This window comes from Schauerella aestuarii (genome assembly GCF_009866805.1).
In the GTDB taxonomy this organism is placed as follows: domain Bacteria; phylum Pseudomonadota; class Gammaproteobacteria; order Burkholderiales; family Burkholderiaceae_B; genus Schauerella; species Schauerella aestuarii.
Window position 1 is genome coordinate 1 of the sequence record NZ_SIZW01000040.1, and the last position, 57149, is coordinate 57149.

49 protein-coding genes and 1 other RNA gene (1 of these 50 running past the window's edge) are annotated in these 57149 nt (G+C 63.5%); 38 read left to right on the forward strand and 12 right to left on the reverse strand.

The window, feature by feature from the left end:
- Positions 1–387 precede the first annotated feature (387 nt).
- Positions 388–705: a DUF4870 family protein gene (locus EYW45_RS06795; RefSeq protein WP_161135358.1), complete on the forward strand. Its 318-nt coding sequence runs from the start codon at positions 388–390 to the stop codon at positions 703–705.
- A gap of 550 nt (positions 706–1255) precedes the next feature.
- On the opposite strand, the gene EYW45_RS06800 is transcribed toward EYW45_RS06795, so the two are convergent.
- A complete protein-coding gene (locus tag EYW45_RS06800) occupies positions 1256–1528 on the reverse strand; it encodes an SWIB/MDM2 domain-containing protein (RefSeq protein ID WP_161134649.1) in 273 nt (90 codons plus the stop codon).
- Between the two features lie 141 nt (positions 1529–1669).
- Here EYW45_RS06800 and EYW45_RS06805 point away from each other — a divergent pair, with 141 nt between their 5' ends.
- Together EYW45_RS06805 and pyrC are read left to right on the forward strand one after the other, a co-directional pair.
- Positions 1670–2869 (forward strand): M20 aminoacylase family protein, encoded by a 1200-nt coding sequence (locus EYW45_RS06805; RefSeq protein ID WP_161134650.1) that lies wholly within the window; start codon positions 1670–1672, stop codon positions 2867–2869.
- A gap of 143 nt (positions 2870–3012) precedes the next feature.
- On the forward strand, positions 3013–4077 hold the full coding sequence (gene pyrC / locus EYW45_RS06810; protein WP_161134651.1) for a dihydroorotase: 1065 nt from the start codon (positions 3013–3015) through the stop codon (positions 4075–4077).
- Positions 4078–4333: 256 nt separating this feature from the next.
- Here the strand turns inward: pyrC and EYW45_RS06815 are convergent, their stop codons facing one another.
- Positions 4334–6163, reverse strand: coding sequence for an ATP-binding cassette domain-containing protein (locus EYW45_RS06815; protein ID WP_161134652.1), 1830 nt, complete (start codon positions 6161–6163; stop codon positions 4334–4336).
- Positions 6164–6398: 235 nt separating this feature from the next.
- Here EYW45_RS06815 and rnpB point away from each other — a divergent pair.
- The 16 genes from rnpB to lpxC all read left to right on the forward strand — a co-directional run bounded on the left by rnpB (position 6399) and on the right by lpxC (position 25660).
- An RNA gene (gene rnpB / locus EYW45_RS06820) (RNase P RNA component class A) lies at positions 6399–6816 on the forward strand.
- A 289-nt stretch (positions 6817–7105) separates the two neighbouring features.
- Positions 7106–7534: a division/cell wall cluster transcriptional repressor MraZ gene (gene mraZ, locus EYW45_RS06825; protein WP_161134653.1), complete on the forward strand. Its 429-nt coding sequence runs from the start codon at positions 7106–7108 to the stop codon at positions 7532–7534.
- An 8-nt stretch (positions 7535–7542) separates the two neighbouring features.
- The gene (rsmH, locus tag EYW45_RS06830; protein WP_161134654.1) at positions 7543–8637 is read left to right on the forward strand and encodes a 16S rRNA (cytosine(1402)-N(4))-methyltransferase RsmH; all 1095 of its coding nucleotides are present in this window, start codon (positions 7543–7545) and stop codon (positions 8635–8637) included.
- Complete coding sequence (ftsL, locus tag EYW45_RS06835; RefSeq protein WP_161134655.1) at positions 8637–8939, forward strand: cell division protein FtsL; 303 nt, start codon at positions 8637–8639, stop codon at positions 8937–8939. Before rsmH ends, ftsL begins: the two co-directional genes overlap by 1 nt.
- On the forward strand, positions 8936–10666 hold the full coding sequence (locus EYW45_RS06840; protein WP_161134656.1) for a peptidoglycan D,D-transpeptidase FtsI family protein: 1731 nt from the start codon (positions 8936–8938) through the stop codon (positions 10664–10666). The genes ftsL and EYW45_RS06840 overlap by 4 nt, the downstream gene beginning before the upstream one ends.
- Before the next feature lie 8 nt (positions 10667–10674).
- Positions 10675–13512 (forward strand): bifunctional UDP-N-acetylmuramoyl-L-alanyl-D-glutamate--2,6-diaminopimelate ligase MurE/UDP-N-acetylmuramoyl-tripeptide--D-alanyl-D-alanine ligase MurF, encoded by a 2838-nt coding sequence (murF, locus tag EYW45_RS06845; RefSeq protein WP_161135359.1) that lies wholly within the window; start codon positions 10675–10677, stop codon positions 13510–13512.
- Positions 13502–14671: a phospho-N-acetylmuramoyl-pentapeptide-transferase gene (mraY, locus tag EYW45_RS06850; protein ID WP_161134657.1), complete on the forward strand. Its 1170-nt coding sequence runs from the start codon at positions 13502–13504 to the stop codon at positions 14669–14671. Before murF ends, mraY begins: the two co-directional genes overlap by 11 nt.
- Positions 14668–16197, forward strand: coding sequence for a UDP-N-acetylmuramoyl-L-alanine--D-glutamate ligase (gene murD / locus EYW45_RS06855; protein WP_161134658.1), 1530 nt, complete (start codon positions 14668–14670; stop codon positions 16195–16197). Before mraY ends, murD begins: the two co-directional genes overlap by 4 nt.
- Positions 16194–17387, forward strand: a complete 1194-nt coding sequence (gene ftsW, locus EYW45_RS06860; protein ID WP_161134659.1) for a putative lipid II flippase FtsW — start codon at positions 16194–16196, stop codon at positions 17385–17387. The genes murD and ftsW overlap by 4 nt, the downstream gene beginning before the upstream one ends.
- Positions 17384–18457: an undecaprenyldiphospho-muramoylpentapeptide beta-N-acetylglucosaminyltransferase gene (gene murG / locus EYW45_RS06865; protein WP_161134660.1), complete on the forward strand. Its 1074-nt coding sequence runs from the start codon at positions 17384–17386 to the stop codon at positions 18455–18457. The genes ftsW and murG overlap by 4 nt, the downstream gene beginning before the upstream one ends.
- On the forward strand, positions 18454–19860 hold the full coding sequence (gene murC, locus EYW45_RS06870) for a UDP-N-acetylmuramate--L-alanine ligase (protein ID WP_161134661.1): 1407 nt from the start codon (positions 18454–18456) through the stop codon (positions 19858–19860). Before murG ends, murC begins: the two co-directional genes overlap by 4 nt.
- Positions 19857–20807: a D-alanine--D-alanine ligase gene (locus tag EYW45_RS06875; protein ID WP_161134662.1), complete on the forward strand. Its 951-nt coding sequence runs from the start codon at positions 19857–19859 to the stop codon at positions 20805–20807. The genes murC and EYW45_RS06875 overlap by 4 nt, the downstream gene beginning before the upstream one ends.
- A gap of 14 nt (positions 20808–20821) precedes the next feature.
- A complete protein-coding gene (locus tag EYW45_RS06880; RefSeq protein WP_161134663.1) occupies positions 20822–21646 on the forward strand; it encodes a cell division protein FtsQ/DivIB in 825 nt (274 codons plus the stop codon).
- A gap of 4 nt (positions 21647–21650) precedes the next feature.
- Positions 21651–22877: a cell division protein FtsA gene (ftsA, locus tag EYW45_RS06885; RefSeq protein ID WP_161134664.1), complete on the forward strand. Its 1227-nt coding sequence runs from the start codon at positions 21651–21653 to the stop codon at positions 22875–22877.
- A 448-nt stretch (positions 22878–23325) separates the two neighbouring features.
- Positions 23326–24516, forward strand: coding sequence for a cell division protein FtsZ (gene ftsZ / locus EYW45_RS06890; protein WP_161134665.1), 1191 nt, complete (start codon positions 23326–23328; stop codon positions 24514–24516).
- A gap of 217 nt (positions 24517–24733) precedes the next feature.
- Complete coding sequence (lpxC, locus tag EYW45_RS06895; RefSeq protein WP_161134666.1) at positions 24734–25660, forward strand: UDP-3-O-acyl-N-acetylglucosamine deacetylase; 927 nt, start codon at positions 24734–24736, stop codon at positions 25658–25660.
- Between the two features lie 306 nt (positions 25661–25966).
- Here lpxC and EYW45_RS06900 read toward each other — a convergent pair whose 3' ends face one another.
- The gene (locus EYW45_RS06900) at positions 25967–26359 is read right to left on the reverse strand and encodes a DciA family protein (protein WP_407924903.1); all 393 of its coding nucleotides are present in this window, start codon (positions 26357–26359) and stop codon (positions 25967–25969) included.
- 123 nt (positions 26360–26482) lie between these two features.
- Here EYW45_RS06900 and EYW45_RS06905 point away from each other — a divergent pair, with 123 nt between their 5' ends.
- The 3 genes from EYW45_RS06905 (at position 26483) to EYW45_RS06915 (ending at position 31047) form a co-directional block, all read left to right on the forward strand.
- The gene (locus EYW45_RS06905) at positions 26483–27448 is read left to right on the forward strand and encodes a M23 family metallopeptidase (protein ID WP_328703599.1); all 966 of its coding nucleotides are present in this window, start codon (positions 26483–26485) and stop codon (positions 27446–27448) included.
- 118 nt (positions 27449–27566) lie between these two features.
- Positions 27567–30311: a preprotein translocase subunit SecA gene (gene secA / locus EYW45_RS06910; protein ID WP_161134668.1), complete on the forward strand. Its 2745-nt coding sequence runs from the start codon at positions 27567–27569 to the stop codon at positions 30309–30311.
- Positions 30312–30324: 13 nt separating this feature from the next.
- A complete protein-coding gene (locus EYW45_RS06915) occupies positions 30325–31047 on the forward strand; it encodes a VOC family protein (RefSeq protein ID WP_161134669.1) in 723 nt (240 codons plus the stop codon).
- A 2-nt stretch (positions 31048–31049) separates the two neighbouring features.
- Here the strand turns inward: EYW45_RS06915 and EYW45_RS06920 are convergent, their stop codons facing one another.
- Complete coding sequence (locus EYW45_RS06920; RefSeq protein ID WP_161134670.1) at positions 31050–32624, reverse strand: MFS transporter; 1575 nt, start codon at positions 32622–32624, stop codon at positions 31050–31052.
- Positions 32625–32660: 36 nt separating this feature from the next.
- Between EYW45_RS06920 and EYW45_RS06925 the strand changes: the two genes are divergently transcribed.
- Complete coding sequence (locus EYW45_RS06925) at positions 32661–33242, forward strand: TetR/AcrR family transcriptional regulator (protein WP_161134671.1); 582 nt, start codon at positions 32661–32663, stop codon at positions 33240–33242.
- On the opposite strand, the gene EYW45_RS06930 is transcribed toward EYW45_RS06925, so the two are convergent.
- The 5 genes from EYW45_RS06930 to EYW45_RS06950 form a co-directional block, all read right to left on the reverse strand.
- Positions 33239–34309, reverse strand: a complete 1071-nt coding sequence (locus EYW45_RS06930; protein WP_161134672.1) for a Nudix family hydrolase — start codon at positions 34307–34309, stop codon at positions 33239–33241. The two genes, EYW45_RS06925 and EYW45_RS06930, sit on opposite strands and share 4 nt — an antisense overlap.
- Positions 34302–35129, reverse strand: coding sequence for an ATP-binding protein (locus EYW45_RS06935; protein WP_202444655.1), 828 nt, complete (start codon positions 35127–35129; stop codon positions 34302–34304). The genes EYW45_RS06930 and EYW45_RS06935 overlap by 8 nt, the downstream gene beginning before the upstream one ends.
- Positions 35130–35186: 57 nt before the next feature.
- Positions 35187–36413 (reverse strand): bifunctional glutamate N-acetyltransferase/amino-acid acetyltransferase ArgJ, encoded by a 1227-nt coding sequence (argJ, locus tag EYW45_RS06940; protein WP_161134674.1) that lies wholly within the window; start codon positions 36411–36413, stop codon positions 35187–35189.
- A 66-nt stretch (positions 36414–36479) separates the two neighbouring features.
- On the reverse strand, positions 36480–36968 hold the full coding sequence (locus tag EYW45_RS06945; RefSeq protein WP_161134675.1) for a MarR family winged helix-turn-helix transcriptional regulator: 489 nt from the start codon (positions 36966–36968) through the stop codon (positions 36480–36482).
- Positions 36969–36978: 10 nt separating this feature from the next.
- On the reverse strand, positions 36979–37872 hold the full coding sequence (locus EYW45_RS06950) for an alpha/beta hydrolase (protein WP_161134676.1): 894 nt from the start codon (positions 37870–37872) through the stop codon (positions 36979–36981).
- Positions 37873–38126: 254 nt separating this feature from the next.
- Here EYW45_RS06950 and EYW45_RS06955 point away from each other — a divergent pair, with 254 nt between their 5' ends.
- The 13 genes from EYW45_RS06955 (at position 38127) to EYW45_RS07015 (ending at position 53678) form a co-directional block, all read left to right on the forward strand.
- Positions 38127–39290: an ABC transporter substrate-binding protein gene (locus tag EYW45_RS06955; protein WP_161134677.1), complete on the forward strand. Its 1164-nt coding sequence runs from the start codon at positions 38127–38129 to the stop codon at positions 39288–39290.
- Between the two features lie 101 nt (positions 39291–39391).
- The gene (locus EYW45_RS06960; protein WP_161134678.1) at positions 39392–40312 is read left to right on the forward strand and encodes a branched-chain amino acid ABC transporter permease; all 921 of its coding nucleotides are present in this window, start codon (positions 39392–39394) and stop codon (positions 40310–40312) included.
- Between the two features lie 7 nt (positions 40313–40319).
- The gene (locus EYW45_RS06965; protein WP_161134679.1) at positions 40320–41252 is read left to right on the forward strand and encodes a branched-chain amino acid ABC transporter permease; all 933 of its coding nucleotides are present in this window, start codon (positions 40320–40322) and stop codon (positions 41250–41252) included.
- Positions 41249–42064 carry an ABC transporter ATP-binding protein gene (locus EYW45_RS06970; protein WP_161134680.1) on the forward strand — a complete coding sequence of 272 codons (816 nt, stop codon included), beginning with the start codon at positions 41249–41251 and terminating at the stop codon, positions 42062–42064. The genes EYW45_RS06965 and EYW45_RS06970 overlap by 4 nt, the downstream gene beginning before the upstream one ends.
- Positions 42064–42768, forward strand: a complete 705-nt coding sequence (locus EYW45_RS06975; protein ID WP_161135361.1) for an ABC transporter ATP-binding protein — start codon at positions 42064–42066, stop codon at positions 42766–42768. The genes EYW45_RS06970 and EYW45_RS06975 overlap by 1 nt, the downstream gene beginning before the upstream one ends.
- 318 nt (positions 42769–43086) lie before the next feature.
- Entirely contained in the window at positions 43087–45663 is a 2577-nt protein-coding gene (locus EYW45_RS06980; protein ID WP_161134681.1) for a sensor domain-containing protein, read from the forward strand.
- Between the two features lie 149 nt (positions 45664–45812).
- Positions 45813–48161: a bifunctional salicylyl-CoA 5-hydroxylase/oxidoreductase gene (locus EYW45_RS06985; protein WP_161134682.1), complete on the forward strand. Its 2349-nt coding sequence runs from the start codon at positions 45813–45815 to the stop codon at positions 48159–48161.
- On the forward strand, positions 48158–49015 hold the full coding sequence (locus tag EYW45_RS06990) for an SDR family NAD(P)-dependent oxidoreductase (protein WP_161134683.1): 858 nt from the start codon (positions 48158–48160) through the stop codon (positions 49013–49015). The genes EYW45_RS06985 and EYW45_RS06990 overlap by 4 nt, the downstream gene beginning before the upstream one ends.
- A 47-nt stretch (positions 49016–49062) precedes the next feature.
- A complete protein-coding gene (locus EYW45_RS06995) occupies positions 49063–49920 on the forward strand; it encodes an enoyl-CoA hydratase family protein (RefSeq protein WP_161134684.1) in 858 nt (285 codons plus the stop codon).
- Between the two features lie 2 nt (positions 49921–49922).
- Entirely contained in the window at positions 49923–51092 is a 1170-nt protein-coding gene (locus EYW45_RS07000; protein ID WP_161134685.1) for an acyl-CoA dehydrogenase family protein, read from the forward strand.
- 36 nt (positions 51093–51128) lie between these two features.
- A complete protein-coding gene (locus EYW45_RS07005; RefSeq protein ID WP_161134686.1) occupies positions 51129–52781 on the forward strand; it encodes an AMP-binding protein in 1653 nt (550 codons plus the stop codon).
- On the forward strand, positions 52778–53239 hold the full coding sequence (locus tag EYW45_RS07010; protein ID WP_161134687.1) for an acyl-CoA thioesterase: 462 nt from the start codon (positions 52778–52780) through the stop codon (positions 53237–53239). Before EYW45_RS07005 ends, EYW45_RS07010 begins: the two co-directional genes overlap by 4 nt.
- A gap of 10 nt (positions 53240–53249) precedes the next feature.
- The gene (locus EYW45_RS07015; protein ID WP_161134688.1) at positions 53250–53678 is read left to right on the forward strand and encodes a RidA family protein; all 429 of its coding nucleotides are present in this window, start codon (positions 53250–53252) and stop codon (positions 53676–53678) included.
- A gap of 45 nt (positions 53679–53723) precedes the next feature.
- Here EYW45_RS07015 and hemL read toward each other — a convergent pair whose 3' ends face one another.
- From hemL to thiD, 3 genes are read right to left on the reverse strand one after another with little or no spacing between them, the layout of a single operon-like run.
- Positions 53724–55010, reverse strand: coding sequence for a glutamate-1-semialdehyde 2,1-aminomutase (gene hemL / locus EYW45_RS07020; RefSeq protein ID WP_161134689.1), 1287 nt, complete (start codon positions 55008–55010; stop codon positions 53724–53726).
- Positions 55011–55031: 21 nt separating this feature from the next.
- Positions 55032–55706 carry a thiamine phosphate synthase gene (gene thiE, locus EYW45_RS07025; RefSeq protein WP_161134690.1) on the reverse strand — a complete coding sequence of 225 codons (675 nt, stop codon included), beginning with the start codon at positions 55704–55706 and terminating at the stop codon, positions 55032–55034.
- Positions 55703–56530 (reverse strand): bifunctional hydroxymethylpyrimidine kinase/phosphomethylpyrimidine kinase, encoded by an 828-nt coding sequence (thiD, locus tag EYW45_RS07030; RefSeq protein ID WP_407924904.1) that lies wholly within the window; start codon positions 56528–56530, stop codon positions 55703–55705. The genes thiE and thiD overlap by 4 nt, the downstream gene beginning before the upstream one ends.
- Before the next feature lie 161 nt (positions 56531–56691).
- On the opposite strand from thiD, the gene EYW45_RS07035 reads away from it, so the two are divergent.
- Both EYW45_RS07035 and EYW45_RS07040 read left to right on the forward strand, forming a co-directional pair.
- On the forward strand, positions 56692–56856 hold the full coding sequence (locus tag EYW45_RS07035) for a rubredoxin (RefSeq protein WP_161134691.1): 165 nt from the start codon (positions 56692–56694) through the stop codon (positions 56854–56856).
- A gap of 58 nt (positions 56857–56914) precedes the next feature.
- Positions 56915–57149, forward strand: the beginning of a protein-coding gene (locus EYW45_RS07040; protein WP_161134692.1) for a YqgE/AlgH family protein. Its footprint extends 356 nt past the window's final position; 235 of the gene's 591 nt are visible here — the first part of the coding sequence; it begins with the start codon at positions 56915–56917; its stop codon lies off the right edge, out of view.

Here is a 57149-nt window from a genome sequence, read left to right on the forward strand (position 1 = left end):
AAACGCCTTTGCGCCGATGATAGTGGACGGACGTCTGTGAAAGTAGGTCATCGTCAGGCTTTTATTCCCAAAACCCCGCTGGAGCAATCCAGCGGGGTTTTGCCATTGCGCCACGCAAATGCAGTGGCATAAAGCGAGGCTTGCCAATCCGCAGCAAACGCATCGGTAACCTCTAAGCCGAAGTACACGTATCGGTCACTGGCTTGCGCGAGCGTCGTTTCGCCCGCACAACACGACGACGTCGCGCTTTGCCAGTACGTTTGCTCGACGGTTCCAGATTTGCGAACGGAGCCTAAATGTGGGGTAAGATTCGTGAAAACGACTGTAGGAGCCGTTAACGTGAATGAAACCCCGATCCCCGTCAAACCCAAAACACCTGATTTGAAGATGCTGACGCACATCGCGTACGGTCTCTTCGCTTTGGGCTTTTTGACGAGCGGTGCCCTGTTTGCAGCCACGCTGGCAGCGGTGGTGCTGATGTATGTGAAGCGGCCCGATACGGCCGGAACCCTTTACGCCGCCCATTTCGACTGGTTATTGCGTACGTTTTGGTGGTCGCTGCTTTGGCTGGCGATCAGCTTTATCGCCATGTTCATCTTCATTGGCTGGCTAGGCGTCATCGCTACCGTTGTCTGGGTGTTCTACCGCCTGGTTCGCGGATGGCTCGCGCTGTTTGAAGGTAATCCTCCCAGCCAATACGCCTGAGCGACGAGTTGCATAGGCGCCGGCGCGCCGTCACATGCTTCCTATGCCTTGGTTTCGCGGATAGTGGCGAGGTTAGCCAACTGATCGACGCTTTGCAGATGAACGCACGCTTGGCTGTGATGCCCCATAGAACACGCTACCGGGACTGGTAGCGTGTTTTTTTGAATGATCATCGTAGGCTTCCGCCTGGCGGCCGGCATCGGTGAACGTAACATTATTTCGATCGAGCTCGCGCTGCCTCGATGGGCCCATTGGGGCACAACGCCGCTTCGGGCTTCGTTGCGATATCTGAGCTCGGAGTGAAGTCAGAGCACGACAGTGGAGCGCAAAGTAACGTCGAAGCGCAACGCCACCGCGGGATTGGAAAATCGGCAAGCGGCGCGCGAGTGCGCGGATCGACGACGCAACGCGGCGACGGAGGATACAGGCTACAGCTCAGGGGGGATGTTACGGCGCAGCGCTCGGGCTACTGGGAAGAATCGACCGCGACAATGTGCATGTCGCGGTGATCGGGCAGGAGGTGGCAATGCACCTCGCCGCCATGGCAGCTTTATTTCAGGTGCGCGTTGACCAGCTTGGTCAATTCGAACATCGAGACTTGATCTTTCTGGAAGATCGGGCGCAGCTTGTCGTCTGCATTGATGTTGCGACGGTTCGCGGCATCTTGCAGGTCGTGCTTCTTGATGTACTCCCAGATCTTCTTCGTAACCTCGGTGCGCGGCACGGCTTCCGACCCGATCACGGCGGCCAGTTCGGCGCTGGGAGTCAAGGGCTTCATGAAAGCCGCGTTAGGCTTGCGCGCGGTTGTGGAGGTAGTGGCCATAAGACGGCGCTCCTTCTGGTGATTGGAAAAATGTCCTGCGCCGAAGCATAGCGGTTCCGGATCGTAAAGACAAAGGCATTTATTGTCTGTAGCAACTAAAATAGGGGATCGTTTCATCCTACTGCCATCCGCCTCGTGACCATGACTGAAGTTACCGCTGCACTCAAGGCTATTCAATCCTTTCATTCCGATCTGACCGCCATCCGGCGCGATCTGCACGCGCATCCCGAGCTAGGGTTCGAGGAGGTACGTACCTCGGGCATCGTGGCCGGCGCCCTGGAGGCGATGGGGGTGGAGGTTCATCGGGGTTACGCCAAGACGGGGGTGGTCGGCGTTATTAGGGGACGGACCAACGATAGCGGTCGCATGATCGGGCTGCGCGCCGACATGGATGCGTTGCCCATGACGGAAGACAACAGTTTTGGTCATAAGTCGACCAAGTCAGGCTTGATGCATGGCTGTGGGCATGACGGGCACACGACGATTTTGCTGGGTGCAGCCCGCTATCTGGCTCAGACGCGCAACTTCGACGGCACGGCCGTGTTGATCTTCCAGCCGGCGGAAGAGGGTCTGGGTGGGGCCAAGGCGATGTTGGAGGATGGGCTCTTTGACACCTTCCCATGTGATGCGATCTACGCCATGCACAATTGGCCCGGACTGCCGCCCAATACGGTCGGCATCAATCCGGGGCCGATGATGGCTGCGGCCGACCGGTTCGAGGTGGTGATCACCGGCCGGGGCGGCCACGGTGCGCACCCTTATCAGACGATTGATCCGGTGCTGGTTGCGGGTCATGTGATTACGGCGCTTCAAAGCGTGGTCTCCCGCAATGTGAACCCGCTGGATTCGGCCGTGGTGTCGATCGGCTCGTTACAAGCGGGGCATCCTGGTGCCATGAGCGTGATTCCAAGTGAGGCACGACTGGTCGGTACTGTGCGTACGTTTCGCCGCTCGGTACAGGAAATGGTCGAGACGCGAATGCGTGGCGTGGTCGAAGGCATCGCAGCGGCTTTCGGCGCTCAGGCCAAGCTCAACTACGAGCGGATGTACCCGGCCACCCTGAATACGCCTCAGCATGCGCAACTGGTGGGGGACATCGCGACGGATATGCTCGGCAAACAGCAAGTGGTGCGCGATCTGGTGCCCTCGATGGGATCAGAGGACTTTTCTTTTATGCTGCAGGCGCGCCCGGGGGCCTATTTCCGGGTTGGACAAGGTGGCGCCGAAGCCGGCTGCACCTTACACAATACGCGTTACGATTTCAACGACGACATCATTCCCGTCGGGAGCGCCATGTTTGCGGCCCTGGCTGAAAAAGGCATGCCGTTGGCCGATCGCTGAGTGCCGCATCAATGCATCGGTGGCCTAGCGCCGACAGCGCTATTGCCAATGGCTGAGTCCGCTATCGCCAGACGCTGATGCATTGGCCGCCCGCTCGCCGCGCCCATAACGATTCATCGCTAACCAATGAGTGACCTGATTTTATGACTAGCATCACCATGACCCGCCCGGACGATTGGCACCTGCATTTGCGCGATGGCGAGGCCTTGGCGGCCGTCGTGGGCGACACAGCGCGGCAATTTTCCCGCGCGATCATCATGCCTAATTTGCGTCCGCCCGTGACGACGACCGAGCAGGCCCTGGCGTATCGAGAGCACATTTTGACCGCAGTGGCCGGTGCGGGTGTGGCAGCCGAGCGCTTTACGCCGTTGATGACCCTCTATCTGACGAACAACACCAGCGCCGAAGAGATTCGGCTTGCCAAGGCATCGGGTCATGTTTACGCGGTCAAGCTGTACCCCGCGGGCGCGACGACGAACTCGGATGCCGGCGTGACGGATCTGCTGGGGCACTGCACGGCGGCGCTCGAAGCACTGCAAGCCTGCGGCATGCCGTTGCTGGTGCATGGCGAGGTGACCGATCCGGGAATCGATGTGTTCGATCGTGAAGCGATCTTTATCGATCGTGTGATGGTGCCGTTGCGCCGGGCTTTTCCCGAGCTCAAAGTGGTTTTCGAGCACATCACGACCCGCGAAGGGGCACATTACGTACGCGATGCAGAGGGTCCCGTCGCAGCCACCATTACACCGCAGCACATGCTCTATAACCGCAATGCGCTGTTTACCGGTGGCGTGCGTCCGCATTGGTATTGCCTGCCCATCCTCAAGCGCGAGGTGCATCGCGAGGCGTTGGTCGAGGCGGCAACCGGCGGCAGTCCGCGCTTCTTCCTGGGTACCGATAGCGCGCCGCATGCGCGTGGCTTGAAGGAACATGCCTGTGGCTGCGCCGGTTGCTACACCGCGTTGCACGCGATGGCGCTGTATGCGCAGGCATTCGAAGCGGTGGATCGTCTCGATAAGCTCGAAGCGTTTGCAAGTTTCCACGGCCCTGACTTCTATGGCCTGCCCCGCAACACCGATACGCTGACGTTGGTGCGAGAGGAAACGCGAGTGCCCGACGAACTGCCTTTCGGCAATACGACGCTCGTGCCGCTGGCCGCCGGCGAATCGCTGGCCTGGCGGGCGTTGGTCGATACCGCAACTGCGTAAGCACGGCGCCAGGCAAAGCGGAGTATCGTAGAGCAGCGCCAAGCGAGGCATAAGCCAACCAAAGCAAAGCCAGGCAAAGCGAAGCCAGGCAAAGCAGAAAGCAAAGCCGACGACAGCACATCCCCTGGCAACGCACATCCAGACAACGCAGGCGCCAAGCGGATAAACCGGCGAAAAAAAACCGGCCATGGCCGGTTTTTCTTCTCAAGACAAAACTGGGGCGGCGCGTGCCGCCTCATTCATTCAACGGCGAGCATCAGCCGCCGTTTTGCTTGGCTTCGAGCTTCTCCCAGCGTTCAAACTTCGTCTCGAGCGTGGACTGCAGCACAGCCAGGCGCTCATTGACGCGTTCCACTTCCGCAGGATCTTCGCGATACAGCATGCCGTCCGCCAGCGTGGCAGAAAGGGTGGTTTGCTCGGCTTCGATGGCCGCAATCTCCTCGGGCAGCGTGTCGATCTCTTTCTGTTCCCAACTGCTCAGGCGCACGCGCTTGGCGGTCTTGGCGGGTTCGGGCACGGGTTCAGGCGTGGGTTGGGCTACGTCGGCCACGTCCATCTTGTCGGCGAGGGTGGTGGGAGCTGCGGGCGCGGCTGGCCGTTGGGCGACCCAGTCGTCATAGCCACCGACATAATCGCGCCAGTGGCCATTGCCTTCGTAGGCAATGGTCTGCGTGATGACGTTATTGAGAAACACGCGGTCGTGGCTCACCAGGAGCACGGTGCCGCGGTATTCCTGCAGCAACTCTTCGAGCAGCTCGAGCGTTTCGATATCCAGGTCGTTGGTGGGTTCGTCCAGCACCAGCACGTTGGTGGGACGTGCAAACAGCCGCGCCAGCAGCAAGCGCGCGCGCTCACCGCCCGACAGGCTGCTGACCGGCGAGTTGGCACGCGCCGGCGAGAAGAGGAAGTCGCCCAGATAGCTCTTGACGTGCTTGCGCTCGTTGCCGATCTCGACCCATTCGCTACCCGGATTGATCACGTCGACGAGCGAAGCGTTCTCATCGAGCTGCGAGCGCATCTGGTCGAAGTAGGCCACGGACACGTTGGTGCCCATGCGCGTGGTGCCCGTATCCGGTTGCAGCTCGCCCAGGATGAGTTTGAGCAGGGTGGTCTTGCCGGCACCATTGGGGCCGACGATGCCGATGCGGTCGCCGCGCATGACGGTGGTGCTGTAGCCCTCGACCACCACACGTTCGCCGAAGCGCTTGCCGACGTTTTCGAGTTCGCCCACGAGCTTGCCCGAGCGTTGACCTTCGGCCAGCGCCAGCGACACATTGCCCACGCGATCGCGTCGCTCGGCGCGGTCGACCCGAAGCTGCTCGAGGCGGCGCACGCGGCCTTCGTTACGCGTACGGCGAGCTTCAACGCCCTTGCGGATCCAGACTTCCTCTTGCGCAAGCAATTTATCGAAGCGGGCATTCTCCAGACGCTCGGACTCTAGGAACTGGGCCTTGCGAACCTGCCATTGCGAGAAGTTGCCGGGAAAGCTCAGCAAGCGCCCACGGTCGAGTTCGACGATGCGGGTGGTGATGGCATCCAGGAAGCGCCGATCGTGGGTGATGATGACCGAGGCGCCACGCCAGGTGCGAAGCATGTCCTCGAGCCAGGCGATGCCCTCGAAGTCCAGATGGTTGGTGGGCTCGTCCAGCAGCAGGAGGTCGGGCTCGCCGGCCAGTGCGCGAGCGAGCGCCACGCGCTTGCGCGTACCGCCGGACAGGCCGGCGATGTGGGCGTCGGGCGGCAGGCGCAGGCGTTCGAGCAGGGCGCTCACGCGCGAGGGGCGCGCCCAGTCTTCGCTGTCTTCGTCCATGTCGCACACGGTGTCGAAGATGGTGCGGGAGTCGTCGAGCTCAGGCTCTTGCTCGACCGTGGCGACGACCAGGCCGGACGACCGGGCGATGTCGCCGTCGTCAGGCTGCGAGCGGCCGTCGAGCAGGCGCAGAAGCGACGATTTGCCGGCGCCGTTGCGGCCGATCAAGCCGATGCGTTCGCCGGACTGGATCACGAAATCGGCGTGATTGAGCAGAGGGTGGTGGCCGAAGGCCAACTGAATATCGCTGAGGGTAATGAGTGAGGTGGGCGCCATAACATCCGTGAACTGGAAACGGGGCGTCGCCGCGCGGTGACGCGTGACGCCCTTCAATAGCCGCTATTGTCTCAGGAACGAGCGACGTACGTGACTGCCGCGCTTGGGCAAAGTGCGAAAACTGTGGTTTTGTGAGCGACTTCGCCGCTGATCGGCGCAAATATTTGCACGTTTGACGCGTCGGGCGAGATCGGCGGCACCCGCTGCGACGCCGAATGTTTTAGAATGGCGGCGCAAAGCGGATCGGGCAATCGCGTTGCGGCTTGCCGCATCGAGGAAGGTCCGGACTCCATAGGGCAGGGTAGCGGCTAACGGCCGCCCGGCGGCGCGGTGGGTGCAAATCCATCGCGTGAGATTGAGGAACAGGGCCACAGAGACGAGTCTGTCAGGTGGGCGTGCATCACGCACTGGTACGGCCACTCCGTACTGCGCGTATCGGCAACGATGCGCAGCCTGGCAGGGTGAAACGCGGCAACCTCTACCCGGAGCAACATCAAATAGGCACGCGTGGCGTTCTCGGATGCCGAAGGGCGGCTCGCTCAAGCGTGCGGGTAGATGGCTAGATCGGGTCAGCAATGGCTCGACGAGAGGAATGATTGCCCGTCGGACTCACGTTCGACGTACAGAATCCGGCCTATAGATCCGCTTTGCACACCCAACTTTCTCTTGAATTTTCAACTGCTTGTAAGCGGTTGCTGCGACACGTCCCTCCCAAACGTAATAACGGTGACAAATTCGTGACCGCCCCAAGCTTGATCAAACACTTTGAGTTCAATTTGTAACCCTCTGATTTGTTAGGGGGTTTTGATTTTGTCCACTTTGTAAACATGCTCTAAGTCCTTGTTGTGATTGAAAAAAGTGCAACCGTAGCTTGACCCGCTATTCCCGATCCCGTAGAGTGGGAAAAAGTAGGATTTAGTGCAATTAAGTGGGGTGCGTGGGGTGTTTCAAGGAAGCAGCGCGTTAACGCTGGATGCCAAGGGGCGGATTTCGATTCCGACCCGGCACCGCGACGCCCTCGTTTCCCAGGCCGAAGGCCGTTTGACCCTTACTCGTCACCCCGACGGCTGTTTGCTGGTGTATCCGCGGCATGAGTGGGAAAAGAAGCGCGAGCAGATCGCCGCTTTTCCGATGACGGCGCGTGCGCTGCAGCGCCTGCTGCTCGGTAATGCACAGGATGTTGAACTGGATGGATCCGGTCGCGTGCTGATTGCGCCCGAATTGCGCAGTGCCGCGAACATGAACCGGGAAGCGATGCTGCTCGGTATGGGTTCGCACTTTGAACTATGGGATGCCGCAACTTTGGCCGCGCGTGAAGCGGAAGATTTGGCCAAGGGAATGCCGGACGTGTTGAATCAGTTTTCCTTCTGATATCGGTTATGGGTTTTGAACATCGGCCGGTGCTGCTGGCGCCGACGGTAGATGCGTTGTTGGTGCCCGATTTCGGCCAACGCGGTCACCGTCTGAGCGACGAAGAACGCGAAGCGGAGCACGAGCGCCGCCGCAGGGGCGTCTTCGTGGACGGCACATTCGGCCGGGGTGGACACACGCGCGAATTGTTGTCGCGTCTGGCGTCGACCGCGCGCGTAGTCGTGTTCGACAAGGACCCGCAGGCGATTGCCGTGGCGCGCGATCTGGCAGCGAACGACACCCGCGTCACCGTGGTTCACGATGGATTTTCGAGCATGCCCGAGGCGCTGGCCGAACACGGGATTGCCCAGATCGACGGCGTCATGCTGGATCTGGGGATCTCTTCGCCGCAAATCGACGATGCCGAACGAGGTTTTTCTTTCATGCGCGAAGGTCCGCTGGACATGCGCATGGATACGACGCGCGGCCCTACGGCGGCGCAGTGGCTGGCAGATGCCAGTATTGATGAGATGCGGGAGGTCATAGCGACTTATGGCGAAGAACGGTTTGCTTTTCAGATTGCAAAAACGATTGCAGCTCGCCGCGCAGCAGGGCCGCTGCGCACCACGCTCGACCTTGCCGAGCTCGTCGCCGGCACCGTCCGCACGCGCGAAAAGGGCCAACATCCGGCCACACGCACCTTTCAGGCTTTACGGATTTACCTCAATCGCGAGCTCGAGGAGCTGTCTAGCGCCCTCGCGTCAGCGCTGACGCTACTGGCGCCTGCCGGACGATTGGCCGTGATCAGCTTTCATTCGCTTGAAGATCGTATGGTCAAGCAATGTATCGCTGCGGCGGCGCGCCCAGGTGAAGCCATGGCACGTTTGCCGATCCGTGAAAGTGAAATGCCCCAGCCGCTGTATCGGTCGCTGGGGCGTGTGCTTGCCGACGACGAAGAAGTGTCCGGCAACGCGCGTTCGCGTTCCGCCGTGCTGCGTGTCGCCGAGCGTACCAATACGCCCCTGGATGCCGCCGGTGCCGCGCCCTTCGTGGGATCCGGCAGCCTGCCGAGCGAACAACGCGCGGCTGCGCCCGGTCGCGGCCGTCGTAAAGGAGCGCACTGATGGGCCGCGCCAGCTTGATCGTCGCCACGCTCTTGATGCTGTCCGCCATCTCGCTGGTTTCGGCGCGCTATCAGTCGCGCCAACTGTTCATTGAATACGAGCGTGCCCAGTCGCAGGCGCGCGAACTCGAAATCGAGTGGCGCCGCATGCAGGTCGCGCGCGCCGAATTTGCCCGCAATACGCGGGTCGACCAGGCCGCCACCGGCGAGTTGGGCATGATGCCCATCGCGCCCGAGCGCACCATTTATCTTCAAGCGACGGCGCAAACGCCTTCGTCAGCACAAACCGGGGGTGCACGATGAAGCGCGTGCCGTTCTTCGATAATCCCGTGCTGCGCGGCCAGTTGCCGACGTGGCGTGCGCGCCTGGTGTTGATCCTGTTGTTTCTCGGGTTCACCACCCTGATCGGGCGGGCGTTGTTCCTGCAGGGCCTGTCGACCGAATTCCTGCAGCAGCAGGGCGAGCGCCGCTACGAGCGCACGTTGTCGCTGGCCGCCACGCGCGGCAAGATTCTCGACCGCAACGGCGGCGTGCTTGCCTCGAGCGTGCCGGCGCGCGCCATCTGGGCCATCCCCGAAGATGTGAAGCCCGCGACGCCCGAGCAACTCGAGTCGCTGGCCAAGCTGATCGAGATGCCCGCGCGCGATCTGCGTGCGCGTTTGTCGGATGAAGACAAGAACTTCGTTTACCTGAAGCGTCAGGTGGCGATGGAAGTGGCCGAGCAGATCAAGCATCTGGGCGTACCGGGCGTGCATCAGCAGCCGGAAACGCGCCGTCTTTATCCCGATGGCGAAGTGATGGCCCACGTGGTCGGCTTCAACAGCGTTGAAGATAAAGGTCAGGAAGGGGTCGAGCTGGCCTTCAATAATCTGTTGTCCGGCACGCCGGGCAGCCGCCGTGTGATCAAGGATCGCCTGGGTCGCGTGATCGAGGACGTGCAAGCCGTGGTGCCACCTGTCGATGGCAAGGATTTGCGTCTGTCGATCGATACGCGCTTGCAGTTTCTGGTATCCAAAGCATTGATGGATGCGATGGAAGAGCGCGGCGCGCGTGCTGCGGCCGCCGTGGTGCTCGACGTGCGTACGGGCGAGATTCTGGCGTTGGCGAATGTGCCCACGTTCGATCCCAACAATCGCGAAACGCTGAAAAGCTCTAATCTGCGCAACACCGCCATTACCGATACGTTCGAGCCGGGCTCGATCATGAAGCCGTTCACCGCCGCATTGGCGCTGGATCTGGGCCGCATCACGACCTCGACGATGTTCGAGACGGGCAACGGCAAGTTCCGTTATCAAGGCAGCACCATCAGCGACGTGAGCCGCAACGGCACGATCGCCGTGGCCGACGTGCTGCGCCGCTCGAGCAACATCGGGATGACGATGATTTCGGAGCGGCTCGAGCCGCGCGAGATGTGGGATCGCTTCACGGAACTCGGTTTGGGGCAGGCGCCGCAATTGGGTTTCCCCGGTGCCGCACCCGGTCGCTTGCGTCCGTGGGAACGCTGGCGCCTGATCGAGAAGGCAACAATGGCGTACGGCTACGGCCTGTCGGTCTCGTTGCTGCAGATGGCGCGCGCCTATACCGTGTTTGCGCGTGAGGGCGATATGGTGTCGTTGACGTTGGTCAAGCGTGAGAGCGAGCCCACCAGCGTGAAAGTCTATCCGCCCAAGATTGCGAAGATGATTCGCGGCATGCTCGAGGCGGCCGCCGGTCCCGACGGCGCGAAAGCGGCGCAAGTGCAGGGCTATCGTGTGGCCGGCAAGAGCGGTACCGCGCGCAAGATCGTTGACGGCAAGTACAGCACCAGCCGCTATCGCAGTTCGTTCGTGGGGTTTGCCCCAGTGTCGGATCCGCAGATCGTCGTGGCCGTGACCATCGATGAGCCGAGCAAAGGCGCCTACTACGGTGGTGCCGTTGCCGCGCCGGTGTTTGCCCGGATCGTAGGTGGCAGCTTGCGCATGATGGGTGTACAACCCGATGCGCCGTTCGAGTCGACGATTGTGGCCGGCATGCAGGAGCCGCGCCGGTGAGCGCCGCGATGGCCGCGGATCTGAATGCGATGGCGCCGGCAGGCGCCATCATGAAATGGTTGCGCACGCATGTGGCGGCCACTGCGGACTTGCGTCTGGATTCGCGCGCCGTGCAGGCGGGCGACGTGTTCTTTGCTTGCCAGGGCGGCACCCAAGCCGGCCGCAGCTTTATCGCCGACGCGTTGACGCGCGGCGCGGCCGCTGTCGTGGTCGAGACCGAGGGCGGTGACATCGCCGACCAGACCGACGCCGAGGGCGTGCCCCACCTGGCCGTGCCTGGCCTGCGCGCCGCGCTGGGCGCACTGGGCGACGCCTGGTATGGCCAGCCGTCTGCCGCGATCTCGGTGATTGCCGTCACGGGCACGAACGGTAAAACGTCGACTGCGCACTGGGTGGCCCAGTCGCTCAATCATGTCGGCAAGCCTTGCGGCATCATGGGTACGCTGGGCACGACCTTGCCGGACGGCACGCAATTGGCCGGCGAGCTCACCACACCCGACGTGCTGTCGATGCACCGTCTGCTCGCCACGTTGCGCGCAGCGGGCGCCGAAGCGGTTGCGCTCGAGGCGTCCTCGATCGGCATGGTGCAAGGCCGTCTGGATGGCGTGCGAGTGGGTATTGCGGCGTTTACCAATCTCACGCGCGACCATCTCGATTACCACGGCGACATGGCCGCGTACGAACGCGCCAAAGCGTTGTTGTTTGCACTGCCGGGCGTCTCCGCCGCCGTCGTGAATCTGGACGACGAAGCCGGCCGCCGTCTTGCCGATACGTTGCCTGCGGACATCGTCCTGGGTTTTGGCGCCGCGCCCGAATACGCCGATCGTGCCACGATCGCGGCGCGCGAGGTGCAGGCCACCGCGCAAGGTCAGGTGTTCACCCTGGTGGGATCCGGCGGCGAAGCGCAGATCGTGACGCCGCTGCTGGGTGCGCACAATGTGTCGAATCTGTTGTTGGTCGCGGGTGTATTGACGCGTCTTGGCTGGCCGTTGGCGGCGATCGCGCGCGCCATCGCCAGTGTCGAGCCCGTGGATGGCCGCCTGCAAACGGTGGCGGTGCCGGCGGGTGCGGTCCGTGGGCCGTTGATTGTGGTCGATTATGCCCACACGCCGGATGCCTTGGCACGCGCGTTGATCGCGTTGCGCCCGGTGGCCGAAGCGCGCGGCGGGCGTCTGATCTGCGTCTTCGGTTGCGGTGGCGATCGCGATCCGGGCAAGCGTCCGGAGATGGGCGCTGTGGCACAGCGTCATGCCGATGGCGTGACGGTGACGAGCGACAACCCGCGCAGCGAATCGCCGGATGCCATCATGGCGCAGATCGTGGCCGGCATGGTCGCCGCGGACGTACAACACCGCGTTGTGGCCGATCGTGCGGTCGCCATCATGACCAGCGTCTGGCACGCGATGAATGAAGACGTGGTGCTGCTCGCGGGCAAGGGCCATGAAACCTATCAGGAAGCCGAGGGGCGCAAGACGCCGTTCGACGACCGCGAATGGGCCCGCCTGGCGCTGCTGCTGCCGGCGGTGCGCGGGGTGTCGACCGATACCCGCCGCATCGGCGAAAACGAATTGTTCGTGGCGCTGACCGGGCCGTCGTTCGACGGTCATGATTATTTGTCGGTCGCGCAAGATGCCGGCGCCTGCGCGGCAGTGGTGGCCGAACGTCGGGCCGGTTGCACGCTGCAACAGATCGTGGTCGGTCCCACAGGGCCGGCACTGATGCGCATGGGCCGCGCCTGGCGCGAGCGCTACGATCTGCCGGTGATCACGGTGAGCGGCAGCAATGGCAAGACGACCACCAAGGAAATGATTGCTGCGATCCTGGCCAGTTGGCTGGGTGAGGACAATCGCCTGGCCACGGCCGGCAACTTCAATAACGATATCGGCGTGCCGTTGACGCTGTTGCGCCTGACGGATCGGCATCGTGCCGCCGTGATCGAGCTGGGGATGAATCATCCCGGCGAGATGGCGGCGCTGGCCGATATGGCGCAAGCGCAGGTGGCCGTGATGACCAACGCGCAGCGCGAACATCAGGAATTCATGCATTCGGTGCAAGCCGTTGCGCGTGAGAACGGCGAGGCCTTTGCCGCCTTGCCGGCCGATGGCGTTGCCGTCTATCCCGGCGACGACGCCCATGCAGGTGTATGGGCCGAGATCGTGGGTACGCGCCGGCACATCACGTTCGGACTGCGCGGCGATGTGGCCGTGCGTGCCGAAGCCATTCATGCCGAAGACGTCGCCACCCGTTTTCGCCTCGTGACGCCTGCCGGTAGCGCCGATCTGCGGTTGCCGGTGCCGGGTGCCCACAACCTGCGCAATGCGCTGGCGGCGGCTGCGGCAGGTCAGGCGGCAGGTGCGCCGTTGTCGGCCATCGTGGTCGCCCTCGAGAACTTCAGCGCCGTTGCCGGCCGCATGCAAAAGCGCCAGATGGATGACGGTTCGCTTTTGATCGACGACAGCTATAACGCCAATCCGGATTCGGTGCGGGCCGCGATCGATGTGCTGGCTCACTTGCCGCAACCGCGTGTACTGGTGTTGGGCGACATGGGCGAAGTGGGCGACAACGGTCCTGAAATGCATCGCGAAGTGGGCGCATATGCCCGCGAGCAGGGCATCGATGCACTCTACACCTTGGGCCAGGCCACACCGGCCTCGGTGGAAGCATTCGGGCAAGCCGGCCGGGCATGCGCCGATGTGGCAGAAATTTTGGATGCGTTGCGTGTCGTCAAGGCCCGTAGCGTATTGGTCAAAGGGTCGCGCTTCATGCGCATGGAACGGGTAGTGATGGGTCTTTCGGATAAGAACAACAATTCGGCCGCGCCGCGGGGAGATACGCATGCTGCTTGAAATCGCCCGATTGCTGTCCGACGACTTCCGCAGCTTTGCGGTGTTCGAATACATCACGTTGCGCGCGGTGTTCGCGTGCGCCACGGCCTTGTTGCTTGGGCTGATCGCCGGCCCCCATGTGATCCGCAAACTCACCGAATTGAAGATCGGCCAAGCCGTGCGTGCCTACGGCCCCGAAACGCATCTGGTCAAGACTGGCACGCCCACGATGGGTGGCGCGTTGATCCTGATCTCGATCGGTTTCAGCACCATTCTGTGGGCCGACTGGAGCAATCGCTTCGTCTGGGTCGTACTGCTGGTCACCTTCGGTTTTGGTGGCATCGGCTGGATGGATGACTACCGCAAGGTGGTGTATCGCGATCCGGAGGGTATGCCCGCACGCAAGAAGTTCTTCTGGCAGGCCACCATCGGCCTGGTGGCGGCGGTTTATCTGGCGTTTGCCGTGTCGGCGCCGGCCAACACCGAACTTTGGCCCTTGTTTCGCGACTGGGTGATGAGCGGCTTCACCATGCCGTTGCCGACGCGTGCCGACTTGATCGTGCCGTTCTTCAAGACGGTCAGCTATCCGCTGGGCGTGTTCGGTTTCGTGGCCTTGACCTGGGTCGTGATCGTGGGCACCAGCAACGCCGTCAACCTTACCGATGGCCTCGATGGTTTGGCGATCATGCCCACGGTCATGGTGGGGACGGCACTGGGTATCTTCGCCTATGTGGTGGGCCGCGCCGACTATTCGAAATACCTGCTGTTTCCATACATCCCGGGCGCCTCCGAGTTGATCGTGCTGTGCGCGGCGCTGGCCGGCGCGGGCCTGGCGTTTCTCTGGTTCAACGCCTATCCGGCGCAAGTGTTCATGGGCGACGTCGGGGCGCTCGCCCTGGGAGGCGCGTTGGGCACGATCGCCGTGATCGCGCGCCAGGAAATCGTGCTTTTCATCATGGGCGGCGTGTTCGTCGTCGAGACGTTGTCAGTAATGATCCAGGTGACGTGGTTCAAGTACACCAAGCGCCGTTACGGCCAGGGGCGCCGGATTTTCCGCATGGCGCCGCTGCATCACCATTTCGAAGTGGGCGGCTGGAAGGAAACCCAGGTCGTCGTGCGCTTCTGGATCATCAGCATGATGCTGGTGCTTATCGGTCTTTCCACATTGAAACTGCGATGAACGATACGGCTGTCACCCACGTTGCTGCCCCGCACGCCTTGATCCTCGGATTGGGAGAGACCGGTGTGGCCGCTGCGCGCTGGTGCGTGCGCGAAGGCGTGCGCGTGACGGTGGCCGATACCCGTGCGCAGCCCGCCGGTGTCGACACCATTCGCGCGTTGCCCGGCGCTGAGGCCGTGACGTTTGCTTTGGGTGCGTCGCCGTTCGACACGGGGTTGCTGGCCGGTGTGACGCAGGTCGTATTGAGCCCGGGCCTGGCGCCGACCGCGCCGGAAGTCGTGGCGATTCTGGCGCAGGCCAAGGCCGAGGGCATCGAAGTCGTCGGCGAAATCGAGCTCTTTGCGCGCGCCTTGGCGCAATTGGCCGAGCAGCAGGAATATCGGCCGCGCGTGCTTGCCGTCACCGGCACGAACGGCAAAACCACCGTCACGGCGTTGACGCGCCAAATGGTGGAAGCGGGCGGGCTGCGGGCGCGCGCTGCGGGCAACATCAGCCCGGCCGCGCTGAGCGCCTTGATCGACGCGCTGGATGAAAACGATTTGCCCGCCGTGTGGGTGATCGAGCTGTCGAGCTTCCAGCTGGAAACGACGACCAGCCTCGTGGCCGATGCTGCGGTTGTGCTCAACGTGACCCAGGATCATCTCGACTGGCACGGTGATATGGCCGCCTACACGCGCGCCAAAGCCCGGATTTTCACGCAAGCCAAAGTCGCCATTGTCAATCGCGACGACGCGGCCGTGATGGGTATGGTGGCGGATGCCGCCGCGCTGAACGTACGTAGTTTCGGCCGCGATCTGCCGCCGCTCGTGGGTGACTTAGGTCTCGAAACGGGCAATGGTGTGGCTTGGCTGGTTGCCGCCGAAAGTACTGAGTTCGATGACATGCCGGCACCTGTGCGCCGCAAGAAGAATGCACCGCCGCCCGTGCGCGCCGCAGGCCGCGTGTCGCGGCTGATGCCGGTCGATGCCATGCCGCTGCGCGGGTTGCACAACGCCACCAACGTGCTGGCGGCGCTGGCGCTGGGCCGTGCGCTGGACATCGGCTGGGGCCCCATGCTGCGCGCGGTGCGCGAGTATGCCGGCGAGCCGCATCGCGCCCAGTTTGTGCGCACGATCCAGGGTGTGGATTTCATCAATGACAGCAAAGGCACCAACGTGGGTGCCACGGTCGCGGCACTGGAAGGCCTGGGTCAACAGGTCGTTTTGATCGCCGGCGGTTTGGGCAAAGGCCAGGACTTTTCGCCGCTCGAACCGGTGGTGGCGCAACACGCGCGCACGGTGGTGCTGATTGGGCAGGATGCCCGCTTGATCGGCGACGTGCTCGCGTCCACGGGCGTGCCGCTGGTGTATGCCGACACGCTGGATGCTGCCGTGACGGCGGCGATGGCGGCGGCGCAAGCCGGCGATGCCGTGTTGCTGTCGCCGGCCTGCGCAAGCATGGATATGTTTCGCAACTATCCGCATCGCGGCCAAACGTTTATCGACGCCGTGAGCGCGTTGGCGCTGGATCACGGAGAGATCGCATGAGTCTGTTCACCGAACTCACGGGCAGTCTCAATGCCGTGCGGCCTGGCCGCACGAAGATGCGCAACTACGATCTGGCGCTGGTGCTGGCCGTCTCGACCCTGCTGCTGCTGGGTGCGCTGATGGTGTACTCGGCCTCGATCGGCCTGGCCGACGGTCCGCGCTACGCGTCCTACGGCAAATACTATTTCGTGATCCGCCACGGCGCCTTTCTGGCGATCGGTCTGGTGGGCGCAGCTGTGTGCTACACGATCCCGACGCGCGTGTGGCAGCGTTGCGCGATTCCGCTGTTTGCGTTTGCGATGTTTCTTCTGGCCGCCGTGCTCGTGCCCGGTATCGGACGCGAAGTGAACGGTGCGCACCGCTGGATTCCGCTGGGTCCGCTGAATTTCCAGCCCTCGGAGTTGATGAAGCTCGCCGCATTGCTTTACGCCGCCGATTACACGGTGCGTAAGCAAGAGCACATGCAGAATTTTGCACGCGGCTTCCTGCCCATGGCGTTCGCGCTGTGCGCGGTCGGCATGCTGCTGTTGCTCGAGCCCGACCTGGGTGCCTTCATGGTGATCGTGGCCATCGCCATCGGCATCATCTTCATCGGCGGCATCAACGGCGCGTACTTCAGCGCGTTGCTGGGCATGATGCTGACCACCTTCTTCGTGCTGATCTGGATTTCGCCGTGGCGCCGCGCGCGCCTGTTCGCCTACCTCGATCCGTGGAACGACGCCAATGCCTATGGCAGCGCTTATCAGTTGTCGCATTCGCTGATCGCGCTGGGCCGCGGCGAGTGGTTCGGCGTCGGACTGGGCGCGAGTGTGGAAAAGTTGCATTACCTCCCCGAAGCGCACACCGACTTCCTGATGGCGGTCGTGGGTGAAGAACTCGGTTTCGTTGGCGTGTTTGCGGTGGTGACGTTGTTCGCCATCGTGGTGTCGCGCGGCTTTGAGATCGGTCGCCAGGCGATCGCCATGGAGCGCACGTTCAGTGGCCTGGTCGCCAACGGCGTGGCCATGTGGTTCGGCGTGCAGGCCTTCATCAATATGGGTGTGTGCCTGGGCCTGTTGCCCACCAAAGGTCTGACGTTGCCGCTGATGAGCTACGGCGGTTCGGGCATCGTGATGAACCTGTGCGCGCTGGCCGTGTTGCTGCGTGTGGATTACGAAAATCGCGTGCTGATGCGTGGAGGCCGCGTATGACCGGCCGCACGATCATGATCATGGCGGGCGGCACTGGCGGGCATATCATGCCGGGCCTGGCCGTGGCTGAAGTATTGACCGCGCGCGGCTGGCGGGTGCTGTGGTTGGGCAACCCCGACCGCATGGAAGGCCGTCTGGTGCCGGCGCGTGGGCTGCCGTTGATTCCGCTGCGCTTTGCCGGCTTGCGCGGCAAGGGCGCCGCCGCATTGCTGAAATTGCCGTTCCTGCTTTCGCGAGCCTGCCTGCAGGCTTGGCGCCGCCTGGGCGAGCATGCGCCCGATGTGGTGCTGGGTATGGGCGGTTACGTCGCATTTCCGGGTGGCGCCATGGCGCGCCTGCGTGGGATTCCGCTGGTGGTGCACGAACAGAACGCGATTGCCGGTACGGCCAATCGGGCACTGGCGCGTATCGCGGGCAATGTGTTGACGGGCTTTCCGAACGCGTTGCCGGGCGCGCGCCATCTGGGCAATCCCGTGCGTGCCGACGTGCGCGCCCTGCCGTCGCCGGCCGAACGCTACGCAACGCGCACCGGTGCGCTGCGCGTGCTGGTCGTGGGCGGTAGCCTCGGCGCCGAGGCGCTCAATACCCTGGTGCCGCAAGCGATGGCCTTGTTGCCGTCCGACGCGCGACCGACGATCGTGCACCAGGCCGGCGAAAAGCATATCGACGCCTTGCGCGCGCGCTATGCGCAAGCCGGTGTGGCTGCCAAATGCCGCGCGTTCATCGACGACATGGCCGTCGAACTGGGCGCTGCCGATCTGGTGATCTGCCGCGCCGGCGCCATGACGGTCGCCGAAATCGCCGCAGCGGGCGTGGCCGCACTCTTTGTGCCGCTGCCGCATGCCATCGACGATCACCAGACCGCCAATGCGCGCTATCTGGCGGATCACGACGCGGCGTGGTTGTTCAAGCAATCGACGCTCGATCCTACGGCGCTGGCGGATGTGCTCCGCGGGATGCGCCGTTCCGAATTACTCGCCGTCGCCGAGCGTGCGCGCCATTACGCGCGCCCCGACGCGGCCACCGATATCGCCGACGTGTGCGAGCACGCCGCGGGCAAAGTGTCATGAAGCATCGCATCCAACACATTCATTTCGTCGGCATCGGCGGATCGGGCATGAGCGGCATCGCCGAAGTGCTGCTCAATCTCGGCTATGCCATCAGCGGGTCGGACCTGAACGCATCGGCCGTGACGCGTCATCTGGCCGAGCGTGGCGCGCAGGTGCACATCGGGCACGACGCGGCCAATGTGAAAGGCGCCGACGCCATCGTGACGTCGACGGCCGTGGCCGGCGACAACCCCGAAGTGATCGCCGCGCGTGCGGCGCGCATTCCCGTTGTGCCGCGCGCGATCATGCTGGCCGAATTGATGCGTTTGAAGCGCGGGATTGCCGTGGCGGGTACGCACGGCAAAACCACGACCACCAGCCTGATCGCCAGCATTCTTGCCGGCGGCGGCCTGGACCCCACGTTCGTAATCGGCGGCCGCCTGAATTCGGCCGGCGCTAATGCGCGCCTGGGGCAGGGCGATTACATCGTGGTCGAAGCCGACGAGTCGGACGCCTCCTTCCTGAATCTGCTGCCGGTGATGGCCGTCGTGACCAATATTGACGCCGATCACATGGATACCTACGGCCATGACGTGGCGCGCCTGAAGAGCGCGTTCATCGAGTTCACGCAGAAGCTGCCGTTCTACGGCAGCGCCGTGCTGTGCCTGGACGACGCGAACGTGCGCGAAATCATGCCGTTCGTCTCGCGTCCCATCACGACTTACGGCCTGACGCCTGACGCACAGATCTACGGCCACGATGTGGTGGCGCATGGCACCACCATGCGTTTCAAGGTCGATCGCCGCGATCGCGACGTGGTGTTGCCCCCGCTGGATGTGGAGCTGGCCTTGCCGGGTCTGCACAACGTGCGCAACGCACTCGCCGCCATCGCCGTGGCCTCCGAACTGGGTGTGGCCGATGAGGCGATTTGCCAGGCACTGGCCTCGTTCAATGGCGTGGGCCGACGCTTCACGCAAGTGGGTGACTTTGCGGTGCCGGCCCGCCGAGGTGGCGGCACGTACACCGTGATCGACGACTACGGTCATCACCCGGTCGAGATGGCGGCAACCCTGGCGGCTGCACGGGGCGCATGGCCCGAGCGGCGTGTGGTGCTGGCGTTTCAGCCGCATCGCTATACCCGCACGCGGGACTGCTTCGAAGATTTCGTGCGCGTGCTCAGTTCGGCCGACGCGGTGCTGTTGACCGAGGTGTATGCCGCTGGCGAAACGCCGCTGGTCGCCGCCGACGGCCGGGCCCTGGCGCGCGCGGTGCGCGTGGCCGGCAAGATCGAGCCGGTGTTCGTGAATGAAGTGAATGAACTGCCGGCCGCATTGGACGATTTCGTGCGCGACGGCGATGTGGTGATTTTCATGGGGGCGGGTTCGATCAGCCGCATCCCGGCGCAACTTGGAGAACGGGCATGACATTCGATTTCGGCAAAGTCGGCGTGTTGTACGGCGGTCGCTCGGCCGAACGTGAGGTCTCGCTGATGTCGGGCACCGGCGTGCATGAAGCGCTGCTGAGCAAGGGCGTGGATGCGCACCTGTTCGATACCGGCGTGAAAAGCCTGGCCGACCTGGCTGCGGCCGGATTCGATCGCGTCTTCATCGCCTTGCATGGCCGTTACGGCGAAGACGGCACGCTCCAAGGCGCGCTCGAATTGCTTGAAATTCCCTATACGGGCAGCGGTCCCACGGCTTCGGCCGTGGCGATGGATAAAGTGCTGACCAAGCGTGTGTGGTTGCAGGTCGGCTTGCCTACGCCGGCCTTCGAATCGCTGGACGAGACGAGCGAATTGCGCACAGTGCCGGACCGCCTTGGATTGCCGCTGATTCTGAAGCCGCCGCATGAAGGCTCGACGGTCGGCATCACGAAGGTGGTGGGCTACTCCGACATGAAGACGGCTTACGCCGAGGCCGCGCGGTTCGATAGCGTGGTGCTGGCCGAACAATTCGTGCTGGGCCGCGAGATGACGATTCCGGTGCTGGGCACAGGACGCCAGGCGCGCGCGCTGCCGGTGATCGAAATCGTGGCGCCCGACGGCAACTATGACTACGAGCACAAGTACTTTTCGGACGAGACGCGCTACGACTGCCCGGCCGAATTGCCGGCCGCGTTGGCCGAATCGATGCAGCAGATTGCCGTGGATGCGTATCGCGCGCTGGATTGCGCGGGATGGGGTCGTGCCGACTTCATCCTCGATCGCGACAACCGGCCGTGGTTGCTTGAAATGAATACGTCGCCCGGGATGACGAGCCACTCGCTCGTACCGATGGCGGCACGAGCGGTCGGGATGAGTTATGCCGACCTGTGTTTGTCTATCTTGTCCGAGGCTGCGCTGAAAGTGCGTAGCCCGGCGCGGATCGCGTAAGGTCAGGATGCTCTGTGTGGAACGACGCTCGCACCATCAACCGTATCGCCAACACGCTCGCCGTGCTGGCGGTGCTGGCCATGCTCGCCGCGGGCTTGGCCTGGGTCGCGCAGCGCCCGTATTTTTCGCTGACGGCGATCGAGCTGGAGCCGGTGCCGGACAGCAGCCTGAAGTATGTGTCGCCGGGTGCCGTGCGCGCGGCGATTGCCGGGCAGGTGAAGGGCAACTTCTTCACAATCAATCTGGACGAGACGCGCGCCCTGTTCGAATCGGTGCCCTGGGTGCGGCATGCCACGGTGCGGCGCATCTGGCCCAACATCCTGCGCGTGCGCATCGAGGAACAGCAGCCGCTGGCGCTGTGGAACGAAAACGAAATGATCAATACCTGGGGCGAGTCGTTTACGGCGAACACCGGGGAGCTGGACGACGAATCGGACTTGCCGCATTTCGCCGGGCCCGATGGCACCGAGTCGTTGGTGGTGCAGCGTTACGCCGAGCTGGCGCGCTGGTTTGCGCCACTCGATCTGCAAGTGCGCGAGCTCGATCTGAGTGCGCGCTACGCATGGCGCGCAACGCTGAACAACGGCATGGTGCTGGACCTCGGACGCGATCCGGGCGCGGATGCGCCGGACCCGCACGGGCTGCCCGGCGCGTTGCCTTTTGGTGCGCGCATCGAACGATTCGTACAATTTTGGCCGCAAGTCACGAACAAGCTCGACGGACGGGTTGTAACGCAGGCAGACTTGCGTTATCCCAACGGATTTGCATTGACGCTCGCGCCATTGCCGCCGCCCGAACCCAAGACCAAACCCATTCATTCTCCGCAGAAGAAACGATAACGCCATGACCCGTGACATCAAAGACCTGATCGTTGCCCTGGACATCGGAACCAGCAAGGTTGTGGCCGTCGTCGCCGAAATCCTGCCGGAAGGCCGATTCGAGGTGCTCGGCCTGGGCCAGCACGAATCGCGCGGCATGCGCAAAGGCGTGGTCGTCAATATCGAGACCACGGTCAACTCCATTCAGCGTGCGCTCGAAGAAGCCGAGCTGATGGCCGATTGCAAGATTCGCGACGTGTATACCGGTATCGCCGGCAGCCATATCCGCAGCTTTAATTCCAGCGGCATGGTGGCCGTTAAAGACAAGGAAGTGACCGCGACCGACGTTGCGCGTGTGATCGAAACCGCGAAGGCGGTGAACATCCCAACCGATCAACAAGTGCTGCACGTGTTGACGCAGGAATTCATCGTCGACGGCCAGGAAGACATTCGTGAACCGATCGGCATGAGCGGCTTGCGTCTTGAAGTGCGCGTGCATATCGTGACGGGTGCGGTCAGCGCCGCGCAGAACATCGTCAAGTGCGTGCGCCGTTGCGGATTGGAAGTGCAGGACCTGATTCTGCAGCCGCTGGCCTCGAGCCTGGCTTGCCTCACCGCCGATGAAAAAGAACTCGGCGTGGTGCTGGTCGATATCGGCGGCGGCACGACCGACGTTGCGATCTACACGGGCGGCGCCATTCGTCACACCGCCGTGTTGCCGATTGCCGGTGACCAGATCACCAACGACATCGCTGCGATGCTGCGCACGCCGACGCCCGATGCCGAAGAGATCAAGTTGCGTCACGGTGTGGCCAAGCAGGTGCTGGCAAGCCCTGAGGATGCCGTGGATGTGCCGGGCCTGGGCGATCGGGGGCCGCGTCTGGTGAAGCGCCAGGCACTGGGCGCCGTGATCGAGCCGCGTGTCGAGGAATTGTTTTCGCTGGTGCAGCAGGTCGTGCGCGAGTCGGGTTACGAAGACCTGCTGGCGTCCGGCGTGGTGCTCACCGGCGGTACGGCGCAGATGCCCGGCATCGTCGAGCTGGCCGAAGATGTGTTCTTGAAGCCGGTCCGCGTCGCGGTACCGGAGTATGAAGGCAGTTTGTCGGACGTGATGCGCAATCCGCGCTTCTCGACCGTGATGGGATTGTTGGCCGAGGCACGGATGCAACGTGTCCGCGGCCGCAAGGTCGCCGCGCAGACCGGTAATTTCAAGGGTCTGCTGGCGCGCATGAAAGAGTGGTTCATGAACTGATCCTGCTCTTACCTGGCTCGGTGTTATCAGGTTGGGACGAGGCAGGTTTGGAGCAGGACAGGCAGAACAAGCAAGGCACGCAGTAAGGCAGGACAAGCAATAAGGCAGGACACGCAGTGAGGCAGGACACGCAGTAAGGCAGGACAAGCGACACATCAGGGCAGCAGGACCCGCAGTACAGAACACGCAGGACAAGCAGTACCGGCAGTCGCAGTAGGACGGGCGGGTCGCAGCAGAAGGCGATTCGCTGTTCGCAGCATCAGCAGTCGGCAGTAGGCAGTGGCAGGTGCAGTACGAAAGAACGCAGTACGGGGCGCAAGCCCGAAGCAGGATGCAGGAGAGACGTTTCAAACCCGTTGCGGGCCATCAAGAGCCGGCATCAGCTTTGAGACGATTCCAGGGATGTGGGATTTACGAAATTTTATGAATCGGACTTGAGGGAGTCATCATGATGAACTTTGAAATGTTGGACAACACAACCAAGGGCACCGTTATCAAGGTGGTCGGGGTAGGCGGCGCGGGCGGCAATGCCGTCGCGCACATGATTCGTTCGGGCGTGCAGGGCGTGGATTTCATTTGCGCCAACACCGACGCGCAAGCATTGGCGGCGACCAACGCCCCGGTGCAGATCCGTCTGGGCCGCACCGGCCTGGGCGCGGGCGCCAAGCCTGAGCAAGGTCGTGCCTCGGCCGAAACCGCGCGTGAAGAAATCCGTGCTGCGCTCAACGGCGCACACATGGTCTTCATCACGGCCGGCATGGGCGGCGGTACGGGTACGGGCGCAGGTCCGGTCGTGGCCGAAGTGGCCAAGGAACTGGGCATCCTGACCGTGGGCGTGGTCACCAAGCCGTTCACCTTCGAAGGCAACAAGCGCCTGAAGATGGCTGAAGACGGCATTGGCGAACTGGCCAAGCACGTGCATTCGCTCATCGTCGTGCTGAACGAAAACCTGTACGACCTGATGGACGAAGACGCGACGCAAGAAGATTGCTTCCGTTCGGCCGACGATATCCTGCACAACGCGTGCGCCGGTATCGCCGAAATCATCAATGTGGAAGGTAACGTCAACGTCGACTTCGAAGACGTGAAGACGATCATGGGTGAGCAAGGTCAAGCCATGATGGGTACGGCCAGCGCCAGCGGCGCCGATCGCGCCCGAGTGGCCGCCGAGCACGCCATCGCCTGCCCGCTGCTGGAAGGTATCGATCTCCACGGCGCTCGCGGCGTGCTGGTCAACATCACCGCCAGCCGCTCGCTCAAGATGCGCGAAACGCGTGAAATCATGGAAACCATCCGCGGCTACGCTTCGGACGACGCGACCGTCATCTTCGGTACCGCGTACGACGAGACGATGGGTGAAAGCCTGCGCGTCACGGTGGTGGCCACGGGTCTGGGCCGCGCTGCCGCGCAGCAGCAGCAACGTCCGCAACTGGTGCAAAACACTGTCGAAATGCTCCGTACCGGCACCGACGATGCACCGATGCAGATGAACAACGGCGGCAGCGACTACCGCAATCTGGACATGCCGTCGGTGATGCGCAACCCGCGCACACAGGCGTCGGCCCAGGTGCGCGCGCTGGAAAGCTCGGGCATGGACCACTTCGACATTCCGGCATTCCTGCGCAAGCAGGCGGATTGATCGACGCAGGACCTGCATGACACCCTCACGCCCGGAGCCTCGCGGTTCCGGGCGGTTGGGGCGATCGTCAGCAAGATGACATCACGGTGAAACGTTTCAATTGGTTGCGCCTCGCTTGGCTTGTGCAGTGCGGCGGACTACAATGGCCAACCAGCGATGATAAACACTCTCATCTGGAGAGTGGACTTATCCAACGCGATATCGATTTACACCACCTATGTTCCGTCAACGCAGCATCAAGAACCTCGTTCGAACGACCGGCGTAGGCGTCCATTCAGGGCGCCGGGTAGAGCTTACCCTGCGACCGGCCGAAGCGAACACCGGCATTGTCTTTCACCGTACCGATCTTCCGGAAGTGGTGGACCTGCCCGCGCGCGCCGATGGCGTGGGCGATACGCGGTTGGCCTCGGTGCTGCAAAAGGGCGACGTCCGCGTCTCGACCGTCGAGCATGTGATGTCCGCATTGGCGGGATTGGGTATCGACAATATTCACGTCGACCTGACGGGCGAAGAAGTGCCCATCATGGACGGCAGCGCCGCAACCTTTGTGTACCTGCTGCGCTCGGCCGGCATCGTGGAACAGAACGCGCCCAAGCGCTTCATCCGGGTGACCAAGCCGATCGAGTATCGCGAAGGCGAAGGCAAGCAGGAAAAATGGGCCCGTCTCGAACCCCATGACGGGTTCTCGCTGGCGTTTTCCATCGATTTTCGCCACCCGGCCATCGATTCGACGGCCAATTTCGCTGAAGTGGATTTCGCCACGCATTCCTATACCAAGGAAATCGCGCGCGCCCGCACCTTCGGTTTCGTCAACGAAGTGGAAGCATTGCGCTCGATGGGCCTGGCCCGCGGCGGCAGCCTCGATAACGCCATCGTGATGGATGAATATCGCGTGCTCAACAGCGATGGCCTGCGTTACGACGACGAATTCGTCAAACACAAGATTCTGGACGCGATTGGCGATCTGTATTTGCTCGGCAAGCCGCTCGTGGCGCGCTATGTGGCGTGCAAATCGGGTCATTACATGAATAACCAACTGGCGCGTGCTTTGTTGGCGCAGGAAGACTCGTGGGAGCTCGTGAGTTACGAGTCGGAGGCGGCCGCGCCCAAGGCGTTTCATCATGAGTGGCAATTTGCCGCTTGAGGGTGCCGCGTAATAGCTGGCAGCGTCCCCGCTGGCGATAGTGCGGTAGGCAATAGACGCGATTTTGGGGTAAAAGAAGGACCGGTCGGCGTGGAGCCGTAGCCGGTCTTTTCATTTGGTGCCTGATGGATGCCGTGCTCGGCTGGATCCGGCAGGTGGTGGGCCCAGCGCTTGGTGGATCCCGAGATCAAGCGTTTTGAACGAACCCGCAGCTGAGTAGGAAACATCCAGCAGTTGAGTAGATCCGGTGCTTGAGTCATTCGGCGCCGGTGTCGAGCAAGCGGCGCCGAAGAAGCTTTTCGTGCGCTATTTTTCGCGGTGATGAGCCAACAGCCGTGCGATGGCGTCGGCCAGTGGCCCCGGGCGAACATTGGATTGCAGCGTTTGGAACGCATCCAATGCGGTGTTGTCCAACGGAACCGCTTCCTTGGGGGCGGGGCGCCGGTAGGCCTGAAGTAGTTGCAGGCTGGCGAGCACGCGGACTTCGACCTCGTTGACTGCCCAGCCTTTTTCGGCCAGCGCGGCTGCGATGCTCGGGCCGAGTTGCCGCAGTTTGGCAGCATGCGCGGCGCTCGGCACGGCTACGGTCAGCCGTTGGTTGTCGAGCTTTGAAACTTTGCAGACGTCGGCGAGCGGTCGCGGCAACGCGGCGGCGACGGCGGTTTGAATAGCCAGATGGCGGCGTGCCGTTTCGAGCACGCCTGAGCTCTTTGTGTCATTGCCCAGCCATGCAAATGCGGTATGGTCACGCCGTTTGGGGGCGTAGCGGGGGCGATTGATGAAGACGCGTTGGCTCATGCGTAACGATTATAGGAATGCAGTGTGAAACTAACAATTGCGTGGGGCCGCGAGGGTGACGGTGGCCAGCGCGCCATCGGCGCCGGCGTCCTGGCAACGGTAGCGTGTGTGGCGATAACCTTGGCAGGCGTCGTGGGCGCCTGGACCCAAGCCTACCTGACATCCGAGCCCCCTGCCACGATTACCGTCTCCTCGACGGATACGCCCGAGTCTGCCCGCGCGGCAGCTGCGGCGCGCCAAAGTGTGACGTTGCTGTCCGAGCGTCTGGGCGCTTTGCAGGCGCGCATGACCGGTGTCGAGACGCTGGGCCGTCGCGTGGCCGAAGCGGCCGGCGTGGAGTACACCGATCCTGCCGTGCAAGGTGGATTGGCGGGCGCACCGGCCATCGTGTCCGAAGGCGCGACGCCCGGAGAGGGCACGTTGTCGGCCGAGGCGCTGGGGCGCGAACTGGATGAAATGCTGATCGGTCTCTCGGGTGAGACGGACCGCATGACGGTCTACGACCTGGCGCTCACGCACCGGTCGGCCGAAGTGGCGCGCTTGCCCACGACCATGCCGGTCACCGATTTCCCGTATCTGACGTCTTCATACGGCTGGCGCCAGCACCCGCTCACCGGCCGCTACACGGTGCATGAGGGGCTGGATTTCTCCGCGCCGCCCGGCACGCCGATCCTGGCCGCGGCCGGTGGCGTGGTGGTCGAATCGTCGTTTCATCCAAGCTACGGCAATATGGTCGAGATCGATCACGGTGATGGCCTGATGACGCGTTATGCCCACGCACAGGCGCTGCTGGTCAAGCGCGGCGACTTGATCGAACGTGGCCAGCTCGTGGCGCGGGTGGGGTCGACCGGGCGGTCGACCGGACCGCACCTGCACTTCGAAGTGCGGCTCGCCGGCCAGGCCCTGGACCCCAAGTTGTTCCTCGGCGCGCCGCGCAGCGCCCCGCCCCAGCTCGCTGAAGCGTCGGCCAGTGCACGCTCGCCGCGCTAAGCGGCGCGTTGCGTTAAACTGATTCGTTTCCCGGCGGGTTCGACCGCTCAACTCTTTCGCCTCAGTGTCACGCGCGACGGCCCGACAGGGCAGGTGGCGTGTGCGGCCCACAAGACGCATGGTCTCTTTTCTCAAGAAGCTTATCGGTAGCCGTAATGACCGGTTGCTGAAGCAGTATCGCAAGCAGGTCGGCAAGATCAATGGTTTGGAGCCGCAGATTTCGGCGCTCTCCGACGCCGAGCTGGCCGCAAAGACTCAAGAGTTTCGCGATCGGTACGCGCAGGGCACGTCGCTGGACGACTTGTTGCCTGAGGCGTTCGCCGTGGTTCGCGAGGGCGGCAAGCGCGTGTTCGGCATGCGTCACTTCGACTCGCAGATGCTGGGCGGTATCGCGCTGCACAGCGGCAAGATTGCCGAAATGCGCACGGGCGAAGGTAAAACGCTCATGGCCACGCTGCCCGTCTACCTGAACGCGATTGCGGGCAAGGGCGTGCATGTGGTCACGGTCAACGATTATCTGGCGCGTCGCGATGCGCAGTGGATGGGCCGCTTGTACGGCTTCCTGGGCATGACGGTCGGCGTGGTCGTGCCGCAGCAGCCCAACGAAGAGAAGATGGCATCCTACGCCGCCGACATCACGTACGGTACGAACAACGAATTCGGTTTCGACTACCTGCGCGACAACATGGAATACCGTCTGGAAGACCGCCGTCAGCGCGGCCTCTTCTACGCCATCGTCGACGAAGTGGACTCGATCCTGATCGATGAGGCGCGCACCCCGCTGATCATTTCGGGTCAGGCCGAAGATCACACCGAGCTCTACATCAAGATGAATGCGGTGCCGCCCATGCTGACGCGCATGGCGAGCGAGCCCAAGCCGCAAGAGCCCGAACCCGAAGGCGACTTCTGGGTCGACGAAAAAAGCCAGCAGGTGTACCTGTCGGAAGCCGGTCACGAGCACGCCGAGGAAATTCTCGCGCGCCTCGAGATCCTCCCGGCCGGTGAATCGCTGTACGAGCCGCGCCACATCGCGCTCATGCATCATCTGATGGTGGCGTTGCGCGCCAATAATCTGTTCTTCCGCGACCAGCAGTATGTCGTGCAGGACGGCGAAATCGTCATCGTCGATGAGTTCACGGGCCGCTTGATGGTGGGTCGTCGTTGGTCTGATGGTCTGCACCAGGCGGTCGAAGCCAAGGAAGGCGTCCGGATCCAGAACGAGAACCAGACCCTGGCGTCGATCACGTTCCAGAACTACTTCCGCATGTACGCCAAGCTGGGCGGCATGACGGGTACGGCCGACACCGAGGCGTATGAATTCCAGGAAATCTACAGCCTGGAAACGGTCATCATCCCGACCAACCGGCCGATGGTGCGCAAGGATCAGAACGATCAGGTCTTCAAGACCACGCCCGAAAAGTACAACGCCATTCTGCTGGACATCCGCGATTGCCACGAACGCGGTCAGCCCGTGCTCGTCGGTACCACCAGCATCGAGAACTCCGAACTGCTGGCCGGCTTGCTGAAGGAAGCCAAGCTGCCGCACGAAGTGCTCAACGCCAAGCAGCATGCGCGCGAAGCCGAGATCGTGGCCGACGCGGGCAAGCCTGGTCACATCACGATCGCCACCAACATGGCCGGTCGCGGTACCGATATCGTGCTGGGCGGCAGTGTCGAGAAGCAGGTGGATGCGATCCACGCCGACGCCGCACTTTCGGAAGCCGAGAAAACCCAGCGCATCGACGCCATCCGCGCCGCATGGAAGCCGGTGAACGAAGAAGTGAAGGCCGCAGGCGGCCTGCGCATCATCGGCACCGAACGTCACGAATCGCGCCGGATCGATAACCAGTTGCGCGGCCGTGCCGGCCGTCAGGGCGACCCCGGTTCGTCCCGCTTCTATCTGTCGCTCGAAGATTCGCTGATGCGCATTTTCGCGGGCGATCGGGTGCGGGCCATCATGGAGCGCCTGAAGCTGCCCGAAGGCGAGCCGATCGAAGCGGGCGTGGTGTCGCGCTCGATCGAAACGGCGCAACGCAAGGTGGAAGGCCGCAACTTCGATATCCGCAAGCAATTGCTCGAATACGACGACGTGTCCAACGATCAGCGCAAGGTGCTGTACGCGCAACGTAACGACGTGCTCGAAGCCTCGTCGGTGGGTGAAACCATCGGCAATCTGCGCGATGCGGCCATCGCAGATCTGGTGCATGCCCATCTGCCCGCCGGTTCGGTGGAAGAGCAGTGGGACGTGCCCGGCCTGCAAACGGTGCTGGCTGCGGATTGGCAATTGGATCTGCCGCTCGTTGAGATGGTCGAGAAAGATGGCAACCTGACCGAAGAAGACGTGCTGAAGATCGTTCAGCAAGCGGCTGCCGATGTCTACAGCGCCAAGATCGCGTTGGTGGGCGAAGAGTCGTGGTCGCAGTTCGAACGTTCGGTGATGTTGCAGTCGATCGACACGGCCTGGCGCGAGCATTTGTCGTCGCTGGATTTCCTGCGCCAGGGTATTCATCTGCGCGGTTACGCGCAAAAGAACCCCAAGCAGGAATACAAGCGTGAAGCGTTCGAGCTGTTCTCGGGCATGCTTGACCGCATTCGCGACGACGTCGTCAAATTGCTGATGACGGTGCGGGTGCAATCGGCCGAGCAGGTCGAAGAAGCGACCGAAGCCGAGCAGGCGCAAAATCAAGTACAAAACGTGCAGTATCACCACTCCGACTACGAAGAAGCGCTGGCCTCGGCCGCGACGAATTCGCCGCCGGCGGACGATACCGTGCGCAATGCGTTGCCCAAGGTGGGCCGCAACGATCCCTGCCCGTGCGGCAGCGGCAAGAAGTACAAGCAGTGCCACGGTAAGTTGAGCTAAAGGAGAAATCGGTATGTATCCCGTCGGACGTACCGAATTCGACCATGCCGTCATCATGGTGCGCGATCAGCTCGATACGCTGTCACCGCACTACGAACGGCAGGGGTTTTCGCTGAGCGACGTGGCGGTGCACAACCTCGGGTCGTGCAACCGTTTGATCGCGCTCGAAAACCTGTATATCGAGCTGCTGGGCTGGCCCGCGGGCAAGCCGCCGGCACGCAAGGAAATCGCCGATTCGGCCTTCGGCCTGGAAGCCCTGGTGTTTCGTACGGCCGATGCGCAGGCGACGTTCGAGCGCTTGAGTGGCCTGGGGTTTGAGGTCAATCCGGTGCAGGAGCTGTCGCGCTCGATGGTCTATCAGGGCGAAACGGTCGAGGCCAAGTTTCAAACGGTGCGGTTTGCCAAGCAGCCCATCCCTGGATTGCGGATGTATTTCTGCCGCCATCTGACGCCCGAGTATGTGTGGGTGCCTGAGCTGATGGCGCATGCCAACGGTGCACGCACCGCCACACGCATCGACGTGGCCGCCCCGGAAGCAGCCGCGACGGCGGCGTTGCTTGCACGCGTGGTCGATGTGCCTGCTCGTCAGGCCGAAGACCATTGGGAAATCGCCCTGGCGAATCTCACGCTGTCGATCCGTCCCGATGCCAGCCTGGATCAGCCGCGGCCGGCGTCGATCACGATCGAGAATCGCGAAGGCATGCATTACCTTCTGGACGTCGGCACGCCCGACTGACGCTATCCGCGCGTCTTGGCCGTCGGAGGTTGGTACGCAGCGCCGACGTAGCCGTCGCGATTCGGCCGCTTGGCCTTCATGCCCACGACCACCGCCGTAACGATGAGCAGGGCGGCCGAGGCGGCGAGCACCGCCAGGAAGCCGCGATCGAACGCCTCTTTAGCGAGGGCAACCAGACCGTCGCCCTCCTGGCCCGCCATTTTTTCCGCCACGATCAGTGCCTCGTCCAGACTGTCGCGTGCGATCGCGGGGATGGATCCGAGCGGCATGACGGCCATCGAAGCGGTGTAGATCGCAGACAGCAAACTGCCCATCACGGTGACACCGATGGCGCCGCCCAGCTCATAAGACACCTCTTCGACCGATGCAGCCATGCCGGCTCGCTCGGGCGGCGCACTATGCATGATCGTGCTGGAGGCCGCTGTCATGGTGGCGCCGATACCGGCGCCCAGCACGCTCAGCGCCGCCACTTGTGCCAGAACGGCTGCCTCGTAGAGCAACGCATAGGCGCCCATACCCAGACCGGACATGAGCAGTGCCCCGGACAGCAAGCGTTGGCTGCCGATGCGCGGCAGCAGATGGCCGGCGATGGGGCCGGCCACGAACGAGGCCAGCGGCAACGGCAAGATGAACAGGCCCGCCTGCAAGGGCGACATGCCTTGCACCAGTTGTAGCCATTGACTGAATACGAGTTCCATCCCGATCAGTGTGGCGGCGGCGACCAGTGCCGCGGCAACGGCCGGTGTGAAGCCCGGCGTGCGGAAGATGCGGAAATCCAGCATGGGATCCTGGCGGGTACGCTGGCGGCGCACGAACAGCACCATGAACGCGACACCGAGCACGAACGCTGCTGCGGCGGCTTCCAATGACGGTTCGCGTTTGCCGAGCTCCTTGATCGCGTACGCCAGTCCGATCAGCCCCACCATCGCCTGCAACGATCCCAGCAGATCCCAATGGCGGGCCGGATTGCCCGTGCTCGGCGGAATCAGCGTCACAGCGGCCATCAACGCCGCGATCACGATCGGCACGTTAATCAGGAAGACCGATCCCCACCAGAAGTGCTCGAGCAGCAGGCCGCCCAGCACCGGGCCGAAGGCCGCGCCACCGGACGCGACGGCCGCCCAGATGCCGATGGCCATTGCGCGCTCGCGTTCGTCAAGAAAGGTGAGCCGGATAATGGACAAGGTGGCGGGCATCATCATGGCGGCACCCACGGCCAGCAAGGCGCGGGCGGCGATCAGAGACGCTGGACTCGGCGAGAAAGCCGCGCAGAGCGACGCGACGCCGAAAACCATCAGCCCGGAAATGAACAGCTTGCGATGCCCGAGCCGATCGCCCAGCGTGCCGGTGCCGAGCAGCAGACCGGAGACGACCAATGCATAGGCGTTTACTATCCACAGCTTTTGCGACGCGTTGGCATTGAGCGCATGCGTGAGCGTGGGCAGGGCCGTGTACAGCACGGTCATGTCGATCACGATGAGAAACAATGCGCTCGAGATCACGGCCAAGATCAACCAGCGCTTGGGCGATTGGAGCGGCGTATGGGCGTTCGAATAATGCACTTCCACGACCTTCATGATTAAAATACGATCGTATTCTAAAGGAAAATCGAGATGAGCAGGCAACCCGTGATCGATCGCAATGCCGTGCTGAACGCGGTGGAAGTGCTGGTGCGCGAACAAGGCGTGGCCGGCCTGACGATCGGTGCGGTGGCGCGTGCCGCCGGGATCAGCAAGGGCGGTGTGCAGTCTGCATTCGGCACCAAGGCGCAACTGGTGCAGGCGGTATTCGATCGCTGGACCGCGGATTACGACACGTCGGTGGCCGCGCTGGTGGGCCCTGCGCCTGGGCCGATCGATGCCTTTGCAGGCCATGTGGAAACGACGCGAAGAATGGATGGGCCTGAGGCCGATCGCGCGGCCGGCTTGATGACCGCCATGCTGTCCACACCGGATATCCGCACGCAGGTGAGCGCGTGGTACCGCAGTCTATTGGACCGTGCAGACCCCGACACGCCGGAGGGTCGCCAGGCCAGACTTGCGTTTCTGGCGACCGAAGGCGCGTTTTTGTTGCGATCGTTCGGGATCTTGCAGATGAGCGAAGCCGAGTGGACGTCGATGTTCGAGGATATCGGGCGGCTCATGCCGCAAGGGGAGAATCCGAAAAGGGTTGCGCCGAACGCGGGCGCGACCTAGATGAACCCGCGAATCCCGGCCACGCCGTGGGCGCCATACGACTGCGCCGTCGTCAGCGTATCGGCCGACTGCCCCCCCAACGCAAACACCGGAAGCCCGGCATCGGCCAGCATGGCCGCAAATCCGGCCCAGCCGCAACCGGGTTCGCCGGGGTGAGACGCGGTAGGCAACACGGGGCTCAGCACTGCGAAATCCGCTTCCAGGCGCCGCGCCTGCGCGATCTCGGCGGCCGAGTGTGCCGATACGCCCAGCAACGCGTGATCTGCAAGCGCTGGCCGCGCAGCGAGGGCTTGAGCATCCTGCGCGCGTAGGTGCACGCCGTCGGCACGGTTCCACCACGGTTGCGGATGCACGCTGTTGACGAGCACCCGGGCACCGGCCGCGTGGCAGCGCGCCACAACGCGCTCCAGCGCCGCCAGGCAGCTTGCGCTGTCTGCACCGTCGTCCCACTGAGGCTCGCGCCACTGCAGCAGCTTGAGGCCGCCGGCGAGCGCGCGATCCAGGCGTTCGAGGTAGGCGTCCATCCGGTCGGCACCGCCGATGGCGGTAATCGCATAGGTGTCCGGCAAGCGCAGCCAGCGCAAGGGCGGGTACGTCGCGGGCAGCACATCACCCAATGTGGGCGCGTCGGCCGCATGCACCCATTGCAGATCCTGGTTTTCCAGGCCGCGCGGCTCGCCCGTCCAGCCCGTTACGCGGCAAAACGCCAGGCGCACGGTGGTGGTGGGATACGTGTGCACGTAGGTGACCCACGGCGTGGCGGCAGTGACGCTGATGCCGAGCTCTTCATGCAGTTCGCGGGCCAGCGCTTCCAGCACGGTTTCGCCGGGCTCGAGCTTGCCACCCGGCAATTCCCACCACCCCGACCACGGCTTGCCTTCCGGCCGCTGCCCGAGCAGCACGCGGCCGTCGTGACCGACGAGCACGCCGACGGCGACGTCCGTGATCTTGCGCTCGGCGGTGTCGCTGCCTGCAGGTCGTGTCGGCTGGCTATCGTTTGCGGCACCGTTCGAGGCATCGTTTGTGCCGTCGGTCGCACGCGCCGTCGCTTGCTTCGGCTCAGACATACCGTGCCGACCAGTCGCGCGCAAACTGATGTGCCACGCGGCCCGAGCGTGAGCCGCGTTCCAGCGCCCACTGCAGCGCCTCGGTGCGCGACTCGGCGATATGGGCCTCGGGACATCCCAGCGTACGCAGCCAGTGGTGCACGATATCCAGATAGTCGTCCTGCTTGAACGGGTAGAACGAGAGCCAGATGCCGAAGCGCTCGGACAACGAAATTTTTTCCTCGACGGTTTCGCCGGGATGAATTTCGCCGTCGCTTTGATGCTTGGCCTGGAGGTTTTCGCTCATGTACTCGGGCATCAGATGCCGGCGATTGGAGGTCGCATAAATGAGCACGTTATCGCCCGAGGCCGAGACGGAACCGTCGAGAACGGACTTGAGCGCCTTGTACCCCGCTTCACCCTCTTCGAACGACAGATCGTCGCAGAACACGACGTAGCGTTCGGGACGCCCAGCCACCATCTCGACGATATCGGCCAGATCGCCCAGATCGCTTTTGTCGACTTCGATCAAGCGCAGCCCTTCGGCACCGTATTGCGCGAGCATGGCTTTGACCAACGAGCTTTTGCCGGTACCGCGCGCACCCGTCATCAGCACGTTGTTGGCCGGTTTGCCGCGCAGGAACTGGCGCGTGTTGCGTTCGATGATGTCTTTCTGGCGGCCGATGTGCTGCAGGTCGTCGGGCGCGATGCGGGCCACATGCCGCACGGCATCGAGCCAACCGCGTGCGCCGCGCTTGCGCCACCGGAAGGCATGCGCCGTCCAGTCGATATCGGGCGGCGCCGGGGGCAGATAGGCTTCGAGCTGCGCCAGCACGCGCATTGCGCGCGCGGTCAGCGCGGTCAGGTCGATGTCGGACACGTCTTACTCCGGATGCGCTTACGAGCGATAGTCGGCGTTGATGGTGACGTACTCGTGCGAGAAGTCGCAGGTGTAGACGGTATCGGCGACCGTGCCGCGACCAAGCGCGATGCGAACCAGGATCTCGGCCTGCTTCATCACGCGCTGGCCATCGACTTCCTGGTAGTCGGGATTGCGCCCGCCATCGCACGCGACCAGCACGTCGTCGAGCCACAGGCGCAGGCCGTTGACGTCGAGATCGTCGATGCCGGCATAGCCGATCGCAGCCAGGATGCGGCCGAGATTGGGATCCGACGCGAAGAAGGCCGTCTTGACCAACGGCGAGTGCGCCACGGCATACGCCACCTTGAGGGCTTCCTCGGTGGTGCCGGCTTCTTCGACCTGAATGGTCATGAATTTGGTGGCGCCTTCGGCATCACGCACGATCTTTTGCGCGAGTTCGCGGGCGGCGTCTGCAAACGCGTCGCGCAGCACGGCATAGTTGGCGTCGGACTCCGAGTCGATCTGCAGACCGGATTTGCCGGTGGCCATCACGATGAAGGAATCGTTGGTGGAGGTGTCGCCGTCGACCGTGATGCGATTGAACGACACGTTGGCCAGATCGCGGGCCAGGCGAGCGAGTACGGGTTGGGCAATGCCTGCATCCGTACCCAGAAAGCCCAGCATCGTGGCCATGTTGGGACGGATCATGCCGGCGCCTTTGCTCACGCCGGTGAACGTGACCGTACGGCCGCCGATCTCGACGCGCCGCGACACCACCTTGGGCAGGGTGTCCGTCGTCATGATGCCGTGGGCCGCTTCCATCCAGTTGTTGGGACCGAAGGCGGCGATCGCGCGGGGCAGGCCGGCGGTGAGACGGTCGACCGGCAGCGGTTCGAGAATCACGCCAGTGGAAAATGGGAGGATCTGTGCGGGCGGCACGCCCAGCAGGTCGCCCAGGGCGGCGCAGGTGGCGTTGGCAGCGTCCAGGCCCGATTGGCCCGTGCCGGCATTGGCATTGCCGGTGTTGATGACGAGGGCGCTGATCGGGCCGCCGGCGGCCAGATGGGCTTCGCAGATCTGCACGGGCGCGGCGCGGAAGCGATTGAGCGTAAACACGCCGGCCACCGTGGTGCCGGGCGCCAAGCGAAACACCGTCAGATCGCGGCGGTTGGCTTTACGGATGCCGGCTTCGGCGACGCCGATCTCGATACCCTCGACGGGGAAGATGTCGGCAGCTTGCGGGATGTGAAGATTGACGGCCATGCGCCCTCCAGGAAGAACATAGCCTTTTATTATCCCACCGTTAACCGTGTCGCGTGATGACGGCGTTCAGGCTTTGTCGTGGCGGTCGGCGACCACATGCAGCTTGAGCTCGCCAAGCACCTTGAAAAGCGCATCGCGGCTGCTTTCGGGCAGCGCGCCAAACATATTCTTGATCCACGTTTCATGCGCGCGCGCCATCTTGGCGAATGATTTTCGGCCCAGCGGGGTGAGCTGGATCAACGAGCTGCGGCGATCGGTTTCGATTTTCGTGCGCACCACCAACCCCTCTTTTTCGAGCTGATCGGTGATGCCGGTGATATTGCCGTTGGTGACCATCATGTGGCGCGACAGTTCGCCCATGCGCATGCCCGCGGGCGCGCGCTGCAGTTGCGCCATCAGGTCGAAGCGCGGCAGTGTGGTGTCGAACTCGTTGCGCAGGCGGCTGCGGACATCGCTTTCGATGAGGTTGCAGCACGTGAGCAGGCGCAGCCAGACGCGCAGATCCTGGTGGTCGTCGGGGGCGGCTCGGCTTTCGAGGTCGGGCATCGGAATCATGGCGAAACCTTCAGGCGGGGGCAGGGGAGGATGCGGGCGGCAGGCCCATCTGGTCGAAGATCGCCCGTGTGAGCGGCTCGGCGGGATCGTTCAGCGCCAGCACGATATCGAAGTGGTTGGTATGCGGCATGGGCACATCGCGACCTTCGAAGCCGCGTTGCTGCCAGGCCGTCAGATAGTCGCGGCTTTGTCGCTTGAACTCGTCGGTTTCGTTGCCGCCGTAGCTCACGATCAGCGGGCAACCGTGCGCAGGCAGATGATCGATCGGGCTATTGCGGATCGCGTCGTCTTCCGATAATTGCATCCATTCGTTGATGTGCGTGTGCGGCAGAGGGCGCAGATCGAAGAGCCCGGAGAGCGGTGCGGCGCCGCGCACCACATCGGTGGGCACGCCGTAATCCGCCTGCCAGCCTGCGGCCAGCAACATGCCGGTGAGATGGCCGCCGGCCGACGTGCCGCAGACATGGATGCGCGCAGGGTCGCCGCCGTATTGGGCGATATGGGTATGCACCCAGGCCAGCGCGCGGCGGGTCTGATCGACGATGCGGTCGAGCGTCACGGCCGGCGCGAGCGAATAGTTGAGCGAGACCACCACGGCGCCGGCGGCCGTGAACGCCGGTGCCATGCCGCTCGATTCGTTCTTGCTCAGCAGACGCCAGTAGCCGCCATGGATGAAGAAGAACACCGGCGCGCCATGCGCTGCGCCGGCCGGGCGAAAGATGTCCAGCACTTCATCAGGATGATCGCCGTAGGCCACATCCGTATCGCAGACGAGCGTAGCCCGCGCGTGCGCGCTCTGGGTTTCGTATTGCTTGAGAATGGGCCAGATATCCGGTACCGTTGCCCGCGCGTTGTATTGCACGTCCAGGCCGGCCTGATCGTAATCGCGATAAAGAGAGGTCATGAACCGTCCGTCGCATGAGCGATGTTGATAATAAAAAAACCGCGGCATGATCGATGATTTGCCGTGTCGAAACCGACGCCCAACGGCCCGCAGAGCAAGCATGGGTATAAACCCTAGACTTGTTTTGCCGATTACTTTAAACCTAAACTATGCAGCATGCCAGCACCGTGTGATCGCACGTGGTTCGGCCGGTTTTCCACATCGCTTTTCTCGTCATTGCCTCACAGGGCGCGTCGCCGCGCAAGGAGCTTCACATGCGTTTCACGATGTCAGTACTGGCCGCCGCACTGTTGGTGCCGAGCTTGACCGTCGCCCAAACCATCAAGGTCGGCATCGCCAACGATATCTCGGGTCCGTTCTCGGCCCTGGGTGCTGAAGCCCGTGACGGCTTCAACCTCGCGATCAAGCAACTGGGCGGCAAGCTCGGCGGTCAACCCGCCGAATTCATCCAGACCGACATGGCCGGCAATCCGGATCAGGCGCGTCAACTGGTCTCGCGTTATCTGCAACGCGACAAAATCGATTTCTTTACCGGCCCCATTGGGTCGAACGTGGCACTGGCAGTGGGGCCGTCCCTCTTCGCTGCCAAGGTGCCGTATCTCTCGAACAACCCCGGACCCAGCCAATACGCCGGTGCGCAATGCAACGCATACTGGTTCGGCACGTCGTATCAGAACGACGCCTTCCACACGGCCGCCGGCAAGATGGCCAAGGATCGCGGCTTCAAGAATATGTTCATCCTGGCGCCCGATTATCCGGCCGGCAAGGATGCCCTCACGGGCTTCAAGCGCGGATACGAAGTGGCCGTGTCGCAAGAGCTCTACTCCAAGCTCGGCCAGATCGACTACGCCGCCGAGATCGCGCAGATCCGCGCCGCCAAGCCCGACGCGCTCTACATCTTCCTGCCGGGCGGCATGGGCATCAATTTCATCAAGCAATTCAACGCAGCCGGTCTGGCGCAGTCGATCAAGTTGATCGGCCCGGGCTTCTCGGCCGATGAAGATGTGATTCAAGCCGTGGGCGAGCCCATGCTGGGCATGGTCAATACGGCAGAGTGGGCGCACGATCTGGATGTGCCGGCCAACAAGGCATTCGTGGCGGCGTTTCGCAAGGAATATAACAACCGCTATCCGTCGGTGTACGCCGCGCAAGCCTTCGACGTGATCATGTCCATGGATGCCGCCGTCAAGCAGGCCGGCGGCAAGGCGAGCGATCGCGAAGCCATTCTGACCGCCCTGAAGAAAGCCGACTTCCCGTCGGTGCGCGGCAAGTTCGCCTACGGCAAGAACAACTATCCGATCCAGGCGTATTACGTTCGCACCATCGTCAAGGATGCCGACGGCCGCGTGACCAACAAGCTCGACGGCAAGGTGTTCGAGAGCTATCAGGACGTGTACGTCGACGAGTGCAAGCTCTGAAGCCGTCCGGGCGCGGGCGGTAATACCGCGCGCGCCGCTTTTCATCCATAAACGATGCATGCCGTTCCGCTCGCCGGGGCGGTGGCCACGGGGAAATCGTTTTGACATCGACGTTGTTGATCGAGCAGTTGCTCAACGGCCTGCAGTTCGGGCTGATGTTGTTCCTGATCGCCGCCGGCTTGACGCTGGTGTTCGGGATCATGGACATCATGAACCTAGCCCATGGTTCGCTATACATGGCGGGCGCGTATGTTGCGGCCGATGTGATGCAGCGCACGGGTTCGTTCATGGCGGCGGTGCTGGTGGCCGCCGTGGTGACGGGGCTCGTCGCCGCGGTGCTCGAGATCGTACTCATCAGAAGATTGGCCGTGCGCGATCACCTGGCGCAAGTGCTGGGCACCTACGCCATCATTCTGATCGCCGATGACGCCGTCAAGATGATCTGGGGCGCGGCCCCCGTGATGCTCAATATGCCGGCCATGTTGTCCGGCCCGGTGCGACTGACCGAAGAATTGTTGTACCCCGCCTATCGCATCATGATCATCGCGGTGGGACTCGCCGTGGCGGTAGGGCTGTATGCGTTCGTCACGCGCACCCGCGCCGGCGTACTGGTGCGCGCGGGTGCTTCCAATCGCCAGATGGCCACGCTGATGGGGGTGCGGGTGCCGCTGCTGTTCCTGGGCGTCTTCACGTTGGGCGCGGTGCTCGCGGCCGTGGCCGGCGCTTTGCTCGGGCCGATCACCGCAGTGCAGATCGGCATGGGCGAAGACATTCTCATCCTGGTGCTGGTGTGCATCGTGATCGGCGGCATCGGGTCGATTCGCGGCGCGTTCGTCGGTGCGCTGCTCGTGGGCTTCGTCGACACGGCAGGGCGTGCCTTTCTGCCGAGTCTGCTGCGTGAAATCGCGTCGCCTTCGGTGGCGGCCAGCGTGGGGCCGACGCTCGCGGCCATCTCGATTTATGTGCTGATGGCGGTGGTGCTGGTGTTCCGTCCGTCCGGTCTCTTTCCGGCGCGAGGCTGAGATGACGATGCGACCGACATTATTGTTGACCCTGTTTGCATTGGCGCTGCTGATCGCCGTGCCTTGGATCGCGCCGATCTTCGATCTGGAATTCTATGTGTCGCTGGTGCGGCGTATTTTGATCTACGCCCTGGCGGCCACGAGCCTGAACCTGATCCTTGGCTATGGCGGGATGGTGGCGCTGGGGCATGCGGCCTTCTTCGGCGCCGGCGCATACGCCGTGGCGATACTGGGCGCATCCGGCATTACTGCGGCGGCGATCGTCTGGCCGGCCGCCATGCTGCTGGCCGGCGTGCTGGCGTTGATCGTGGGGGCGATTTCGCTGCGCACGCGCGGCGTGTACTTCATCATGATCACGCTGGCGTTTGCGCAGATGGTCTATTACGTTTTCATTTCGCTGCGCCAGTATGGCGGCGAAGACGGATTGAACCTGACCGGCTATTCCACATTGCCGGGCCTGGATCTGGCCAACGACACCACGTTCTATTACGTCACCCTCGCGATCTTCGTGATCGTGATGGCGCTGTTCAACCGCACGGTGGACGCGCGCTTCGGCACCGCCTTGCAAGGAATTCGCGAAAACGAATCGCGCATGGAGTCGATGGGCTATCCGGTGTATCGCTTGAAGCTCGTGGCGTTCGCATTGTCGGGCGCAGTGGCCGGACTGGCCGGAGCGCTGCTGGCCAATCACAACCTCTTTGTGTCGCCCACCCTGATGCATTGGACCCAATCGGCGAATTTGCTGATCATGGTGCTGGTGGGGGGCATCGGGCTGCGCTATGGCGGCGTGGCGGGTGCCGTGGTGATGCTCCTGCTCGAAGAGTTCCTGCGCCAATGGACCGAATATTGGCACATGCCGCTGGGCGTGTTGCTCTTGCTGGTGGTGTTGTTCGCGCCGCGCGGCCTGGTCGGCTTGCTGTCTAAACGGGTGGCCTCATGAACGACAACGTGCAATCCACCGCGCCGGTGCTCGAGGCTCAAGGTCTGTGCCGGCGGTTTGGCGCGCTGGTGGCGACCGATAACGTCAGCCTCAAGCTCTATCCCGGCGAAATTCACGCGCTGATCGGCCCGAACGGCGCCGGCAAGTCCACCCTGATCCATCTGCTGTCGGGCGTGCTGCGCGCGGATGCGGGCAGCCTGCATGTGGCCGGCACCGACGTGTCGAACATGAATGCGCATGAGCGCGTGCGCGCAGGGCTGTCGCGTTCGTATCAGATCACGAACATCTTCAAGTCGATGTCGGTACTCGATAACCTCGTGCTGGCGGTGCAGGCCCACGCAGGCTCGAGCTTCGGCTTCTGGCACGCACGCCGCAATGAGGCGGCGCTCTACGACGCCGCGCGCGCCTTGGCGCGCGAATGCTCGATCGACGACACGCTGCTCGGCCGCACGGCCAGTACGCTGCCGCACGGCGAGCAGCGCAAGATCGAATTCGCCTTGGCGTTGGCGGCCAATCCCAAGGTGCTGTTGCTGGATGAGCCGATGGCCGGCATGGGTCCGGATGAAACAGTGCGGCTGACGGGCCTGATCGAATCGATGCGGGGACGCGCCGCGATGCTGCTGGTCGAGCACGATATGCAGGCCGTGTTCCAGCTTGCCGATCGCATTTCGGTGCTGGTGTACGGCAAGGTGATCGCCACCGGCACGCCGCAGGAGATCCGCAACAGCCCCGAGGTCCGCCAAGCCTATCTGGGCGATGACGACGACCCCCCCACCGAATCGGAACGCCGCGAGGCGGAGCAGGCCACATGATGCTGAACGCGCAGGGAGTAGAGAGCGGCTACGGCCCAAGCCAGGTGCTGTTTGGCGTCGACATGAAGATTGCCGCGGGTCAGGTGGTCACCCTGTTGGGCCGCAACGGCATGGGCAAGACGACGTTGTTGCGCACGCTATTCGGTCAGTTGGGCTTGCGAGCCGGTTCGGTGCAACTGGACGGCGCCGATATTTCGGGTTGGGCCTCGGACCGCATTGCACGTGCAGGCCTGGCGATCGTGCCCGAAGGCCGACAGTGCTTTCCTAACCTGACGGTGCGCGAGCATTTGACGGCGTTTGCCGATGTGCGCAACGGCAAGACGGCTCATGCCTGGAATGCCGATCGCGTGTGCGAACTGTTTCCGCGTTTGGGTGAACGCGCACGCAACATGGGCAATCAGTTGTCGGGCGGCGAGCAGCAGATGTTGGCGATTGGCCGGGCGTTGGTCACCAACCCCAAATTGCTGATTCTGGACGAGGCCACCGAGGGGCTGGCGCCGCGCGTGCGAGAAGAGATCTGGCAGTGCCTGGCGCGGCTGCGCGAGACGGGGCAAACGATTCTGGTGATCGACAAGTATGTGGAGCGGCTCTTGGCGCTGGCCGATCATCACGTTATCCTCGAACGCGGCAAGGTCGTGTGGGAAGGCAACTCCACGCAATTGGATGGCGACCGGTCGCTGTGGACGCGCTATCTGGGCGTTTAGGGCTCCCGGCGATATGAGTGTGCAAGGCGGCCAAGCAGTTGTGGCCGCCTTTGCTTTGGCGGGGCGCGAATAGCGTACGCAGGTGAGGGCATATCCCCCGATCGTGCCGGGCCAAGTGGCGAATTCAATACACGGCAATCGACTGCGATCATCCACCACTAAATATTTCGGAATATTTCTGGACATTGCAATACAATCGCTTTACTCCGGTCGGGAGGATTGAGGCGTGCCTGTCGTGTGCGTCTCCGTCGTCCGCGCACCGAGAGCGGGGCGCCGTGATTTCGAGCGTGCGTTTCATGTTGACGAGGCAGAGCCGAAATGCAGGAAGATTCGCCAGAGTGCAGCCGTATTTCCCCAGCAGACTTTTCCACGCATGATCGGTCCGAAGTGCTGGACGCCATCAATCGCACGATGCTGATTCTGGAGTTCGACCGGGCAGGCAACGTCGTCGGGGCGAACGACACGTTCCTGAACCGCATGGGCTATCGGCTGGACGAGATCTGTGGGCAGTCCCACGATATGCTGTGCCCGCCCGCGATGGGCGCGGCCGGCCGCGAAGCCGCCATCTGGGCGAGCATGCAGCGCGGCGAAGCGTTCAGCCACATCGTGCGCCGCGCCAGGCAGGACGGCAGCGAAGTGTGGCTCGATGCGTTCTATACCCCGATCATGAACGCCCGCGGCGAGCTTGAACGCGTCATCAAGATCGCCAACGACGTGACTGACGACGTGCGGCGCCGCGAATCGGTGCGGCGTGTGCTCAAAGGCGTGGACGAGGCCGGCAACGCCGTCGTGATCTCCAGCCCGGACGACCGAGTGGTGTATGCCAACGAGGGTTTCAAGCGCTTGCTGGAAAAGCGCGGCGAGAGTGTGCGCGGCAAGTCGTTGGGTCAGTTGCTCGGCGCCGTGCGCGTGGAGCCCGCGACCACGCGCTACCTGTCCAATCGCCTTTCCAGACCGCCGGGGCACCAGGAAGAATTGCTGCTGTACGGCAAGAGCGGGCGGCCCATCTGGGTATCGGCCACGACGAACGCCATACTCGATCACCACGGTAACGTCGCCAATATCGTCGACGTGCTCACCGACATCACGCCCACCAAAATCTACGAAGTGCTGCAGCGGCGGATTCTGCAAGCCGTCTTCGACGATCAGCCGATCGACGATGTGATGGCGCTGCTTTGCGTCGAACTGGCGCAGTTGGCGCCCGAACTGCAACCGGCCGTCGTCCGTCTGGACGGCGACCGGCAATGGCAGGCGCTTGCCGCGCCGGGCCTGCCGGCGCCATACCTCGACGCGTTGCGTATGTTCGAGCCCGCTGCCATGGCGGCGACGGCCGCGAGCGGCGCGTCATGCCAGGCGCTGAGCGCCATCGACCTCGCCCACGACCCGCAATGGGCGTCGCAACGCGAGTGGTTCGAGGCCGCGGGGCTGACCGGGTGCGCGGCCCGACCGATCGTCACGGCGGCCGGGCGCACGATCGGTCTGCTGGCGTTTTTCTACCGCGATCACGCGCCGCCTGACGCGTTTCATCGTCGCTTGATGGATGTGGGCCTGCATCTGTGTTCGCTCGCGCTGGAGCGCGAAGATGTGCGTGCCCGCATTCGGCAATTGGCGTATTACGACGACCTGACCGGACTGCCCAATCGCAGTCATCTGCATGCTGAAGCCGAGCGGGCCGTGGACGACATGATTCGCCGCAACGGTGCATTGGCGCTGCTGGTGATCGACATCGACCGTTTCAAACACGTCAACGAGCAATTCGGGCAGAGCGCAGGCGATGCCCTGCTGCGCGAGGTCGCGCGCCGATTGCGTGCGGTGCTGCGCGGCGGCGACATCGTCGGCCGCATGTCGGGCGACGAGTTTCTGGTCGTGCTGCCGCAGTGCGACGTGAATGGCATCGAGGTCGTGACGCGTCACTTGACGGCCGAACTCACACGGCCGTTCGACGTGGGGCCGGCTGTGCTGCGCCCCACGGCCAGCGTAGGTGTGAGTTTCTTTCCCGACAACGGACAGGATCTGCCCGCGCTGCTGCGGCATGCCGATATGGCAATGGTGCAGGCGAAGGCCGATGGACGCGCCTGCGTGCGCTTCTTCAGCCCGGAAATGAATCAGATCTCGCAGGAGCGCCATGCACTCGAAGGTGCCTTGCGGCAGGCGCTGGAGAACGAAGGGCTGCAATTGCACTACCAACCGCAGATTCGCATGCGCGATGGCGTGCTGTATGGCGTGGAGGCGCTGGCGCGCTGGCGCCATCCCGAACTGGGCGAGTTGTCGCCGGCGCGATTCGTGCCTCTGGCCGAGGCGTGCGGCCTGATCGGCGCGCTGGGCGAGTGGGCGATTCGCACCGCGTGCCGGCAGTTGGCCGACTGGCGCGCACGTGGCGTCGCGGTACCGACGGTATCGGTGAATCTGTCGCCCACCAATTTCCATCGCTCCGATCTGGAAGCCACGATCGAGGCGGCGCTGCGGCGCTATCGGCTGACCCCGTCGGACCTGACGTTGGAGATTACCGAAAGCGTGCTGCTGGACAGCAATCCCGACACGATGGATACGATCGCTCGCCTGACGACCTCTGGCGTGCGGCTCTCGATGGACGACTTCGGCACGGGCTATTCGAGCCTGGGCCATCTGCGCCGCCTCTCGGTGCATGAGCTGAAGCTGGACCGCAGTTTCGTGGTGGGCATCGAGTCGGACGCACCGTCGCGGGCGCTCGCCAGCGCCATTGTGCGTATCGGCGAAAGCCTGAATCTGAAGGTGGTGGCCGAAGGTGTCGAGACGGAGGCGCAACGGCATTTTCTGGCCGATCTCGGCTGCGATGCCGTGCAGGGATTTCTGTTTTCGCCGGCGCTCCCCGCCCCGGATCTGGAGCGCTGGCTGGCGCAACGGCCCGGGGCGTAGACATCCCTTTTTGACGCGTGGCCGTTAGGCGAAAACCCGGGTTGCGGGAGGGTTGGAACGTGTATATAGTTCAAGCCTAAACTATCCAGGTTTAAATAATCGTCGCCCAGAGCGCGTGGGATGTGCGGCGTCATCGAAGCGAGCTAGCCATGAATATCGTGTGCATCGGGGGCGGCCCCGCCGGCCTGTATTTCGGATTGCTGATGAAGCTGCAGGATCCCGCCAACAGGGTGGTGGTGCTGGAGCGCAACAAGCCCTACGACACGTTCGGATGGGGCGTGGTGTTTTCCGATGCGACGATGGCCAACCTGCGCATCGCCGATCCGGTGTCCGCCGAGGAAATCGCGGCGGCGTTCAATCATTGGGACGATATCGAGATCCACTTCAAGGGCCAGAGCATCCGCAGCGGTGGCCACGGTTTCATCGGCATCGGCCGCAAGAAGCTGCTCAATATTCTCCAAGCCCGCTGCGAAGAAGTCGGCGTCGAACTGGTGTTCGAAACCGATGCGCAAGACGATCGCGATGTGGCGCTGCAGTACGACGCCGATCTCGTGATCGCCTCCGATGGCATCAACAGCCGCGTGCGCACCGCCTATCTGCCGTCGTTCGAACCCGATATCGATCAACGGCTGTGCCGCTTTGTCTGGCTGGGCACGCACAAGGTCTTCGACGCGTTCACGTTTGCCTTCGTGCAGACGGAGCACGGTTGGTTTCAGGCGCACGCTTATCGCTTCGAGCCGGGGCTGTCGACGTTCATCGTCGAAACGACTGAGGACGCCTGGCGTGCTGCGGGCATCGAGGCGATGAGTCAGGAAGACGGCATCGCGTATTGCGAAAAACTGTTTGCGCCGTGGCTCGATGGTCACGCCCTGATGACCAATGCCAAGCACTTGCGCGGCTCGGCCAGCTGGATTCGCTTCCCGCGCGTGATCTGCAAGCGCTGGGTGCATTGGCACAGCCTGCAAACGGGGTCTGGCGTGCGCGATGTGCCGGTGGTGCTGATGGGCGACGCTGCCCACTCCGCACACTTCTCCATCGGCTCGGGCACCAAGCTCGCGCTCGAAGACGCAATCGAACTCGCGCGCCGCATGGCGCAGCTGGGACGCGATGTGCGCGAGGCCTTGAGCGAGTACGAAGCCGTGCGCAGTGTGGAAGTGCTCAAGATTCAGAACGCGGCCCGCAACTCGACCGAATGGTTTGAGAACGTCGAACGTTATGCGGGCCTCGCACCCGAACAATTTGCCTATTCGTTGTTGACGCGTTCGCAACGTATCTCGCATGAGAATCTGCGCGTGCGCGATGCCGCCTGGCTCGAGGGTTACGAAGCGTGGATCGCGCGCAATGCCGGGCAGGATTTGCCGGACGGCGCGCGTGCGCCGCAGCCGATGCTCACGCCGTTTGCGCTGCGTTCGACCCGACTCAAGAATCGCATCGTGGTCTCGCCGATGGCGATGTACTCGTGCGAAGACGGCGTACCGGGCGATTTCCATTTGGTGCATCTCGGCAGCCGTGCGCTTGGCGGCGCGGGCATGATCATGGTCGAGATGACCTGCACGTCGCCCGACGCGCGCATTACGCCGGGATGCCCGGGGTTGTGGAACGACACGCAGCGCGATGCGTTCAAGCGCATCGTCGATTTCGTGCACGGCCAAAGCGATGCCAAGATCGGGATTCAGTTGGGGCATGCGGGCCGCAAGGGGTCGACGCAACTGGGCTGGGACAAGATCGACTATCCGCTTGCGACCGGCAACTGGCCCTTGCTCTCGGCGTCGCCCATTCCGTACATGGAAGGCGTGTCGCAGGTGCCGAGCGCCATGACGCGGGCCGATATGGATGCCGTGCGCGATGATTTCGTGGCCGCTGCCAAACGGGCAGCCGACGCCGGCTTCGACTGGCTGGAATTGCATTGCGCGCATGGCTATCTGCTGTCGTCGTTCATCTCGCCCATCACCAATCATCGCGATGACGACTACGGTGGCAGCCTGGATAACCGGTTGCGCTATCCGCTCGAGATTTTCGCGGCCTTGCGCGCGGTGTGGCCCGAAAGATTGCCGATGTCGGTGCGGATCTCGGCGCACGATTGGGTGGAAGGCGGCATCACCGCCGACGACGCGGTCGAGATCGCCCGCCGCTTCAAGGCGGCCGGTGTGGACATGGTCGATTGCTCGTCGGGGCAGGTGAGCGCCGCGCAGAAGCCTGTGTACGGCCGCATGTACCAAACGCCGTTTTCCGATCGGGTACGCAACGAAGCGGGTATTCCGACGATGGCCGTGGGTGCGATCTTCGAAGCCGATCACGTCAACGGCATCATTGCGTCGGGTCGCGCCGATCTGTGCGCGATCGCTCGGCCCCATCTGGCGGATGCCGCGTGGACGTTGCGGGAAGCCGCCCGGGTGGGAGCGCCGGACGTGACCTGGCCGAAGCAGTATGAGGCGGGCCGCCGGCAATTGGAGGTGAATTTCCAGCGCGCCGCGCAAACGGCGCCGGAGGCCAAATGATTTCTTCGTCCACATCGATCGAGAACAATCAGGGTGCGGTGGCCGCAACCCACACGGGTACGGCCCCGTCAGCCTCCCCACCGCTTGCCGGCCGTCACGCCGTGGTCACTGGCGGCGGCAAGGGCATCGGCATGGCCATCGCGCGCCATCTGCTGGCGCATGGCGCAGCCGTCACATTGGTGGGCCGGGATCGTGGCACGCTCGATCGCGCCGTGGCCGACCTTGCACCGCTCGGACAGGTGCAGGCAGCCGCGTGCGATGTGGTCGATGCCGCCAGCGTGCGTCAGGCGTTCGATGCGGCCGCCGAGGCATTCGGCCCGATCGCCGTGCTGGTCAATAACGCCGGCCAGGCGGTGAGCGAACGATTCGACCGCATGGACGCCTCGGTATGGGACACCATGCTGGCCGTCAATCTTACGGGCACGTTTCACTGCACCCAGGCTGTGTTGCCGGGGATGCTGGCGCAGCAATGGGGGCGTGTGGTGAATGTGGCCAGCACCGCCGGGCTGATCGGCTACGCGTACGTGAGCGCCTATTGCGCCGCCAAGCACGGCGTGATCGGCATGACGCGCGCGCTGGCGCTTGAAGTGGCGCGCAAGGGCGTGACCGTCAATGCGGTGTGCCCCGGATATACCGAAACCGATATCGTGCGCGATGCGGTCACCAATATCATGGGCAAGACGGGCATGACCGAAGAGGCCGCCCGCGCGCAACTCGCCCAACGCAATCCGCAAGGCAAGCTGGTACAGCCCGACGACGTCGCACAAACCGTGGCGTGGCTGTGCCTGCCGGCCGCCATGGCTGTCAACGGCCAGTCCATTTCGGTGGATGGCGGCGAAGTGATGACGGGCTAGATGGCGGGCGGCGCGCCCACCACGCTCAACCAATCGAGGAGACCAGGATGACCCAGACGCAAGAGACGCACACGATGGCGCACCACAAGCAACCGCTGGCCGGCTATCCGGCGCGGACGTTTCTGTGGGACGTCTCGGCCGATGGCAAGGTGGCCACGATCACGCTCAATCGGCCCGAGCGCAAGAATCCGCTTACCTTCGAGTCGTATGCCGAACTGCGCGATCTGTTTCGCAGCCTCGTCTACGCCACCGATATCAAGGTGGTGGTGCTGGCGGGTGCTGGCGGCAACTTCTGCTCCGGCGGCGACGTGCATGAAATCATCGGTCCGCTCACGCGCATGACGATGCCTGAGCTGCTCGATTTCACGCGCATGACGGGCGATCTGGTCAAGGCGATGCGCGCTTGCCCGCAGCCCATCGTGGCCGCCGTCGATGGCATCTGCGCGGGCGCAGGGGCCATGCTGGCATTGGGTTCGGATCTGCGCATCGGCGCGACCGATGCCCGCACCGCGTTCCTGTTCACAAGGGTAGGATTGGCCGGCGCCGATATGGGCGCGTGCACGCTGCTGCCGCGCATGATCGGTCAGGGCCGCGCGTCCGAACTGCTGTATACCGGGCGCGCCATGACGGCGGATGAAGGCCTCGCCTGGGGTTTTTTCAATCAGGTGCTGCCGCAAGCCGATGTGCTGGGTGCTGCGCAAACCTTGGCGGCATCGATTGCCGCCGGCCCCACCTTCGCACACGGCGTCACCAAGAAACTGCTGCATCAGGAATGGGCCATGGGTGTGGACGAGGCCATCGAAGCCGAAGCCGAAGCGCAGGCGATCTGCATGCAGACGCGCGATTTCCATCGGGCCTATGAGGCGTTCGTCGCCAAGCGCAAGCCCGTCTTCGAAGGAAACTGATCATGGCCGACACCACCTGGCAGGATTGGCCGTTCTTTGACGACCGCCATCGCAGCGTGGCGCGGGAACTCGACACCTGGGCCGGCCACGCGCTCGCCCACGTCGATCATCGCGATACCGATCAGGCGTGCCGCGATCTGGTGCGCTCGTTGGGCGATGCCGGCTGGCTGCGCTATGCCGTGGCGGCCGGTCCCGGTGGCGCATGGGGCGGCGCCTTGGGTGCCATCGACTCGCGCATGGTGTGCATCCTGCGCGAAACGCTCGCCCGGCACGATGGTCTCGCCGACTTCGCATTCGCGATGCAAGGGCTGGGAAGCGGTGCGATTTCCCTGGGCGGATCCGACGCCTTGCGCGAAGTCTATCTGCCGCGCGTGGCGCGTGGCGAGGCCATCGCCGCGTTCGCGTTGTCCGAACCCGAAGCCGGATCGGATGTGGCGGCGCTCAGTTGCGCGGCCAGGCTGGATGGCGATCACTACGTGCTCGATGGCGAAAAAACCTGGATTTCCAACGGTGGCATCGCGGACTTCTATTGCGTGTTTGCCCGCACCGGCGAAGCCCCGGGTGCCCGCGGCATCAGCGCCTTCGTGGTCGATGCCGATACGCCGGGCCTGGATGCGTCGGAGCGTATCGACGTGATCGCGCCTCACCCGCTGGCGACGCTTAAGTTTCGCAACTGCCGCGTGCCCAAAACGCATCTGTTGGGCGACGCCGGGCAGGGCTTCAAGCTGGCGATGATGACGTTGGACATCTTCCGTGCCTCGGTCGCCGCGGCCGCGTTGGGTTTCGCCCGCCGCGCGCTGGACGAGTCGGTCGGCCGCGCGCGGTCGCGCCGCATGTTCGGCCAAACCTTGGGCGATCTGCAACTCACGCAAGCCGCGTTGGGCGACATGGCCACAGCCGTAGACGCCTCGGCGCTGCTCACCTATCGCGCCGCGTGGATGCGCGACGTACAGGGCGTGCGTACCACGCGCGAAGCGGCGATGGCCAAGATGACGGCGACTGAATCGGCGCAACAGGTGATCGATCGCGCCGTGCAATTGTTTGGCGGGGCCGGTGTGGTGAGCGGCGCCATCGTGGAAAGGCTTTATCGGGAAATCCGGTCGCTGCGCATTTACGAAGGCGCGACCGAGGTGCAGAAACTCATCATTGCACGCGAGCTACTCAAGAACTGACGCGCATGAACGCGTCGTCTATACAAGGGGTTTGTCATGGCTGTTTCCGCTCATCAAGATACGTTTGCCAGAGATCACTTGCCGGATCGGGGCGATTGGCCGGAGCTGTTGCTGGATAGCCCGGATGTGGCCTATCCCGAGCGCATGAACTGCGCGGCCGAACTTGTCGACAGCATGGTCGCGCAGGGCAATGGCGCGCGCGTGGCGTTGCGCTGGCGGGATGCCGGCCAGATGAAGGCGATGACGTACGCCGAACTCAAAGCGCTCACCAATCGCATCGCCCAGGTGCTGGTGGGCCCGATGGGTCTGGTGCCCGGCAACCGCGTGCTTTTGCGCGGCCCGAACAATCCCATGATGGCGGCGGCCTGGCTGGGCGCGATCAAGGCAGGCATGGTGACCGTGCCGACGATGCCGTTGCTGCGGGCCAAGGAGCTCAAGCAGATCATCGACAAGGCCGAGATCCAGGCCGTGTTGTGCGATGCCTCGTTGCAGAACGAAGCCTTCTTTTGCCGCGATGCGGCGCACGAATATCATTGCCCGCAACTCACGCAATTGGTGCTGTTCAACGATGCCGGCCCTGATTCGCTGGACACCTTGGCCGCAGCGCAGTCCGACGATTTCACGCCCTGCGATACGGCGGCCGACGATGTGTGCCTGATTGCGTTCACGAGCGGCACGACCGGCAAGCCCAAGGGTTGCATGCATTTTCATCGCGACGTGCTGGCGATGTGCGATCTCTTTCCGAAGCACGTGATCGGCATGGGACCGGACGACATCGTGTGCGGCACGCCGCCGATGGCGTTCACGTTCGGCTTGGGTGGATTGCTGTGCTTTCCGCTGCGCGTGGGCGCATCGGCCATCCTGTCGGAGAAGCTGGCGCCGGCGAGCTTGCTGCAAACCATCCAGGATTTTCGTGCGACGATCGTCTTTACCGCGCCCACGTTCTATCGTCAGATGGCGGGCCTGGTGGATCAATACGATCTGTCGTCATTGAAGAAGAGCGTGTCGGCCGGTGAAGCCTTGCCCGACGCCACGCGGCAGTTGTGGAAAGGGGCCAGCGGCATCGAGATGATCGACGGCATCGGCGGCACCGAGATGATTCACGTGTTCGTGTCGAGCAGCGAGGCCGAGGTGCGGCGCGGGGCGATCGGCAAGGTCGTGCCCGGCTACATTGCGCAGGTGGTCGACGACGATATGCAGCCGGTGCCGCACGGCACGCCTGGCCGCCTGGCGATCAAGGGTCCCACCGGTTGCCGCTATCTCGATGACGACCGCCAACGCAAATTCGTGCGCGACGGTTGGAATCTGCCCGGCGACACCTTCGTACAGGATGCCGATGGATATCTGTATTACCAGGCGCGCAATGACGACATGATCATCTCGGCCGGCTACAACATCGCCGGCCCCGAAGTGGAAGATGCGCTGTTGCGTCATCCCGCCGTGGCCGAATGCGGCGTGGTGGGCTTGCCCGACGAAGAGCGCGGGCAGGTGGTGAAGGCGTTCGTGGTGCTCAAGCCGGGTATCGACGGCGATGCGGCGCTGGTCAAGGCGCTGCAGGACTTCGTCAAGGCCGAAATCGCGCCCTACAAGTATCCGCGCGCCATCGCGTTCGTGGACGCGCTGCCGCGCACCGAGACCGGCAAGCTGCAACGCTTTACGTTGCGTCAAACCGCGATGGCCTCGGCATGAGTCGATCACCGTTCACCGCCGAAATGACGGTGGCGTTTCGCCACTGCGATCCGGCAGGCATCGTGTTCTATCCGCGTTACTTCGAAATGATCAACGATTTCGTCGAAGCGTTTTTCGATCGCGGCTTGGGCGCCTCGTTTCATGCCTTGCACGTGGGACGCAAGATCGGCACCCCGCTTGCCTCGGTGCAGTGCGACTTCAAGGCGCCCAGTCGATGGAACGACGTGCTGCATCAATCGATGACCGTGACCAGCCTCGGCGGTGCGGCCATCGGACTGAAGGTGCGCTTTGCGTCACCCGAGGGCCAGACGCGGCTGGAAGCGCAACTCACCATCGTGACGATCGATCTGGAGACGATGCGCTCCATACGCTTGCCGGAAGATTTGCGGCAAGCGCTCACCCCATTTGTCGAGCCGGGTGCGGATGCGATGGCATCCGTGGCGGCCGGCGGCTTTTAACGGAACTTCTATGATGAAACTGCAACCCCCCGACTGGCTCGCACCGCGCGGCTACGCCAATGGGATCGCGACCGACATGACCGTGGGTTCGCGCCTGATTTTCGTCGGTGGCCAGATCGGTTGGAACGGGCAACAGCAATTCGAAAGCGACGATTTCGCCGAACAGACCCGTCAGACGTTGCAGAACATCGTCGACATTCTGGCAGTGGGCGGTGCGCGGCCTGAGCACATCACGCGCATGACGTGGTACGTGAAGGACAAGGAAGAGTACGTGAACGCGTACCCCGAGATCGGCAAGCACTACCGTGCGCTGCTGGGCAAGCACTTTCCGGCGATGACGGCCGTGGAAGTGGCCGATCTGATCGAAGATCGTGCGCGGGTTGAGATCGAAGTGACGGCGGTGGTGCCGCCCGCCAATCATCAGGGCGGCGACGCGTAATCGCAGGCGGCAGAAGCAACCTGGCGCAAACACGCCCCGGCTGCGTCAGGCTTGCTTCATCTTCGCGAAAACGCGCGTGGCGGCGGCCAGCGTGTCGTCGATCACGCTGTCGTCATGCGTGGCCGATACGAAGCCGGCTTCGAATGCCGACGGCGCGAAGTGCACGCCTTCATCGAGCATGCCGTGGAAGAACTGCTTGAACGCCTCCACGTCGCAGGCCGACACTTGCGTGAAGGTGGTGGGCACGTTCTCGGTAAAGTAAATGCCGAACATGCCGCCCACGCTATCGGCGCACATCACGATGTCGGCGTCGCGTGCCGCCGCCTGCAGGCCATGGGCCAGCTTCGCGGTCTGGGCTGAAAGATGTTCGTAGAAACCCGGTTCGGCCAGCAGGCGCAGCGTTTCCAGTCCAGCCGCCACAGCGACCGGATTGCCCGACAGCGTGCCCGCCTGGTAGACCGTACCCAATGGCGCGATATGCGCCATCACGTCGGCGCGCCCGCCGAAGGCTCCCACGGGCATGCCACCGCCGATGACTTTCGCCAGCGTGGTGATGTCGGGTGTGACGCCCGAGCGGCCCTGCACGCCTTGCGGACCCACACGGAAACCCGTCATGACTTCGTCGAAAATCAGCAGTGCGCCGTGCTGCGTGCACAGCGTGCGCAGGCCTTCGAGGAAGCCCGCGATCGGCTGAATGAGGTTCATGTTGCCGGCGATGGGCTCCACGATGATGCAGGCGATTTCTTCACCGTATTCGATGAAGGCTTGTTCGACGGCAGGCAGATCGTTGTAATCGAGCACGATGGTGTGCGCGACGAATTCAGTCGGCACGCCGGACGATGTGGGATTGCCGAAAGTGAGCAGCCCCGAGCCGGCCTTGACCAGCAGACTATCGGCGTGGCCGTGATAGCAGCCTTCGAATTTGATGATCTTGGTGCGGCCGGTGGCGCCGCGCGCCAGGCGGATGGCCGACATCGTGGCCTCCGTGCCCGAGCTCACCAGACGCACTTTGTCCATCGAAGGCAGGCGGGCGACCAGCGTTTCGGCGAGGGTGACTTCAGCCTCGGTGGGCGCGCCGAACGACAAGCCATGCACCGCAGCTTCCTGCACGGCCCGCACCACGTCCGGATGGGCATGGCCCAGGATGGCCGGGCCCCAGGAACCGACGTAGTCGATATAGCGTTTGCCTTCGGCATCCCAGATATGCGGGCCTTGCGCGCGGGCGATGAAGCGCGGCGTGCCGCCGACGGACTTGAAGGCGCGCACGGGCGAGTTGACGCCACCGGGAATGGTCAGGCAGGCGCGTTCGAACAGTTCAACGTTGGTAGGCATAGGGCAGTCAGTTTCTGAAGGTTAAGCGCAGGCCGCGGCCAATCGGCGCGCGGCGGCGGTGATGTCGGGCGCATCGAACAGGCCCGTGATCACAGCCAGCGCATCGGCACCGGCGGCCGCCACCGGCGCGGCGTTGTCGGGCGTGATGCCGCCGATCGCCACCACGGCGGGCCGCAGCGCGGGCAGGTGGGCGACCAAGTCGCGCGCCTGACGGAGGATGTCGAGCGTGGCGCGCGGCGCGCCAGGCTTGACGGTGGAGGGGTACACCGCCCCGAACGCGATGTAATCGGCACCGGCCACGAGCAGGGCGCGGGCACGATCGAGATCGTCGTAGCAGGAAACGCCCACGATGGCGTCGGGGCCGAGCGCGGTGCGTGCCGCCTCGATGTCGCCATCGTCGCGGCCCAGATGAACGCCATCGGCGCCCACGGCCAGCGCGATGGCCCATTCGTCATTGACGAGGTACACCACGTCCAGCGCGGAGCACACGGCGCGAAGGGCCTGTGCCTGGGCCATGCGCAGTGCCCGGTCGGGATGCTTGCTGCGGTATTGCAGCGATCGCATGCCGCCGGCGGCTGCGGCGCGTACGGCAGCCACCAGCCGGTCGGTGTCTTCCCAGCCTGGCGTCACGCCATACAGGCCGCCTGGGAAACGCAGTGGGGTCGGGCGATCGGACGGCAGCGGCGTTTGGGTCATTCGGAAGTTCCGGGCTCGGTGTCGCCCAGGCGATTGGGCACGCGATGGCCCATGCCCGGCAAAAAGCTGATGCCGATCGTGCGGTCGGCATAGGCAATGGCACGTTCGACCGCTTGCGGCATTTCGTCGCCATGCGCCAGTCGTGCGGTGAGAGCGGCTGCCAGTACGCCGCCGACGTCGGCATTGCGCTCGGGCGGCAATTGCCAGGCCCAGGTATGCGTCTGGCCGTCGGGACCGATCAGCGTGTGGGCACGATGGCCCGGGCGTTGCTGGCTGCCGAGTGCCAGCACCCAGTCGGCGCCCGCCGCCTGCAGGGCGTGCATCGGCGTCGCCAGATCCGACGCGTCGATATGGCCGTCGGCGATCCACTGATTGAGCCGAATCGACTCGATCACCACCACATCGGCCTGCGGCAGCAGCAGTTCGAGCGTGGCGGCCAGCAGATCCTCGGCGTCGTCCTGGCTGGCGGCATCCACGGGCAATGGCATGCGATGGCCCAGGTGCAGCACCAGGGGTACCTGACTGTAGTCGGCGGCCACCTGGGCAATTGCGCTGGCCGTCTCAGTGGTATAAACGCCACCCACCTTGATCGCTTGCACGGACATGTCTTCGAGCAGGCAACGCGCCTGATCGTCGAGAAAGTCGGGCGCGACGGGCTGAACATCTTCGGTGGCAGCGGTGTCCTGCACGGTAAGGGCGGTCACGGCCACGAGGCTATGGCACCCCAATTGCGCAGTGGTGACGGCGTCCGCAGGGATACCGTCCGACCCGGAGGGGTCGACAGGGCCGAAGATCAATGCAAGGGGAGGAGTGGCGGAAGTCACGGCGAATGCGAAGTGGGTATGTCTTGATCTACGGCAATAGCCCGCAGGTAATCAGGACATTCCCTATTGGGTTTCGGTAAGATTGCCCCCATTCTAAATGATCGGCCCCGGGATCGTGCCGCGCGCGGCGGTATGAACCGATTTGAACGCTAGAGAGAACTATGCAAACGTGGATGTGTCTGATTTGTGGTTGGGTGTACGACGAAGAGGCAGGTTTGCCGGAAGAGGGCATTGCCCCCGGCACCCGCTGGGCCGACGTCCCGCCCAACTGGGTCTGTCCTGAGTGCGGCGCGCGCAAGGAAGACTTTGAACTGATGGAAATTTGATCGCGGGCGCGGAAATTGCCTTCTGCGCCATGCTACTACCGCTGTCGTAGAGGTTGCCATGACCGAACAATGCACCACCGAAGACACCACTGCCGTGCCTATCGATCTGTCGAATCAGTTTTTGATGGCGATGCCGGGGATGGTCGAGGGCAGTTTGTCCGGAACTGTCATCTATGTCTGCGAACACACGCCCAAGGGCGCTCTGGGGCTGGTGATCAACCGGCCTACCGACCTCACGCTGGGCACGCTGTTTGAGCGCATCGATCTCGAACTAGAAATCGCCCCGGTGAAGG

What these genes read in the sequence shown, in the direction of transcription:
- argJ (WP_161134674.1), bottom strand. Translation starts at nt 36,413, where the DNA reads ATGGCCGTCAATCTTCACATCCCGCAAGCTGCCGACATCTTCCCCGTC.
- EYW45_RS06920 (WP_161134670.1), bottom strand. Translation starts at nt 32,624, where the DNA reads ATGAAGGTCGTGGAAGTGCATTATTCGAACGCCCATACGCCGCTCCAA.
- hemL (WP_161134689.1), bottom strand. Translation starts at nt 55,010, where the DNA reads ATGCCTACCAACGTTGAACTGTTCGAACGCGCCTGCCTGACCATTCCC.
- ftsL (WP_161134655.1), top strand. Translation starts at nt 8,637, where the DNA reads ATGGGCCGCGCCAGCTTGATCGTCGCCACGCTCTTGATGCTGTCCGCC.
- EYW45_RS07035 (WP_161134691.1), top strand. Translation starts at nt 56,692, where the DNA reads ATGCAAACGTGGATGTGTCTGATTTGTGGTTGGGTGTACGACGAAGAG.
- EYW45_RS06965 (WP_161134679.1), top strand. Translation starts at nt 40,320, where the DNA reads ATGCGACCGACATTATTGTTGACCCTGTTTGCATTGGCGCTGCTGATC.
- EYW45_RS06955 (WP_161134677.1), top strand. Translation starts at nt 38,127, where the DNA reads ATGCGTTTCACGATGTCAGTACTGGCCGCCGCACTGTTGGTGCCGAGC.
- murG (WP_161134660.1), top strand. Translation starts at nt 17,384, where the DNA reads ATGACCGGCCGCACGATCATGATCATGGCGGGCGGCACTGGCGGGCAT.
- EYW45_RS06950 (WP_161134676.1), bottom strand. Translation starts at nt 37,872, where the DNA reads ATGACCTCTCTTTATCGCGATTACGATCAGGCCGGCCTGGACGTGCAA.
- ftsA (WP_161134664.1), top strand. Translation starts at nt 21,651, where the DNA reads ATGACCCGTGACATCAAAGACCTGATCGTTGCCCTGGACATCGGAACC.
- EYW45_RS06840 (WP_161134656.1), top strand. Translation starts at nt 8,936, where the DNA reads ATGAAGCGCGTGCCGTTCTTCGATAATCCCGTGCTGCGCGGCCAGTTG.
- murF (WP_161135359.1), top strand. Translation starts at nt 10,675, where the DNA reads ATGGCCGCGGATCTGAATGCGATGGCGCCGGCAGGCGCCATCATGAAA.
- EYW45_RS06995 (WP_161134684.1), top strand. Translation starts at nt 49,063, where the DNA reads ATGACCCAGACGCAAGAGACGCACACGATGGCGCACCACAAGCAACCG.
- EYW45_RS06990 (WP_161134683.1), top strand. Translation starts at nt 48,158, where the DNA reads ATGATTTCTTCGTCCACATCGATCGAGAACAATCAGGGTGCGGTGGCC.
- murD (WP_161134658.1), top strand. Translation starts at nt 14,668, where the DNA reads ATGAACGATACGGCTGTCACCCACGTTGCTGCCCCGCACGCCTTGATC.
- EYW45_RS06980 (WP_161134681.1), top strand. Translation starts at nt 43,087, where the DNA reads ATGCAGGAAGATTCGCCAGAGTGCAGCCGTATTTCCCCAGCAGACTTT.
- EYW45_RS06805 (WP_161134650.1), top strand. Translation starts at nt 1,670, where the DNA reads ATGACTGAAGTTACCGCTGCACTCAAGGCTATTCAATCCTTTCATTCC.
- ftsZ (WP_161134665.1), top strand. Translation starts at nt 23,326, where the DNA reads ATGATGAACTTTGAAATGTTGGACAACACAACCAAGGGCACCGTTATC.
- EYW45_RS06935 (WP_202444655.1), bottom strand. Translation starts at nt 35,129, where the DNA reads ATGCGCGTGCTGGCGCAGCTCGAAGCCTATCTGCCCCCGGCGCCGCCC.
- EYW45_RS06970 (WP_161134680.1), top strand. Translation starts at nt 41,249, where the DNA reads ATGAACGACAACGTGCAATCCACCGCGCCGGTGCTCGAGGCTCAAGGT.
- secA (WP_161134668.1), top strand. Translation starts at nt 27,567, where the DNA reads ATGGTCTCTTTTCTCAAGAAGCTTATCGGTAGCCGTAATGACCGGTTG.
- pyrC (WP_161134651.1), top strand. Translation starts at nt 3,013, where the DNA reads ATGACTAGCATCACCATGACCCGCCCGGACGATTGGCACCTGCATTTG.
- EYW45_RS07015 (WP_161134688.1), top strand. Translation starts at nt 53,250, where the DNA reads ATGATGAAACTGCAACCCCCCGACTGGCTCGCACCGCGCGGCTACGCC.
- EYW45_RS07000 (WP_161134685.1), top strand. Translation starts at nt 49,923, where the DNA reads ATGGCCGACACCACCTGGCAGGATTGGCCGTTCTTTGACGACCGCCAT.
- mraY (WP_161134657.1), top strand. Translation starts at nt 13,502, where the DNA reads ATGCTGCTTGAAATCGCCCGATTGCTGTCCGACGACTTCCGCAGCTTT.
- EYW45_RS06945 (WP_161134675.1), bottom strand. Translation starts at nt 36,968, where the DNA reads ATGATTCCGATGCCCGACCTCGAAAGCCGAGCCGCCCCCGACGACCAC.
- murC (WP_161134661.1), top strand. Translation starts at nt 18,454, where the DNA reads ATGAAGCATCGCATCCAACACATTCATTTCGTCGGCATCGGCGGATCG.
- thiE (WP_161134690.1), bottom strand. Translation starts at nt 55,706, where the DNA reads ATGACCCAAACGCCGCTGCCGTCCGATCGCCCGACCCCACTGCGTTTC.
- EYW45_RS06815 (WP_161134652.1), bottom strand. Translation starts at nt 6,163, where the DNA reads ATGGCGCCCACCTCACTCATTACCCTCAGCGATATTCAGTTGGCCTTC.
- EYW45_RS06800 (WP_161134649.1), bottom strand. Translation starts at nt 1,528, where the DNA reads ATGGCCACTACCTCCACAACCGCGCGCAAGCCTAACGCGGCTTTCATG.
- ftsW (WP_161134659.1), top strand. Translation starts at nt 16,194, where the DNA reads ATGAGTCTGTTCACCGAACTCACGGGCAGTCTCAATGCCGTGCGGCCT.
- EYW45_RS06915 (WP_161134669.1), top strand. Translation starts at nt 30,325, where the DNA reads ATGTATCCCGTCGGACGTACCGAATTCGACCATGCCGTCATCATGGTG.
- EYW45_RS06975 (WP_161135361.1), top strand. Translation starts at nt 42,064, where the DNA reads ATGCTGAACGCGCAGGGAGTAGAGAGCGGCTACGGCCCAAGCCAGGTG.
- EYW45_RS07010 (WP_161134687.1), top strand. Translation starts at nt 52,778, where the DNA reads ATGAGTCGATCACCGTTCACCGCCGAAATGACGGTGGCGTTTCGCCAC.
- lpxC (WP_161134666.1), top strand. Translation starts at nt 24,734, where the DNA reads ATGTTCCGTCAACGCAGCATCAAGAACCTCGTTCGAACGACCGGCGTA.
- EYW45_RS06925 (WP_161134671.1), top strand. Translation starts at nt 32,661, where the DNA reads ATGAGCAGGCAACCCGTGATCGATCGCAATGCCGTGCTGAACGCGGTG.
- EYW45_RS06985 (WP_161134682.1), top strand. Translation starts at nt 45,813, where the DNA reads ATGAATATCGTGTGCATCGGGGGCGGCCCCGCCGGCCTGTATTTCGGA.
- rsmH (WP_161134654.1), top strand. Translation starts at nt 7,543, where the DNA reads ATGGGTTTTGAACATCGGCCGGTGCTGCTGGCGCCGACGGTAGATGCG.
- EYW45_RS07005 (WP_161134686.1), top strand. Translation starts at nt 51,129, where the DNA reads ATGGCTGTTTCCGCTCATCAAGATACGTTTGCCAGAGATCACTTGCCG.
- EYW45_RS06795 (WP_161135358.1), top strand. Translation starts at nt 388, where the DNA reads ATGCTGACGCACATCGCGTACGGTCTCTTCGCTTTGGGCTTTTTGACG.
- EYW45_RS06930 (WP_161134672.1), bottom strand. Translation starts at nt 34,309, where the DNA reads ATGTCTGAGCCGAAGCAAGCGACGGCGCGTGCGACCGACGGCACAAAC.
- EYW45_RS06875 (WP_161134662.1), top strand. Translation starts at nt 19,857, where the DNA reads ATGACATTCGATTTCGGCAAAGTCGGCGTGTTGTACGGCGGTCGCTCG.